44 protein-coding genes (1 of these 44 running past the window's edge) are annotated in these 57,671 nt (G+C 45.6%); 20 read left to right on the forward strand and 24 right to left on the reverse strand.

The features are described from left to right. The coding region (locus Q4Q46_RS06285; protein ID WP_311905531.1) for a P-loop NTPase fold protein at positions 1–2,241 on the forward strand (2,241 nt) is incomplete at its 5' end. A gap of 591 nt (positions 2,242–2,832) precedes the next feature. Here the strand turns inward: Q4Q46_RS06285 and Q4Q46_RS06290 are convergent. Further along, positions 2,833–3,228: a VOC family protein gene (locus Q4Q46_RS06290; protein ID WP_006085321.1), complete on the reverse strand. Its 396-nt coding sequence runs from the start codon at positions 3,226–3,228 to the stop codon at positions 2,833–2,835. A gap of 187 nt (positions 3,229–3,415) precedes the next feature. Between Q4Q46_RS06290 and Q4Q46_RS06295 the strand changes: the two genes are divergently transcribed. The 3 genes from Q4Q46_RS06295 to Q4Q46_RS06305 all read left to right on the forward strand — a co-directional run bounded on the left by Q4Q46_RS06295 (position 3,416) and on the right by Q4Q46_RS06305 (position 6,899). Then, positions 3,416–3,997 carry a DUF502 domain-containing protein gene (locus Q4Q46_RS06295; protein ID WP_226059804.1) on the forward strand — a complete coding sequence of 194 codons (582 nt, stop codon included), beginning with the start codon at positions 3,416–3,418 and terminating at the stop codon, positions 3,995–3,997. A 397-nt stretch (positions 3,998–4,394) separates the two neighbouring features. Continuing rightward, positions 4,395–6,371 (forward strand): BCCT family transporter, encoded by a 1,977-nt coding sequence (locus Q4Q46_RS06300; RefSeq protein WP_311905532.1) that lies wholly within the window; start codon positions 4,395–4,397, stop codon positions 6,369–6,371. 165 nt (positions 6,372–6,536) lie between these two features. Beyond that, positions 6,537–6,899: a YajD family HNH nuclease gene (locus Q4Q46_RS06305; protein ID WP_006081075.1), complete on the forward strand. Its 363-nt coding sequence runs from the start codon at positions 6,537–6,539 to the stop codon at positions 6,897–6,899. Positions 6,900–6,955: 56 nt separating this feature from the next. On the opposite strand, the gene Q4Q46_RS06310 is transcribed toward Q4Q46_RS06305, so the two are convergent. Beyond that, a complete protein-coding gene (locus Q4Q46_RS06310) occupies positions 6,956–7,189 on the reverse strand; it encodes a DUF1289 domain-containing protein (RefSeq protein WP_006085323.1) in 234 nt (77 codons plus the stop codon). A 164-nt stretch (positions 7,190–7,353) separates the two neighbouring features. Here Q4Q46_RS06310 and Q4Q46_RS06315 point away from each other — a divergent pair, with 164 nt between their 5' ends. From Q4Q46_RS06315 to Q4Q46_RS06340, 6 genes are all read left to right on the forward strand, one after another. Continuing rightward, positions 7,354–8,754, forward strand: a complete 1,401-nt coding sequence (locus Q4Q46_RS06315; RefSeq protein WP_311905533.1) for a methyltransferase — start codon at positions 7,354–7,356, stop codon at positions 8,752–8,754. Positions 8,755–9,007: 253 nt separating this feature from the next. Next, positions 9,008–10,057, forward strand: coding sequence for a 3-oxoacyl-ACP synthase III (locus Q4Q46_RS06320; protein WP_011846420.1), 1,050 nt, complete (start codon positions 9,008–9,010; stop codon positions 10,055–10,057). Positions 10,058–10,228: 171 nt separating this feature from the next. Then, positions 10,229–11,137: an alpha/beta fold hydrolase gene (locus Q4Q46_RS06325; RefSeq protein ID WP_259523666.1), complete on the forward strand. Its 909-nt coding sequence runs from the start codon at positions 10,229–10,231 to the stop codon at positions 11,135–11,137. After that, entirely contained in the window at positions 11,137–13,011 is a 1,875-nt protein-coding gene (oleC, locus tag Q4Q46_RS06330) for an olefin beta-lactone synthetase (RefSeq protein WP_311905534.1), read from the forward strand. Before Q4Q46_RS06325 ends, oleC begins: the two co-directional genes overlap by 1 nt. Positions 13,012–13,018: 7 nt before the next feature. Then, positions 13,019–14,164 carry a 2-alkyl-3-oxoalkanoate reductase gene (gene oleD, locus Q4Q46_RS06335; RefSeq protein ID WP_311905535.1) on the forward strand — a complete coding sequence of 382 codons (1,146 nt, stop codon included), beginning with the start codon at positions 13,019–13,021 and terminating at the stop codon, positions 14,162–14,164. Positions 14,165–14,269: 105 nt separating this feature from the next. Then, a complete protein-coding gene (locus Q4Q46_RS06340) occupies positions 14,270–14,509 on the forward strand; it encodes a DUF3624 domain-containing protein (protein ID WP_311905536.1) in 240 nt (79 codons plus the stop codon). Between the two features lie 42 nt (positions 14,510–14,551). Here the strand turns inward: Q4Q46_RS06340 and Q4Q46_RS06345 are convergent, their stop codons facing one another. Beyond that, positions 14,552–16,171 (reverse strand): peptide MFS transporter, encoded by a 1,620-nt coding sequence (locus Q4Q46_RS06345; RefSeq protein WP_311905537.1) that lies wholly within the window; start codon positions 16,169–16,171, stop codon positions 14,552–14,554. 685 nt (positions 16,172–16,856) lie between these two features. On the opposite strand from Q4Q46_RS06345, the gene Q4Q46_RS06350 reads away from it, so the two are divergent. From Q4Q46_RS06350 to Q4Q46_RS06385, 8 genes are all read left to right on the forward strand, one after another. Then, entirely contained in the window at positions 16,857–17,843 is a 987-nt protein-coding gene (locus Q4Q46_RS06350) for a TerC family protein (protein WP_311905538.1), read from the forward strand. 226 nt (positions 17,844–18,069) lie between these two features. Continuing rightward, positions 18,070–19,608, forward strand: a complete 1,539-nt coding sequence (locus tag Q4Q46_RS06355; protein WP_311905539.1) for a hypothetical protein — start codon at positions 18,070–18,072, stop codon at positions 19,606–19,608. Positions 19,609–19,861: 253 nt separating this feature from the next. Continuing rightward, positions 19,862–20,740, forward strand: a complete 879-nt coding sequence (locus Q4Q46_RS06360) for an ABC transporter ATP-binding protein (RefSeq protein ID WP_226059813.1) — start codon at positions 19,862–19,864, stop codon at positions 20,738–20,740. Between the two features lie 12 nt (positions 20,741–20,752). Then, positions 20,753–24,310, forward strand: a complete 3,558-nt coding sequence (locus Q4Q46_RS06365) for an ABC transporter permease/M1 family aminopeptidase (RefSeq protein WP_311905540.1) — start codon at positions 20,753–20,755, stop codon at positions 24,308–24,310. 172 nt (positions 24,311–24,482) lie between these two features. Continuing rightward, entirely contained in the window at positions 24,483–26,204 is a 1,722-nt protein-coding gene (locus Q4Q46_RS06370) for a phospho-sugar mutase (protein WP_311905541.1), read from the forward strand. Between the two features lie 169 nt (positions 26,205–26,373). After that, positions 26,374–26,757, forward strand: coding sequence for a VOC family protein (locus tag Q4Q46_RS06375; RefSeq protein WP_006081088.1), 384 nt, complete (start codon positions 26,374–26,376; stop codon positions 26,755–26,757). Positions 26,758–26,858: 101 nt separating this feature from the next. Beyond that, positions 26,859–27,308, forward strand: coding sequence for a GyrI-like domain-containing protein (locus Q4Q46_RS06380; protein ID WP_071939018.1), 450 nt, complete (start codon positions 26,859–26,861; stop codon positions 27,306–27,308). A 109-nt stretch (positions 27,309–27,417) separates the two neighbouring features. Continuing rightward, on the forward strand, positions 27,418–28,131 hold the full coding sequence (locus tag Q4Q46_RS06385; protein WP_311899971.1) for a helix-turn-helix transcriptional regulator: 714 nt from the start codon (positions 27,418–27,420) through the stop codon (positions 28,129–28,131). Between the two features lie 115 nt (positions 28,132–28,246). Here Q4Q46_RS06385 and Q4Q46_RS06390 read toward each other — a convergent pair whose 3' ends face one another. The 9 genes from Q4Q46_RS06390 to Q4Q46_RS06430 form a co-directional block, all read right to left on the reverse strand. After that, on the reverse strand, positions 28,247–29,539 hold the full coding sequence (locus Q4Q46_RS06390; protein ID WP_063883172.1) for an aerolysin family beta-barrel pore-forming toxin: 1,293 nt from the start codon (positions 29,537–29,539) through the stop codon (positions 28,247–28,249). A gap of 585 nt (positions 29,540–30,124) precedes the next feature. Beyond that, the gene (locus tag Q4Q46_RS06395; RefSeq protein WP_107402198.1) at positions 30,125–30,427 is read right to left on the reverse strand and encodes an AzlD domain-containing protein; all 303 of its coding nucleotides are present in this window, start codon (positions 30,425–30,427) and stop codon (positions 30,125–30,127) included. Then, positions 30,424–31,281, reverse strand: a complete 858-nt coding sequence (locus Q4Q46_RS06400; protein WP_071939017.1) for an AzlC family ABC transporter permease — start codon at positions 31,279–31,281, stop codon at positions 30,424–30,426. Before Q4Q46_RS06400 ends, Q4Q46_RS06395 begins: the two co-directional genes overlap by 4 nt. A 202-nt stretch (positions 31,282–31,483) precedes the next feature. Then, entirely contained in the window at positions 31,484–32,317 is an 834-nt protein-coding gene (locus Q4Q46_RS06405; RefSeq protein WP_311889160.1) for a helix-turn-helix transcriptional regulator, read from the reverse strand. A 187-nt stretch (positions 32,318–32,504) separates the two neighbouring features. Further along, entirely contained in the window at positions 32,505–33,161 is a 657-nt protein-coding gene (locus tag Q4Q46_RS06410) for a Vat family streptogramin A O-acetyltransferase (protein ID WP_311889158.1), read from the reverse strand. Positions 33,162–33,191: 30 nt separating this feature from the next. Beyond that, positions 33,192–33,707 (reverse strand): ClbS/DfsB family four-helix bundle protein, encoded by a 516-nt coding sequence (locus tag Q4Q46_RS06415; protein ID WP_311889157.1) that lies wholly within the window; start codon positions 33,705–33,707, stop codon positions 33,192–33,194. Between the two features lie 57 nt (positions 33,708–33,764). Next, entirely contained in the window at positions 33,765–34,082 is a 318-nt protein-coding gene (locus Q4Q46_RS06420; RefSeq protein ID WP_311905542.1) for a hypothetical protein, read from the reverse strand. A gap of 346 nt (positions 34,083–34,428) precedes the next feature. Then, positions 34,429–34,881 (reverse strand): hypothetical protein, encoded by a 453-nt coding sequence (locus tag Q4Q46_RS06425; protein WP_063883168.1) that lies wholly within the window; start codon positions 34,879–34,881, stop codon positions 34,429–34,431. 144 nt (positions 34,882–35,025) lie between these two features. Beyond that, positions 35,026–35,400, reverse strand: a complete 375-nt coding sequence (locus Q4Q46_RS06430) for a hypothetical protein (protein ID WP_063883167.1) — start codon at positions 35,398–35,400, stop codon at positions 35,026–35,028. A 932-nt stretch (positions 35,401–36,332) separates the two neighbouring features. Between Q4Q46_RS06430 and Q4Q46_RS06435 the strand changes: the two genes are divergently transcribed. Continuing rightward, the gene (locus Q4Q46_RS06435) at positions 36,333–38,717 is read left to right on the forward strand and encodes a hypothetical protein (RefSeq protein ID WP_311899961.1); all 2,385 of its coding nucleotides are present in this window, start codon (positions 36,333–36,335) and stop codon (positions 38,715–38,717) included. A 389-nt stretch (positions 38,718–39,106) separates the two neighbouring features. Here the strand turns inward: Q4Q46_RS06435 and panP are convergent, their stop codons facing one another. The 10 genes from panP to Q4Q46_RS06485 all read right to left on the reverse strand — a co-directional run bounded on the left by panP (position 39,107) and on the right by Q4Q46_RS06485 (position 53,316). Continuing rightward, entirely contained in the window at positions 39,107–40,756 is a 1,650-nt protein-coding gene (panP, locus tag Q4Q46_RS06440; protein ID WP_063883165.1) for a pyridoxal-dependent aspartate 1-decarboxylase PanP, read from the reverse strand. Positions 40,757–41,025: 269 nt separating this feature from the next. Continuing rightward, a complete protein-coding gene (locus Q4Q46_RS06445; protein ID WP_311905543.1) occupies positions 41,026–42,240 on the reverse strand; it encodes a glycerate kinase in 1,215 nt (404 codons plus the stop codon). Positions 42,241–42,324: 84 nt separating this feature from the next. Then, entirely contained in the window at positions 42,325–43,683 is a 1,359-nt protein-coding gene (locus tag Q4Q46_RS06450; RefSeq protein WP_311891552.1) for a GntP family permease, read from the reverse strand. A gap of 326 nt (positions 43,684–44,009) precedes the next feature. After that, the gene (locus tag Q4Q46_RS06455) at positions 44,010–45,017 is read right to left on the reverse strand and encodes a catalase family peroxidase (RefSeq protein WP_311891553.1); all 1,008 of its coding nucleotides are present in this window, start codon (positions 45,015–45,017) and stop codon (positions 44,010–44,012) included. Between the two features lie 209 nt (positions 45,018–45,226). Further along, on the reverse strand, positions 45,227–46,465 hold the full coding sequence (locus tag Q4Q46_RS06460; protein ID WP_311891554.1) for a sugar diacid recognition domain-containing protein: 1,239 nt from the start codon (positions 46,463–46,465) through the stop codon (positions 45,227–45,229). Between the two features lie 8 nt (positions 46,466–46,473). Then, positions 46,474–47,172, reverse strand: coding sequence for a uracil-DNA glycosylase family protein (locus Q4Q46_RS06465; protein WP_311891576.1), 699 nt, complete (start codon positions 47,170–47,172; stop codon positions 46,474–46,476). Between the two features lie 172 nt (positions 47,173–47,344). Next, positions 47,345–47,950 (reverse strand): hypothetical protein, encoded by a 606-nt coding sequence (locus tag Q4Q46_RS06470; RefSeq protein WP_259589336.1) that lies wholly within the window; start codon positions 47,948–47,950, stop codon positions 47,345–47,347. A gap of 228 nt (positions 47,951–48,178) precedes the next feature. After that, on the reverse strand, positions 48,179–50,266 hold the full coding sequence (locus Q4Q46_RS06475) for an MtrB/PioB family decaheme-associated outer membrane protein (RefSeq protein ID WP_311891555.1): 2,088 nt from the start codon (positions 50,264–50,266) through the stop codon (positions 48,179–48,181). Between the two features lie 12 nt (positions 50,267–50,278). After that, positions 50,279–51,286 carry a decaheme c-type cytochrome MtrA gene (gene mtrA, locus Q4Q46_RS06480; RefSeq protein ID WP_311891556.1) on the reverse strand — a complete coding sequence of 336 codons (1,008 nt, stop codon included), beginning with the start codon at positions 51,284–51,286 and terminating at the stop codon, positions 50,279–50,281. A 68-nt stretch (positions 51,287–51,354) separates the two neighbouring features. Continuing rightward, the gene (locus tag Q4Q46_RS06485; RefSeq protein ID WP_311905544.1) at positions 51,355–53,316 is read right to left on the reverse strand and encodes an OmcA/MtrC family decaheme c-type cytochrome; all 1,962 of its coding nucleotides are present in this window, start codon (positions 53,314–53,316) and stop codon (positions 51,355–51,357) included. A 138-nt stretch (positions 53,317–53,454) separates the two neighbouring features. Between Q4Q46_RS06485 and Q4Q46_RS06490 the strand changes: the two genes are divergently transcribed. Beyond that, positions 53,455–53,616 (forward strand): hypothetical protein, encoded by a 162-nt coding sequence (locus Q4Q46_RS06490; protein WP_006081109.1) that lies wholly within the window; start codon positions 53,455–53,457, stop codon positions 53,614–53,616. Positions 53,617–53,657: 41 nt separating this feature from the next. On the opposite strand, the gene Q4Q46_RS06495 is transcribed toward Q4Q46_RS06490, so the two are convergent. Then, entirely contained in the window at positions 53,658–55,850 is a 2,193-nt protein-coding gene (locus Q4Q46_RS06495) for an OmcA/MtrC family decaheme c-type cytochrome (RefSeq protein ID WP_311905545.1), read from the reverse strand. A gap of 248 nt (positions 55,851–56,098) precedes the next feature. Then, positions 56,099–57,671: the 3' portion of an OmcA/MtrC family decaheme c-type cytochrome gene (locus tag Q4Q46_RS06500; protein WP_311905546.1), read on the reverse strand. It continues 347 nt past the right edge of the window; only the last 1,573 of its 1,920 coding nucleotides appear in the window; its start codon lies beyond the right edge, outside the window; its stop codon occupies positions 56,099–56,101.

Below are 57,671 nucleotides of genomic sequence, written 5' to 3' on the forward strand. Positions count from 1 at the left end.
ACGACAATACAGAACCAAGTGTATGCCCCTGAATTTCAGCCTCTAGCATCACGATATTCTCGGATGTTAAAAGGTAAAGCAGGCTTCTCTTTTCTTGGTTTTAAACTCTCTTTAGAGCCTTCAAATGAAACCATTGATGAGATGCTTCATGATATTGATGAAGTATTGAAACGTGCTGGGCGACGTTTAGTCGTAGTGGTTGACGATCTCGATAGGCTAGAGCCCAAGCTTGTTAACAATGTATTATTTACTGTAAGGCGGACATATAACTTGTCACAAGCTTCTTATATTCTATGTTATGACTTGGAAAATTTGCTCTTAGGAAAAGAAGATGGAGAAAAAGCGCGAGAGTTTTTAGAAAAATTTGTCATGATTCAGTATAGTTTATTTATTGATAGGGCTAGTATAAAAAAGTATCTCCTTAACAATTGGATAAATGAACAAGTTACGCAACTTACAGCCTCATCAGAAAAAATACTACAACTATCTTCGGTTCTAACTACTTTAGTTGAAATGCTTGAAGGTGATAAAGCCGATGAATATATGCCTATTGTTGGCGACTTACGAAAAGTTAAACGATTTGTAAATACACTTTTGCTTTTACAGATAGAGACTATTGATTTAGATAAAACCGATTTTTGTCGTTTTTCACTGATTAATTTGCTCTTGTTGCATTTGCATTACCCAGGGGTTTTTAGGAGAATTTATTCAGAAGAAACGGATTTTCACACTGGTATTTTTAGTAAATTTAATAATTTATCTAGAACTGATAGTACAAAAGTCGAAAGTGGTGATCCATTTATTCAATATTTAGAAAAACAAGAAACAAGTGCTAAGTTCTTGCTTAATGAATTATTCGGAGAAGGTGAAAAGAGGGTTCATACAGAACTAAAACAGAGGAAAGCTAGTCTTTCTAATGTTGGAAGCGATAGAAATCTCGAAAAGTATCTAAAGTTAATAGTGAGGCTGGCTATACCCGAGCCTAGAGATACTTATATTTTATATTGGAGTGCAGTTGAACGTGTAAAAGTCAATAAAGATTCCCATGTTAGTGCTATAGAAAAAGAGTTAAAACGTGATGAGTTTAGTTTAAAGCTTGGTGAGCATGCTCATAATAAATTCTGGAGTATTCTTGTTAATCAATCCCATGGTTTTACAAATATTGTAGTGGATGACGCGATTAACACCTTGATTGAACTTTTACCTCAGTACTCTCTTGTGGCTATGGATGGCATGCATATCGGCCAACGTCCTAGTTCAATTTATTCATTGATTCGTCTTTTAGATATCGCGGGATGGGGAAGAACTAATGCTCAGAGACGATCAAGGGATAATGTTGCTGAAGTTGCTTATCGGATCTTCGGCCAAAATATGCATGAAGGAAAAGGAATTATTGCAAGATTAGTTTCGTATGAACGTGGAGCATTAGCTTGGGATGATCTGCTAACTTTTAGATTATCTTGTTCCGTTAAAAGAGGAAATCAATTACATAATATCAACTCTGCATTGATTTTATTTGAAGAAAGTGAGGCTAAGACTGATGGCTTAGTATCAGACCTTGAACGAAATGGAATGAGAAAGTTATCACAAGAAATAGCTTCGTTATTTAAGGCTAGGTATATAGATACAGAACGCAATTTCCTTTCTGAAATTGATGATACTCCTAATAAAAACTTCTTGGGCAAAGCTGAAGAATACTTAGCAGAGCGAGTGGAAGAAACTCCGAATCAACGAATTGATATTTTAGTAAATAAAATAGATACTGAGAGATCTAGCTTAAAAACTTTTGTTACTTATCAATTGTGCAATACAACGCCACCTGAAAATGAAGTTGGTTGCGGATTTTATGATGAGAGTGGTACAGAGGATCTGGGGGGGATATCTAGGATTATGAATGATTACTTTTTTAATATATGTTTCAACCCGAAGATTGATGAGAACAACATATTTCATTTTATCAATCACTGTTTAATGAATTTTACCCGTCAATACGGGAGAGATTATGAAGATAAATATCAGCCAACAAAAAATGGATTAGCGGCTGGCTTTGACATTTCTGCAATGAAGCAATATTGGAGTGAGCATGGAGACTTAATTAAAAGTAAAAGACTTGAGAACCAAGTTGCAAAGATTATTACTTCTAATTACATAGCGACATACAAAGAAGATCTACCAGCAGTTTTTAACGTGCTCGATGGAATGCTTCAGCCTGATATAGATTGTACTTATAATGCATTATAGTGAAGTGTTCATTGTTTTGATAAAAATTTAGTACTAGATATGGCTAAATCGAAGAGACAATAAATCCAAGTGTAGATGCCGCAGCGGACATTTATGACTAGCGATGGACTCTGATAAGTCGCTAGTTTTCTAGATACGATTAATTTCGCATTAGATTTCGTATGGAAAATTCAAATGAATGAAGCTTAAATGAGTTTTAACTCTAAATGATAAAGGGGCAAATGCTTTTTAGGGCAGACATAGGTATTGATAACTTACTTAAGATTGTCATTGCTGCACCAGTGACCTTCTAAAACAGGGATGTTTTAGTAGAGCCCTCAAGGATGAGTTTACGGCGGGTCACTGGGGAAGTAATGATAATTAACACTGCAAAACCCAGTCGTCTTGTTTTGATCACTCGCTTTTTAGTGGAGCCTATAGGGATACCTCTTATTAGCTCAAAGGATCATGAGTCAATCGGGAAACAATGACAATGAATGCCATATAACTGTCGAGATTCTTATCGCAAACAACAGTGAACCAGTATAACGTCAGCTGCAGTTCTGCTCGCCGCGTGCTAGCAGAACTGCTGCTGATATTGCCCCAATTCGTTTATCCCGTGCAGGCGGGCAAATATTCTGATAACTCAAGCAGGTTACAATCGGGGTCTCGGATATAGACAGAGTTTATCCGGCCTGTGGCGCCGGTTCGTAGCACTGGGCCTTCAATGATTTCAATCTGAAGAGCGTTTAAATGCGCGATCACTTCTTCTATGTTATGGCTGACTACAAAACACAGATCGGCACTGCCGGGCGTGGCTGCTGCGGCCTTAGGTTCAAATTCGGCGCCCGCTTGGTGCAAGTTAATCTTTTGATCGCCAAAACTTAACGCAATACGCTGATTGCCAAATACCACTTTCTTCATTCCGAGTACGGTTTGATAAAATTCGACACTGACGGCGATGTCTTTTACGGTTAAGACCAAATGATCTAAGCGGGTTACGCGCATTTTACTTTCCTTAGAATGGCTCAGAGTGGGCTCTGATTTTGAACGCTATCTCTACACTTGAGACGAATAAGAGTCAGATACCTTACATCATGTGCTGGTGCAAAAGTGACTCTGTGGTAGCATTTGTGGCGTTTTTTTGCGTAAATATTTTGTGCCTACTATATCCCTATGACCGAATGAGAGAGTGATGAAGAAAACCTTAGCCCGCGGCTTGATGAATCTATTACCTATGGCCTTGAGTTTGTGGCTGTTTTGGTCGTTGTTTGTATCGTTAGATGGTTTAGGAATTGTGATTTTAGAGTTGGTAGGGATTAACCAACACTTTGTCGGCGCCGGTTTTATACTGGTGGTGGCATTAGTTTTTGCGGTGGGCCTGTTGTTTTCAGTCAGCCCGATTGTGTGGCTTTATGGCTGGCTTGAGCGCCAGTTGATGCGTTTCCCATTGTTTAAATCGGTTTATGGCAGTATCCGTGATATTGCTTCTTTGATGAATCGTGATGGCAAGCCGACCAGCCAAAAGACAGTGTTAGTGAAGCAGGCGAATGGCAGTTTTGTGGTGGGATTTATCATGACAGATACGCCGCCGCAGCCTTTGTTAGATGCGTTGCCTGAGGGCGATTGGGTGCCTGTGTTGTTCCAATTGAGTTACCAAATGGCGGGCGTGACTAGCTTGATCAAACGGGACGATCTAATCATGGTCGACTGGTCGTTTGAAGAGGCGATGCGCTTTAATTTAACCGCTGGCATTTCGCAAACACCTACTAAGTAATCGGATGTTGGTTCAAGCGATTTAGCGTTTAAAATTAAATTTGATGATTTTTGTGGTATAATTTTTTGGCGACCAATATGGTCGCCATTTTTTGTGCTAAATATTCTAATTATAAATTTGTTTTATGCTAAAGGCATGCTTTGACTGCCTTAGTGGTGTTAACGCTATTTATCCATCAATCATCGGCTGTCAAAGTCGTGTGTTGTTAATCCCGTTTTTCAGATCCTGTCACGTTTAGCCATAGCGAGTCGTTGCATTGAGCTGTGGGATTGAGCCCATACTGGTCATAGATGAGCCCCGCAGCATTAAACATATTATGAGTATAAGTTTTGTTCTATCTCTCCGTTGGTGCGCTGAGATATTTGGAGAGTGAACCCGCTAGAAATAGGGAGAGTCAATGTCGATCAAGTCGAGTATTAATCCGCCGGTATTTTATTCGTCGGTCTTTTTCATCATCTTGATGGTGATGATTTGTGCAGTATGGCCCACAGAGGCTAACACCGTTTTTAGATCAATACAGTCATGGATAGAAGTGAAAGCCGGTTGGCTTTACATTCTGAGCGTGGCGTTTTTCCTGATTTTTATCATCTTTGTCATGGTCAGTCGCTTTGGTGATATCAAACTCGGGCCAGATCATTCTGTGCCGGATTACAGCTATAAAAGCTGGATTGCCATGTTGTTTTCGGCAGGTATGGGTATTGGCCTGATGTTTTTTGGGGTTGCCGAACCTGTAATGCACTATCTGGCGCCGCCAGATGCTACGCCTGAGAGTCTCGCCGCCGCTAAAGAGGCGATGAAGATTACTTTCTTCCATTGGGGACTGCATGCTTGGGCGATTTATGCCGTAGTGGCATTGAGTCTGGCCTACTTCTCCTATCGTCATAAGTTACCGCTACTGCCACGAAGTGCTCTTTATCCCTTAACTGGTGAACGCATTTATGGTCCTATTGGCCATATTGTCGATACCTTTGCCGTGCTCGGCACTATGTTTGGGGTGGCGACATCACTGGGTTTTGGGGTGTTGCAGGTTAACTCGGGTTTGAGTTATCTATTTGAAGGTTTACCTAATAACGCAGTAGTGCAAGTGTGCTTGATCATCGGCATTACCTTGCTCGCGACGCTGTCGGTGTTTTCTGGCCTCGACAAAGGCGTCAAACGCTTAAGCGAACTCAATCTTGGCCTCGCGATTATCTTATTGCTTATCGTCTTGATCTTGGGCCCTACAGTCATGCTGTTGCAGGCCTTTGTGCAAAACACCGGCAGTTACTTAAGTGATTTGGTTGGTAAAACCTTTAACTTGTACGCCTATCAACATAAGGAAGATTGGCTCGGCGGCTGGACCTTGCTCTATTGGGGCTGGTGGATTTCTTGGTCACCTTTTGTCGGTACCTTTATTGCGCGTGTGAGCCGCGGTCGTACCATCCGTGAGTTTTTGATTGGTGTGTTATTTGTGCCATCGGCGCTGACCTTCCTATGGATGACAGTGTTTGGTAACTCTGCGATTGATTCGATTATGAATCAAGGCGCAACCTACCTTGCCGAGGCGGTGAATACCGATGTGTCAGTGGCCTTGTTTGTGTTTTTCGAGCACATGCCGTTCCCGACCTTACTCTCAGGGATTGCGATTTGTTTAGTCGTGACCTTCTTTGTAACCTCGTCGGATTCGGGATCCTTAGTGATTGATAATCTGACCTCGGGCGGCGATAACAATGCGCCTGTATGGCAGAGGATCTTCTGGGCTCTATTGCAAGGGGTTGTGGCCTCGGTATTGTTGTTGGCTGGTGGTTTACAGGCGCTGCAAACGGCGGCTATCGCCAGTGCCATGCCGTTCCTCGTGGTGATGTTATTCATGTGTCTGGGATTATTTAAAGCCCTGAAGAATGACTGGCTTAAGATCAACAGTGTGCAGTTACACAATACCAGTGTGCAGTACGCCAAAACCAACATGAGCTGGGAAGAACGCATTGGCGTGCTCGTCTCGCATCCCACCCATGAAGAAGCGCAAGTGTTCTTGAACAATGTCGCGACACCCGCTTTATCTAAGGTGTGTCAACACTTTATGACCAAAGGTATAGTGGCGGATCTCGAATACTTAGATGGCCGCGTACGCTTGGTGATCAGCAATGAGGTGAACTTGCCCTTTGTTTACGGAGTACGCACCCGTTGTTTCGAAATCACTAACCCGATAGGGACTGAAATCGAGCAGGGCAATACCTTGTATTACCGCGCCGAAGTGTATTTAGAACAAGGTGGTCAGCATTACGATGTGATGGGGTATACCGAAGAGCAAATCCTCGCGGATGTGGTGACTCAGTATGAAAAATACTTACACTACTTGCATCTGTCGAATGCCGATCATGCCCACATAAGCTAAGTAACGTAAGCTAAGTTAGCTAAGCCAGTAACGTAAGTCGGTTTAGCCATTTACGTCTACAAATCGCGCACCATTAACCCGCAAAGTGCGGGAGATATTGCCCCAAGTGATAACTCGGATTATCCTTGGGGCAATTTTTTTAGGGTTTGTTTTAGGGATTACACTATGTCATCAGTGCCAGGCCAGAGTAAGTTAGATAAAGTATTAGCCGATGCGCGGGAGTACAAAGCTAAGCGTGAGGGCGGTTACCGTGAGCAGGCGTTAAAACTTTATCCTTGGGTATGTGGCCGTTGTACACGCGAGTTTACCCCGAAAAACTTAAGTGAACTGACAGTGCATCATCGCGATCATAACCACGATAACAACCCGTCAGACGGTTCAAACTGGGAGTTATTGTGCCTGTACTGCCACGATAACGAACATTCTCGTTTCGAAGAACTGATCCGCTATGGCAGCACCACTGAAACGAAACAAGCGGCGGCGACCTACAATCCCTTTGCCGACTTGAAATCAATGCTTAAAAAATAGTCTTGCAGTTTTTTAGTAGGATGATATTGCGGAGAAGGTGGCGTTAGCGGACGGGTTTAGTCCTTGTCGGTTAAACGCGCCTCGGCAGCTAACCATTTATCGCGGCTTAAAATATGCTGGTTTTCACTGCCTTCAAATAAGGCTTTGCGGGCGGGGAGTTGCTGACAAATGGCCGCCTGTTGCGCTTCGCTACTCGTGCGCCAACTGACGATTTCATCGATATGTCGAAAGCAGCCCATGCAGTAGTCTTCGTCATTTAAACCGCAGCGTGCGACGCAAGGTGAAAGCATAGGTGTCCTCTGGAGCCTTATGGTTAGTTAACCGAGTCTTCTCAGTTAACAATATGGTTGAGTGTTTAAAGGCCGTGATACTAACATTTTTTCGCATAAAGTCATCTTTAGGGCGCATTCCCTTGGCCTAAGGTTAGACATGTATTTTTTACACTGGGCATGACGTGAACCAAGATAATCTGCAGCAACAACTCACTTACTCACAGAAATTTAGCGAACTTAATCAGTTGCTTGAACAGAGTGCAGCCCTGTGGCAAGTGCGTGCATTTGAAGTGAACGCTTTACCTTGGGCACAGGATTTTCCGCAGTTGGCCGAAGCTGTGTGGGCGCTGGCTGACGATGAGCTGGATGGACTCGATGCCGAGCAATCTTTGCTGGTTAAAGCGTTGTCACCGGCATTAAGTCACGATCTTAGGACATTAGGCCAAGATTGGGACTTGTCATTGCTCACCGCATCCATTGCCGAACGTACGGTTTTTAACGATAAGACGGTTACTGATAAGGCTGGCGTGGCTGAACCGTCGCTTGCGGATAACACCGCAGCGCAGCAAGGTGGCTTGTCCTTTGACGATGAAGCGCATTTCAGTGCGCACATCAAAGGCCGTAAATGGCAGCAAATTACCGCCTTTGTGCAGCATTTACCCCAGCTTAATTTACCTGTGCTGGAATGGTGTGCGGGTAAAGGGCATTTGGGCCGCTTGATTGCTAAAGCCCGCGGCGCCGAAGTGGTGAGCTTAGAATGGCAAGCGCCATTATGTGAAGCAGGGCAGGCCTTTGCCGATAAGTGGCAGTTGTCACAAACCTTTATTTGCGCCGATGCCTTTGCTATTGGTGCAGAACATGCCGCGACAAACACATCCATAACCACATCCATTACTACAGTTGAAGCACCAGCTCAACACGCCGCAAAAGCCAATCCGTTAATCGCACGGCAGCAAGCGGTTGCATTGCATGCCTGCGGTGATTTGCATGTTCGGCTGTTAACGCTGGCGGCCGAGGCGGGCACGCAGGCGCTGGCGATTTCCCCCTGTTGTTATCATTTAATTCACGCGAGCCATTATCAGCCGTTATCCAATCTTGCTCAGCAGAGCAGCCTAAAACTCAGTCGCCATGATTTACAGTTACCGCTGCAGCAGAGCGTGATCGCCAATCCCAAACAACAGGCGCTGCGCCATCAAGAAATCGCGTGGCGCTTAGGCTTTGATGCACTGCAACGTCAATGTAGACAAATCGACGCATATTTACCTTTACCCTCGTTAAAACAGAGTCAGTTGAGCGGCAGTTTTACTGATTTTTGCCTGTGGGCGGCCGAGACTAAGGCCGTTAATTTAGCCAAAAACAAGGATTTTGAGGCTTGGCTTGAGATAGGGCGACAAAGACAACAATTAACTCGCCGCATCGATTTAGTGGCGCATTTGTTTCGCACTGTACTCGAGCAATGGTTAATCTTAGATCGCGCTTGTTTTTTGCAGGAACAAGGATATGGTGTTTGCGTGGGTGAATTTTGTGCAAACAGCGTCACACCAAGAAATTCGCTGATTTTAGCGCAAAAAATGTCAGTATAATTTTGAGTGTCTGAAAATATGCTGTACTGTGATGTTTTTTATGAAGTATTTCTATATTAGCGCATTTAAGTTTAGTGATAGTGAATTCAGGGCCGTCGTGTTTGGAACCTGCGCTGTGAGACAAGTCTTACACTGAAGATGGTTTTTTATTGAATCATCGGGCTTTTCTTGTTCAAATGTCGCATTAATGACGAATAACAACTGAAAGCTGACCTGTTGGTCAGTCATTCTAGTGAGCGAATAAAACAGTTTCATGAAATATTCCCGCGTATTTATTAATAGCCTGGCCTATGAACTGGCGCCTGTTGTGGTTTCCAGTAGTGAGCTAGAGTCTCGTCTTGCTCCTTTGTATCAAAAGTTCCGTATTCCAATGGGACAGCTTGCCGCATTGACTGGGATTACTGAACGCCGCTGGTGGCCAAAAGGACATCAATTGTCCGACGGTGCGATTAAAGCTGCCCGTAAAGCCATGGTTGAAACTGGGATTGATGTCGCCGATTTAGGTGCTGTTGTCTATACCGGCGTGTGCCGCGATCAACATGAACCCGCGACCGCGTGTCGTGTTGCTGCCGAATTGGGCGTGTCAAAAGACACCGCCATTTACGATATCAGCAACGCTTGTCTTGGGGTGTTATCGGGTATTTTAGATATCGCTAACCGTATTGAGTTGGGTCAAATCAAGGCGGGTATGGTGGTGTCCTGTGAATCGGCGCGGGATATTGTCGATGTCACTATCGATAACATGCTGGCCGATCCCACTATGCAGAATTTTGCCCAGTCGCTGGCGACCTTAACCGGTGGCTCTGGCGCAGTGGCAGTTATTCTTACCGACGGCAGTTTGCCGCTGACAAATGTGCGTCAGCATCAATTGCTGGGTGCATCGCACTTATCGGCGCCTGAGCACCACCAGTTGTGTCAATGGGGTCTGCAGGAAGTGGGGCACAATCTGTACCGCGAGTTTATGCGTACCGATGCGGTGACGCTTCTCAAAGAAGGCGTTGAGCTAGCTAAACACACTTGGGAGCATTTCCTTGAGCAGCGTAATTGGCTGGTTGAGCAAGTGGACAAAGTGATTTGCCATCAAGTGGGCGCCTCAAACCGTAAGCAAGTGCTTAGCGCGTTAAATATTCCCCCCGAGAAAGAATTTCCTACGTATCAGCTGCTGGGCAATATGGGCACAGTGTCGTTACCTGTGACCGCCGCCATGGCGCACGATCAAGGCTTTTTACAAGCGGGCGATCAAGTGAGCTTTTTAGGCATAGGCAGTGGATTGAATTGCATGATGTTAGGCATTAAGTGGTAGGGTGCAGTGCACCTTTTCACGCCTTTGCTTGATGGCTAGAATACATTCGAGTAAATGAAGTCAGTTCATGATTCAGTTGATAGCTCAGTCTGTCGTTCAGTCGATAAGCTAAGCCTGCTAAAAATAAACCATTATTCGCTCTCATAAATAGAACAAAAGATAGGAAGCGTCATGTTAGACACTCTGTTGCCTTTTAAACGTCATTTTCTTAGCCGTAATGGCAACAAGCTGCATTATATCAACGAGGGCCAAGGCGAACCTGTGGTGATGGTTCACGGTAATCCTAGCTGGTCGTTTTACTACCGCAATCTCGTGAGCGCCTTAAAAGATACGCATCAATGCATAGTGCCAGATCATATCGGCTGTGGTCTGTCGGATAAGCCCGACGATAGCGGCTATGACTATACCCTTAAGAACCGTATCGACGATCTCGAAGCCCTGCTCGATAGCCTGAATGTGAAAGAAAACATTACCTTAGTTGTACACGACTGGGGCGGCATGATAGGTATGGGTTATGCGGCGCGTTATCCTGAGCGTATCAAACGCCTAGTGATTTTGAACACGGGTGCTTTCCATCTGCCTGAGACTAAGCCGTTTCCTTGGCCGCTGTGGATCTGTCGTAATACCCTGCTAGGCACAGTGCTGGTGCGTGGTTTTAATGCCTTTTCGTCTATCGCCTCATATGTGGGCGTGAAGCGCCAGCCTATGTCCAAATACATTCGTGAGGCGTATGTCGCGCCGTTTAACTCTTGGGCCAATCGCATTTCGACGCTGCGTTTTGTGCAGGATATTCCGCTGCGTGAAGGCGATAGAAACTATCAGTTAGTCTCTGATATCGCTGCGAGTTTACCGCAGTTTGCCAAAGTGCCGACTTTGATTTGCTGGGGCCTGAAGGACTTTGTATTCGATAAGCATTTTTTAGCAAAATGGCGTCAGCATATGCCCCATGCGACCGTGCATGAGTTTGCCGATTGTGGTCACTACATTCTGGAAGATGCCAGCGATGAAGTGATTGCCTATATCAAAGGCTTTATGGCCGACGACCAAGCAGCTGCGCAGTCCGAACAGGCCGTAGGTTAATGTCGACCTTGCTTGAGACTGAAGTGACTCCTTTGTTGGCTGCTGTAGTGACGCCGTTGGAAAAGTCACTTTTAACGGGCACTTCTGCGTCAGTATTGACCAGTGACGCCAATATTTGTCGTCATCTCAAGCAAGCCGCCCATGCTATTCCCCATCATCTTGCGGTAGCAGTACAAAGCGCTCAGGGCGCTTCTGTGGCGAATTTGCGTTACAGCGAGTTGGACTTTCTCAATCTAGATAGACAAAGCGATGCGATAGCCTTTGCGCTAAACGCCCATGGTATTGAGCGCGGCATGAAAGCTGTGCTTATGGTCACGCCGAGTCTGGATTTTTTTGCACTTACTTTTGCGCTGTTTAAAGCGGGGGTTATTCCTATCTTAGTTGATCCCGGCATGGGGATTAACAATCTTAAGCAGTGTTTTGCCGAAGCCGCGCCCGATGCCTTTATCGGTATTCCTAAAGCCCATATCGCCAGACGGTTATTTGGTTGGGGTAAGGGCAGCATTAAGTCATTGCTCAATGTTGATGGCGGCAAAACAGGCTTAGCTGCACGATTAATGCGCATCGCTACTGGCGCCATCAGTTTATCGACTCTGCTGCAAAACAGCTCTTCACGAAACGCCTCGGCTCAACATACCCAAGCCCAACATGCTGAATACCCCATGGTGATGCTCAAATCTGATGAGATGGCGGCCATTTTATTCACCAGTGGCAGTACCGGCACGCCTAAGGGCGTAGTGTATAGCCATGGGATGTTTGAGGCGCAAATTCAAGCGTTAAAAAACGATTATGGCATTTGCCATGGAGAGCGCGATTTAGCGACGTTTCCGCTGTTTTCACTCTTTGGCCCCGCACTGGGTATGGCGTCGATCGTTCCAGAAATGGATGCCAGCAAACCCATCACCGCCAATCCCGAATTCCTGTTTGCCGCGATTGAGAAATATCAATGCAGCAACATCTTTGTTAATCCCGCCTTGCTGGAACGTTTAGGCCGCGCAGGTGAACAAAAACAGCATAAACTGCCCAGCGTGCAGCGGGTCATTTCTGCGGGTGCGCCAGCCACCATTGCTTCCATCGCCCGATTTAGCAAGATGCTGAGCCAAGGCGTGCCGATTTTAAATTCCTACGGTGCGACCGAATCTTTGCCGATCAGCATGATTGCTAGCGATGCGTTATTTGCCACCACAGATATCACAGATAACGGCGGCGGCATTTGTGTCGGCGGCGCTATCGATGGCGTGACGATTCGTATCATAGGCATCAGCGAAGCCGTTATCCAAGAGTGGGATGAGGCCTTAGTGCTGAATAACGGTGAAATCGGTGAAATCGTGGTGCAGGGGCCTATGGTGAGTCAGTCCTATTATCTAAACAATAGTCAGCACGATAGCCAAAACGATAGCCAAGGTAATAGCGCGACTGCGGCGGCCAAGATTTGGGACTTGGCAACCAATACCGTTAGACACCGCATGGGCGATTTGGGGTATCTTGATGATCAAGGTCTTCTGTGGATGTGCGGTCGCAAGGCCCACAGAGTCGATACCACCCGTAAAGGCCAGTTGGTAAAGCGTTATTATTCTATTCCCTGCGAGCGCATTTTTAATACCCATCCCAATGTGAAGCGCTCTGCCTTAGTTGGAGTGAAAGTGGCGAACGAGATAGAGCCTTTGATCTGTATCGAACTCGACCAATCATTGGTGTGTAATAAGAGCGAGCAGCTTTATCAAGATTTGATTACCATCGCTGAGCAATTTGCCCAGACGCAGGGCATAAGACGTTTTCTTATTCATCCTGATTTTCCTGTGGATGTGCGGCATAATGCCAAGATTTTTAGAGAAAAATTAGCCGTTTGGGCACAATTGCAAACGAAAGGTTGATACCTAAATGACGATAAACCCAATCAAGAGCACGACGCTTGCGCAATTTGATGCTGCTGAACAAACGGCACTCGCGCAGCTCGCCCTTAAAGTGCAACACGCCTTTGTCACGGGAGCGGGGGGATTTTTAGGTAAAGCGATTTGTTTGAGATTGTTAGCCGCGGGCATTAAGGTCACAGGTTTTGCCCGTGGGCACTATCCCGAACTTGAAGCGCTGGGCGTAGTCATGCTGCAAGGGGATTTAGTCAATAAAGACCAACTGCAACAGGCGATGCAAGGCTGCGATATCGTGTTCCATGTGGCGTCTAAAGCCGGCGTTTGGGGCGATAGAGACAGTTATTTTTGCCCAAATGTGAAGGGTGCTGCCAATGTGATTGCCGCTTGTAAGGCATTAAAAATAGATAAGTTAGTTTATACCAGTACCCCGAGTGTGACCTTTGCTGGGCAGGATGAATCAGGTATTGATGAGTCTACTCCCTATGCCACCAGATTCCTGAATCATTATGCCCACTCTAAAGCCATCGCTGAAAAGATGATGCTCGATGCCAATCAAGTGGGTGACATGCCACTTGAGAATCCTGATGTGACTCAATTATCTAGCCAAGTGACGACTCAAGCCACTGCACCCTATGCGTTAAAAACCGTCGCGCTCAGGCCGCATTTGATATGGGGTCCTGGCGACCCCCATCTCGTGCCTCGAGTTCTGGCGCGCGGCCGTTTAAATAAACTTAAACTGGTTGGCCGCGAAGATAAGCTAGTCGATACCATCTACATAGACAACGCTGCCTATGCCCATGTGCTGGCCGCGCTTGAACTTTGCCAAGCAAAGCCTAAGTGTCAAGGGAAAGCTTATTTTTTGAGTAACGATGAACCCATCACTATGGCCAAAATGCTCAATCTGATTTTGGCCTGCGATGCTTTGCCGCCAGTCACTAAGCGCGTGCCGCAATCTGTGGCCTATGTGGCGGGCACAGTGCTGGAAACTGTGTATTTTCTGCTAAAGAAGCAAGAAGAGCCCATGATGACGCGCTTCGTGGCAAGGCAGTTATCCTGCAGCCATTATTTTGATATTAGCGCCGCCAAGCGAGATTTAGGCTATCGCGCACTTGTCTCTATCACTGAAGGGATGGCAAGACTTAAAGCGTCACTCTAGTGTTATTAGTCATGAGTTTCTGAGTGTGCTTGAAATTCAATATGCCTGCTCTTATTTGCACTCTTATTGGTACTCTTATTGTGGGCATAGTTTAGCTGGGGACTTATGAGTTGCGGTGATTGTAAAACGGAGATTTTCAGACAAAAGATGGGTCGCTGTAAACGCTGTATGTGGCAGCTTACCGCTTTGTCGGCTATCGGTTGGCCGCTATGGTGGTGGCTTTATCGTGATGCGCCTAGGGATGTAAACTCGATTGCATTACTGTTTTTCTGCGCGGCTTTTACGGGGCTATTGGCTTTGCACCTCATCGTCTTGGCTTACCGTCGCCTTAGAGGGCGAAAGTAAGCCAAGTTTCCTTTCTTTTCTTTTCCTTTTAAATTCTTTGACTTAATTTGTTGCTGTGTTCTCGTGCATCATTTTTTTCATTAATGGCGCAAGGGCAAAGAAGACTAATGCCATTACCACACCAATTTGCGCCGAGAAGATAAACAGTTGCTCATATAGCGCCATCGCACTCGGTACGTCACTTATTACGCCACCTTGGGTATCAATCGCGGCGAGCTTGTTTAATTCGGCGGCTAAGATTTCAGAGTATGAAGTGCCGAGGAACCAAGCGCCCATCATCAGGCTGACCACGCGTTTTACCGACAGCTGAGTCACGGCAGATAAGCCTATGGGCGAAAGCAATAACTCGCCGATTTCTAATACAAAATAAGCCGCGACTAAGAACCAAATACTCACTAAGCCATTCGATAATGGCATCTGGATCCCGAGCACAAGCACCATAAAGGATAAACCAGCGAACAAAATGCCGAGTGCGGTTTTAACCGGTTTACTCGGATCGCAATTTTTACGGGCGAGGGCAGGCCAGAGCCAAGCGAAGATGGGCGATAAACTGATCACAAAGAAGGCGCCGAGGAAGGTTAACTGTCCCGCACTCCATTCGAGGCCGAGCATATTACGGTCCATCACTCGGTCCGAAAATGCCACCCATGAGCCATAGGTTTGTTCATATAAACCAAAAAAGATCAAACCCGCAACGATGAACAGCAGCAAAGCCGACATCTGTTGACGTTCAATCGGATTACAGTGTTTCACCATAAACCAGCCAATCCCGAGGGCGAGCACCAGAGATACTGAGTGCAAAAACCAGATCACTGGACTCACAGCGGGTAATAAACTGCTAATAGAAAGCACAAGGGAGTGGGTTTGAATCAACCCCCAGACTATGATTACGCTGCCAATTGCGCTTAAGTAAATCCATTGCTCTATGGTGATGCCGGCGGTTTTCTTTAAAATTCTTGCGGGATCTCTGGGTTCGGCGAAACCTTGTAGATGTTTCTTACCCCGAATAAACACCAACAATCCCGCTAACATTCCTAAACCTGCCAAACCAAAGCCGTACTTCCAGCCATAGGTTTCACCTAAATAAGCACAAATCAGTGGGGCCAAGGTGGCGCCTAAATTGATGCCAGCGTAGAAAATGGTAAAGCCTGAATCCCGCTTTGGAGATGACTCGGGATACAGCTGACCGACGATGGTTGAAATGTTAGGTTTTAAAAAGCCCACTCCGACAATAATTAAGGCGAGGGATAAATAGAACACCTGCAGTGCTTGCTCATCGCGCTGAACTTCACCGGCGACGATAACCGCTTGATGGCCTTCAAAGGCCATGCCTAAGTGGCCGAGGACCAACAAAATACCACCGAAGATCACCGCTTTACGCATGCCGATATAGCGGTCGGCCAATAAACCACCGACCACGGGCATGGCGTACACTAAGGCACCGTAAGCACCAATGACGTTATAGCCAAATTCGTCGGTAAACAGATGATATTTAATCAGATAAAGAAACAGTAACGCTTTCATGCCGTAGAAGGAAAAGCGTTCCCACATTTCGGTAAAAAAGCAGACAAACAAGCCTTTAGGATGCCCAAAGAGCATTTCTGGCGGGGGCGAACCCTGTGGGCCTTGCATAGCGTGTGGCGGATGTTGTTCTGTTGACACTTAAGACTCCCAATGCTGGCACTTTATGCGCCGAGCAGCTAATGATTCATTTTATCGTAATGAATTTTATTAATTATTTTTCATTATTTGTGATTATCGCGGCGCTTTTGATCGCTAAAAGACGGCGCTGTTGCAGCAGTTAATCACACTCGGATGATATGGAACAGCCAAGGGGGTTGAAACTGATGAATATTTTGCTTAGTTCACCATTTCGCCATTGTTTGAAACTGTGCTTAACCTGCTTTTGAGCCAGATTCTGTGGCTCAATTAATTCATTTCCAGTTAAGAAATGAGTGCTACATAGTGGCCAGAATTCAACTGTGGCAGTTTTAGGTTAGCGTCTTTAGCCTTGATTTCGCTGTTGTTCGTCCTTCTATAGACGGTGTGGCGATTTTGTACTATTTGAGAACATCTTCGTACTCGTTCGAGGCCGTCATCTAAATGAATCTGACGAATAGATGGGTTAGATGATTTGCTTAGGGAAGCGCTGTGATTGAGCTGTGACTTTATTCTAAGAATAAGTGTAAGTATGTAGTGAAATCATATTGATTATAAAAGAATTTTAATCTTGATGGTTGCGTTTTTATATATGGTTTCACAGTTTATATTTTTACAATGAGTTAATGTCTATCTGCTCAATTGTACTGATTTTACTCAACCGTTATGTTGGTTTTTAAGGAGACTTATGGAGTTTTTTACCACCCTATTTGTGGGTTACCCGCTTTGGGTTTGGTTGATGTTTTTCGGTTTTGTGCTGGCATTATTAGCCTTCGATCTTGGCGTATTACACAAAGAGCAGCATGAAATTACTGTGGCCGAAAGTTTAAAGCTTTCAGCCTTTTATATCTGTATGGGCTTACTGTTTGGGGCTTGGCTGTGGTGGTACAAGGGCTCAACGGCGGGTATGGAATATCTGACGGGTTATCTGATTGAAAAATCGCTGTCTATGGATAACGTCTTTGTTATCGCCTTAATCTTCAGTAGTTTAGGCATTCCGCGTTTATACCAACACAGAGTGCTCTTCTGGGGTATTTTGGGTGTAATAGTGCTACGCGCGATTATGATTGGCCTTGGCGCAGTGCTCGTTGCCCAGTATCAAGGCGTACTGGTGTTATTTGGACTCTTCTTGATTTTCACTGGTGTGAAAATGCTCTTCTCCAATGACGAGCACAGTGATATCCAAGATAATAAGTTTTACAAATGGTTACGCACTAAGATGCGCCTTACGCCGACACTGCATAAGGAGAAGTTCTGGGTACGGGGTGAAGATCATCAGTTATCAAAAGGATGGTGGGCGACGCCGTTATTTTTAGCGTTGATCTTAGTGGAAACCGCGGATTTAGTGTTTGCTGTCGACAGTATTCCAGCCATTTTTGCGATTACCCAAGATCCTTTCATCGTTTATACCTCGAATATCTTCGCGATTTTGGGGCTACGTGCCTTGTATTTTGCCTTGGCGGCCATGGTGCACCGCTTTGAATACCTTAAATACGCGTTGTCGGTGGTATTAGTATTTATCGGGGTGAAAGTGGGCTTAGTGTATTTCAATCACGAGGGAATAGTGGACTTTACTATTCCAACCGCACTGTCTCTTGGGGTGACGTTCGGCCTGTTAGTCGCAGGGGTCTTGTTCTCGTTGTGGAAAACGCGCGGCCAAGAAATCGATAAATAGGGAAATAGTTTGCGTGACTCGTGGCGAGTCCAATAACGAATCTCTTGGCCGTTTAGCCCATGCTAAACGGCCTTTTTTATATTCTTACTATCCGAATCGTTAAGCTTTATAGAGGATGTTAAAAAATGAGGATATTAAAAATTAGTCTATGCTTACTTTGAGTCGCCGCTTGTGCCGAGACTCACAAAGGGAGTTTTTAGGACTAATACTCTTCAAGGACGATATTATGAAACTTAACATTGCCGCCATACTCATGCTCTCAGTTTGTTCATTGACTACTGTCAGTGCAAAAGCTGCAGACAAACAAGCAACTGATACAGCATCTAATGTAACTTCCACTTGTACTGGAGCTTACCCAAGTTACTTCCAAGACCCCGCGTTCAATAAAACAGGTATGTGGGACAATCAAGTCATCATCAACCAAGCTTATTCGGGCTGGAAGGGACCTATTTTTAGCTTGAGCGACGCCTATTCGAGTGCGCAGCAAGATAATGCTGCACCTTGGCTTGAATTCAATCCCTTCGATAAAAGTCTGAGTGAGTCAGAGAAAAATACCCAAGCGTGGAAATACCTTTGGGCTGTGATGAAGTATATTCAAGAGGGGAACATCGACAAAGGCGATATCAGTAAGGACTGGGATTTGTGTAATAACAAGGTACGCTCTTGGTACCATATTCCCTATCAGACCTATGATCCTATGAGTGGGCGGGAATTTATCCACGGCTTGACCCGCGAAGCCCCCGTCACTATGGAGATAAAAGGCCAAGGCGATTTGAAAACCACTATGTGGGCGGTGGGGTTTTATAATCCTCAGGCGGCAAATAGCATTAGCAAGGTATGGACAGGAGCGCCGTCACCTGTAATGCCGCAGCAAAACTTTGTATTTAATGAAGGCAGTGTGATCGGCAAATTACTGTTCACCACAGCAACGCCCAATAATTATCCTTTCCTCGAAAACGTACCCGTTTGGCAAGCCAATATCAGTGCCAGTGATTTCTGCGAATGTAAAAATGCCGATGGCAGTGCTTGCAGTTTCCAACAGGAAACAGAGCAATGCCCGCGCTCTGTCGCCGATGTGTACTTATTACAGTTTGACATCGCAGTGCGTGACAGCCGCTCGCCCGTGGGCTGGGCCTATGGCACTTTTGTCGCCGATGGTCAGTTTAAAGCGAAAGAGAAAAATCCTTGGGATCGTATCTCCCCACTGGGGTTAATGTGGGGTAATGACACGCCGCCAGCCACAGTGGGAGCGGCAGCATTCCCTCAAAACCCAATCACAGGGCTTAAGGATAGCGCTGTATTTCAAGAGGTCGTTGGTCGCTTGAATGAGCACACCAATGCGGGACACTTAGGGTGTAACGGACGTTTAAATGGCCCTGCGGATAACGCATTAAGTAGCTGTTTATCTTGCCATCAAACCGCATCCGTTCCTGATAGCACTAATAATACTCCGGCAATCATGTACCAATTTGCCTCGTATCAAGAGCCGGGCAGTGGTCAATGCTTAACATCGCCCAGCGCCCTCGATTTATCGATTGACCAAGTGTATTTCAAAACCTTTATGTGCTCAGCATCCTTTGTTGGACCAAGCAACATAGTCCCCGTACCTAAATATGCCCAAGGGCAAAAAGAGTGGATTTCTACTGACTTTTCATTGCAGCTCAGCATCAGTCTCACCCAGTGGCAAGAATGGCAAGAAGACCAAGATAACCTGAAAAAGAACATCAAAGTGCGCGTATTCGAGGGCACTTTACCTTCTCGCTAATGTTGAAGTTTATGTAACTAATTGTATTTAGTACGCCATCTCAGATTTGACGGCATATTTCTACTTTTATATTGTATTTCAATAACAAGGGACTCAAATAGAGTCCCTTTTGCTATTTTAGTGATTCACAATATACAGTTTGTTTTTCTGGCTAGCATTCTGTAAGTGCATGAATATCTTGATAACTACTGTAAGGGTTAAGTTTATGTGATAGTTTGTCGGTATTTTGAACTCACAGAAGCAAGAGGGAAGCATGCTGACTATTTCTAATCTCACTAAAACCTATGATAACGGTGTTAAAGCACTCGATGGTGTTGATTTAACGATTTCCAAAGGGATGTTTGGTTTACTTGGACCCAATGGCGCGGGCAAGTCATCACTGATGCGTACCATTGCCGCCCTGCAAAGTGCAGATAGCGGTAGCATAGTATTTGACGGTATTGATGTATTAGCCGACCCTCAAGCGCTGCGTAAAACCTTAGGTTATTTACCCCAAGACTTTAATGTTTATCCGCGTATTAGCGCCTATGACCTGTTAGATCATTTAGCCATTCTTAAGGGGATTAATCAGAGCAAGCTGCGTAAAGAAGCGGTTGAAGGATTACTGGCTCACACCAATCTTTATCAGCATAAAAATAAAGCCGTGAGTGGTTTCTCTGGCGGTATGCGTCAGCGCTTTGGTATTGCTCAGGCCTTACTTGGTGATCCTAAGTTATTGATTGTTGATGAGCCTACCGCGGGTCTTGATCCTGAAGAACGTAACCGTTTCCATAACTTGCTGGTGAGTTTAGGCGAGGAAAAAGTGGTGATCCTCTCGACGCATATTGTTGAGGATGTGTCTGAACTCTGCGCCAATATGGCGGTATTAGCATCGGGTAAGATCTTGCTTCAAGGCAATCCCCACCAATTAGTGAGTGAGTTAACGGAAAAGATTTGGACTAAGACGGTGAGTCAAGCGCAGGCGCAGGAGCTCGAAGCGCAATTGCCTGTGATTTCTAAGCGTTTATTCGCGGGCCGCACAGTACTGAATGTGATGGCAGAGACCTGCCCCGAAGGATTTATCCCAGCGACAGCTGGGCTTGAAGATCTGTATTTTTCTACCTTACACAGTCATCGCCGTCAGGCTGCCTAAGGAGATATCAATATGTTGTTATCAATGCTTAGGTTTGAGTGGCGTTATTATTTACGTCAGCCATCCTTTTATGTTGTTTCTTTTCTATTGTTTTTAATGAGTTTTCTATCTGTCGCATCTAACAATATCCAAATTGGTAGTGGCGGCGAGGTGATGAAAAACAGCCCATTTGGTATTACCCAAACTATGTTGATCATGGGATTAATTTCCATGTTTGCCGTGGTGAATTTTGTGGGCAGCACGGCTATCCGCAATCATCAGCATTTGATGGAAGAGCTGATTTATAGCAAACCCCTATCGCCATTTGCATATCAATTTGGCCGCTTTTTAGGCAGCTTTGTTGTAGTGATGATGGTATTCGCGTTTATTCCCATAGGGTTAATGCTCGGTTCCTTTATGCCATGGGTCGATGCGAGCCGCTTTGGGCCATTTGTGTTATCGAATTATCTTGTGCCGTATTTTTTGCTCGCCATGCCGAGTTTGCTGCTGATCTCCACTCTGTTCTATGCGATGGCAAGTCGCTTTCGTTCTTTAATGGCGCTTTATCTGACTGCAGTAGCTATGTTGGTGCTCTATACCCTAACGGGTGAAATGGCGAGCCAGCCACAATATCGCACCATAGCAGCTTTACTTGATCCCTTTGCGCTGCGCACTTTTGCTGAAGTGACCCGTTATTGGACCATTAGCGAGAAGAATAACCAGTTAATTGAATTCTCGGGGCTAGTGCTGCAAAACCGCGCGTTATGGTTTGGGATTGCTTGCGTGTTACTGGCGGTTTCTGGGATTTTTCGTCAGCCGAGCTTGACTAAGAAGCGTGAGAAAAAATCAGACAAAGCGGGAGTCATCCCCAGCTTAGTGCCTTTGGCACAATTGGCTATGGCAACTGAACCTAATGGTCGTCAGCAATTTTGGACGCGCGTTAAATTTGAAGTACGCCAAGTGCTGTTTACCGCACCATTTGTGGTGTTAGGCGTGCTGACTATTTTCAACTTAGTCGGCCCCATGTTCGATGATTTTGGTTGGTATGGCACATCTAACTGGCCACTAACCCAAGATATGGTAGATAACATTGCCGGCGCGACGGGGTTATTGATGGTGATAGTGCTGATTTATTACAGCGCAGAAATCGTCTGGCGTGAACGCAGTTCAGGAATGGGGGATATCGTCGACAGCGTTCCCGTATCAAACTTAAGTTTTTGGGGCTCTAAGTTCGTGTCAGTGGTCATAGTGATGACCTTGCTGTACGTGCTCGCCATGTGTACCACCATCGCCTTCCAACTGATAAAAGGTCAAGCCAATCTTGAGATTGCTCAATACCTTATTCGATTGGGATTTTATTACCTCTTGCCGCTGTTGATGACTGCTGTGCTGGCGTTTTTCCTGCAAGTGCTTAGCCCAAATAAGTACGCTGGTATGGGGCTATTTGTTGCTTATTATCTAACGACGTTTGTCATGGCAAGCTGGGGATTTGGCCATAGCCTGTATAACTTTGGTCAATCGCCAACCTTAACTTACTCCGATATGAACGGCTACGGCTGGGGCTTATTAAGCCATGCACTCTATATGATTTACTGGGGGGCTTTTAGCCTTATCCTGTTTGTTTTAGGTTATGGTTTGTATCATCGCGGACCGAAGCAGAGTCTTAAAACGCGTCTGAGCTTACTGGGTTATCAGCTTGGTTATAGTGGTAAAGCCATTGTTAGTGTTGCCTTAGTGGTGTTTTTGGGTATGGGTAGTTATTTGTTCTACCAGACCAAAGTGGTGAATCAGTTCCTCACTCAAGATGAGACCACAGATCTGCAAGCCGATTATGAGAAGGCTTTTAAGCAATACCAAGACATGCCGATTTTAGTGACCACTAAGGTCAATGCGAATGTCGATATTTTCCCTGAAGATCGCAAAATTGTCGCTAAGGTGATGTTTGAATGGCAAAACAAGTCGGATAAACCGATCGAGAAGATGCTAGTGCAGTTGCCTGAACACACTCAGGCAGATACGGTAAAAATCAATATTCCTAATGCTAACTTAGGTGAGTTTGATAGCCGCTATCGTAATACTTGGCTGACCTTTTCGACGCCAGTGCAGCCTGGGCAAGTGGTGCAAGGGGATATCCAATTAGTACGCGAGTCGGTGGGTGTTGCTGAATCTGGCTTTGATATGTCAGTGGTTGAAAATGGCACTTTCATCAATAACTTCGAGCTATTGCCGCTCTTTGGTTATCAAGATGGCTATGAGCTGATGGATCGCCACGAGCGCCAAAAGCGCGATTTAGCAGAAAAAGCACGTGCGAACAAACTTGAAGACAGCCGCTATTACACGCAAAACTTCTTTGGCGTCGATGGCGATTTCATTCAATTTGAAGCCACTATTTCGACAAGTGCTGATCAAATTGCATTAGCACCAGGATATTTGCAAAAACAGTGGCAGCAGGATGGGCGTCAGTATTTCCATTATTCGATGGACAGCCCTATGGTGAACTTCTACGCCATTATTTCGGGCCGTTATCAGGTAGAGAAAACCGAGCATAATGGTGTCGCCGTTGAGGTCTATTACCACGCAGATCACCCTTGGAACGTTGCCCGCATGATAGAGTCAGTTAAAGATTCTATCGATTACTACACACAAGCATTTGGGCCTTATCAGCACAAACAAATGCGGATCATGGAGTTTCCGGGTTACCGTAGTTTTGCACAAAGTTTCGCTAATACAGTGCCTTACTCTGAACGTATTGGTTTTATCACTGATTTACGCAACGAGGATAATATCGATCCTGTGTATTACGTCACCGCCCATGAAGTGGCGCATCAATGGTGGGGACATCAAGTGGGTGCTGCTGACGTACAGGGTAGCGCTGTGATATCCGAAAGCTTGTCACAGTATTCGGCGCTTATGGTGTTGGAGAAAAAGTACGGCGATAAAATGATCCGTAAATTCTTGAAATATGAATTAGATAGATATTTACGTGGCCGTTCATCCGAGTCCATAAAAGAGATGCCTTTGCTGCGCAGTGAAAATCAGCAGTACATTCATTATCAGAAAGGCTCAGTGGTGATGATGGCGATTAAAGATGTGTTAGGTGAAGCGAAACTCAACGCTAATCTCAAGGCATTTTTAGCGCGTTATCAGTATCGTAACGATCCTTTCCCAACCACATTGGATTTGGTGAGTTACCTTGAGCAAGGGGCAGATGAAGCGCAGGCTCGCTTTATCGATGAGTCTTTTAATGAGATTACGCTCTACGATCTCAGGTTAACCAATGCGGTAATGACGACTCTGGCTGATGGCAAGACGCAAGTTGAGCTGACCGTCTATGCCAGCCGCAAGGTGGCCAGTGGTAAAGGTGAAGAAACCGAACAACCTTTAGATGCCATGATTGATATCGGTGCCTTTAGTGCCGATCCCGATAAGCTGAAGGACGATAAACAGGTGTTATTAATTGAGAAGCACAGACTGGTCAGTGGTGAAAACAAGCTGACGATCACTTTGGCTCAGAAGCCCAGTTATGTGGGAGTCGATCCCTTTGTGAAACTCATCGACAGAGATGCGAAGGACAATATTTTTAAACTGTAAATCAGCTATCAAACAAGCTCGTTAACACCAACGCACTATCTGGCATGACCTGTTAGATAGTGCGTTTTTTATGGCTATACCCTTGGCTCATTTTGAAATTAATGCAAATTAGCTTGTTCTTCTACGTGCTTTTTCCTAATGTGATTGCAAATGATTTTCAATGAGGCGTGATATGAATACCCATCTGCAGTTACAGGTAAACCATTGGCTTGAAAATGATCCTGACCCTCGCACTCAAGCCCAGTTACAAACCCTAATTGATAGCGGCAATGAAGCTGAACTCGCAGCGCGCTTTGCGGGTCGCTTGGAATTTGGTACCGCAGGATTACGCGGTGTTGTCGGCGCTGGGCCTATGGGGATGAACCGTCTAGTGATCCGTCAAACCTCGGCTGGCCTTGGTGCTTATCTACTTGATCAGATTAAAGATGCCGCCGAGCGTGGTGTGGTGATTGGTTACGATGGTCGCCACGACTCATTCAATTTTGCCCATGATGCGGCGAGCGTACTGACCGCTATGGGCATTAAGGTGCGCTTAACGTCTAAAGTGGCGCCGACACCGCTGGTGGCCTTTGGGGTGAAACATTTTAATGCGGCAGCAGGCATTGTGGTGACCGCGAGTCATAACCCGCCGCAATACAATGGCTATAAAGTGTATTGGGAGAATGGCGCGCAGATTATTCCGCCCCACGATTCTGGCATTGCCGCGCAAATTGAGCGCGCCGCGAATCAAGCTATTCCGTTTTTAGAACATGATGAGGCGGTAAAACAAGGTAAGTTAATTATTCTGCAGGACTATTTTTACCAAAGCTATCGCCATGGCGTGCAGCAAGCTGAGGTGCTGCAAAACCATACGGCTCCAGAAAAGGTCAGTTTAGCCTATACCGCCATGCACGGTGTGGGCGCAGATATGGCTGAAACCGTATTGAAAGATGCAGGCTTCACCCAAGTGTATTCGGTTGCCTCCCAGCGCGAACCCGATGGTGATTTCCCGACGGTGAACTTCCCCAATCCGGAAGAAAAGGGCGCGATGGATTTAGTGATCGCCGAGGCGAAAAAACACGGCGCTATGCTCGCCTGTGCTAACGATCCCGATGCCGACCGTTTTGCGGTTGCAGTGCGTCGTGATGATGGCGAGTACCAGATGCTAACGGGCGATCAAGTCGGTGTGCTCTTTGGGCATTACTTGTTATCTCACGCTAAAGATAATCAGCGACTTACGGGCACTACGATAGTGTCATCGAGTCTGTTATCTAAAATTGCTCAAGGGTTTGGCACGCAAAGCTTTACCACGCTCACCGGCTTTAAGTGGCTGATGAATGTGGGTATCGCGAAAACGTCCCCTGAGGATCAATTCCTGTTTGCCTATGAAGAAGCCCTTGGTTACACAGTTGGCAGCATGGTGTGGGATAAAGATGGCTTGTCGGCGCTGGTGGCATTTGCCCAATTAACTGCCGAGCTGGTGGCGAAGGGGCAAACGATTTGGGACAGACTCGAGCAAATTTACCGTGAGCATGGCTTCCATCTCAATGCACAGGTGAGTATTGCACTAAAACCTGACACGCCTAATATTGGCGCCTATTTACGCGAACATCCCCCCGTGAAGATTGGTGAGCATGACGTGCTCTCAACCGATGATTTAAAAGCCCTTGAGCGTCGTTTTGCCGATGGTAGCGTTGAGAAAATCGACTTGCCACCGAGTGATGTATTGACCTATTGCTTAGCGGGTGGCGCTCGGGTGATCGTTAGGCCATCTGGTACTGAACCTAAAATTAAGTGCTACTACGAAGTGGTCGAAACTATGGTCGATACGGATACCTTAGCCAGTACCCAAGCGAGGGCGAGCAAAGCCATGGAAGATTTTATTCAGGCGCACCAAGCCAGTTTGCCAAAGTAACGTTTTAACTAGGCCAAAACCCTCAACATTCACTTTTATTAAAAGGCTACTGACATCATGCTGTCAGTAGCCTTGTTTTATTCTTGTTGTCGCCCGTTAATGATTCAGTCCTGAATTTTATAAATAAGGTTTTGAATCATTGATATTTTTCAACAAGGAGAAAGTGAAAATGTTATCTATTGCACCGTTAGTTTGGGGTGAAATTCCTGTCAGTGACATGAACCGTGCCGTTGCTTTTTATCAGCAGCATTTTGGGGTTGAGTTTAAACGTGACGATATGGAAGACATGGAATATGCGACGATAGTCACCGAAGATGCGAGCGCGGCGAGCATAGGGTTAGTCAAATGCAGCATGAGTCAGCCATCGATGCAAGGCAGCACTGTGTATCTGCATTTCAGCGCACAATTGCAACCTTTAGTGGATAAACTTATCGCAGCAGAGGTGACGATTATCCTGCCAGTCACACCGATAAAAGACGGTGAGTGTGGTTATATCGCGTTATTTGCCGATAGCGAAGGTAACAAAGTGGGTCTGTGGTCTAAGGATAAGTAGTCTCGAGTGATTAATGTATTAGCGTCGTGGCCTTAAGGCACGACGCTAAAATCACGCAATTAACTAAAGTATGGGTTTAGATTTTTATGGAAGAAACAAAGATGGACGTGGTTTATATTGATGCTCGACCGCTACTTGGGCTGAGCACCCGCACGAACAATCGGGCCGAAATGTCCGCCGATGGCGCTAAAATTGGCGGTTTATGGCAAGCCTTTTTTGAATCATCACAACTCACCGCTATGCTCAATTCGCCCATGTATGGCGTGTATTACGACTATGAGTCAGACATGAATGGCGAGTTTGCTGTGCTGGTGGGCAAGGCAATTGATGCCCCTGTTGAGGCAAACCACTTCACGTCGCTTGAGCTTGAAGCCGGTAAATACCTTAAATTCACCGGTCAAGGTGACATGCCCCAGTGTGTTATCGATCTTTGGGGACAAGTGTGGGGCTATTTTAGTGCTAACGATTGTCCGCATCAGCGACGTTATCAAACTGATTTTGAAGTCTATCTCAGCGCCACTGAGGTTGAGATTTATATTGGGATTTTATGATTTAAATCGTAAAATATCACTCAAGTGAGTATCAGGATATGTCAGTGATTTATGTAAACTCACAATGCTTAATCAACTGATAGGCAACTAAAGGATTGAATCAGAGTCAATGCGCCGCGCCGACCGCCTATTTCAAATAGTGCAAATTCTTAAACATAAACGCCTGACCACAGCCCAAGAGTTGGCTGAACGGTTAGAGGTGTCCACGCGCACGATTTACCGTGACGTGCAGGATTTGTGTCTAAGTGGCATTCCCATTGAAGGGGAGGCGGGTGTCGGCTATTTGTTGCGCCACGAGGTCAATGTTCCGCCCTTGATGTTTAACGAAGCCGAACTCGAAGCGATTCAAGTTGGCATGCGTATGGTGCAAACTTGGGGTGGCAAGGAGCTTGGTAGCGCCGCGAGGCAGGCGATGATTAAAGTCGAAGCCGTACTACCAAAACGACTACAAGCCTATCAATCCTTGATGTTTTCACCGGATTTTTACCTCGACTCCAATGAGTTCCAATTCCTCGATCCGCTGCGTAATTCAGCTCAGCGCCGCGAATACGTCAAACTCTTCTATCAAGACGTCAAACTCGATGTCACCGAGCGTGAAGTGCGCCCGCTCGCCATCTATTTTTGGCGTGGTACTTGGACCTTACTGACATGGTGTGAGCTACGTTCGGCTTTTCGTAATTTCAGGGTTGATCGCATCACAGGCCTTGTGCGGCTGAACCGTCATTTTGAACAAGCACCAGGGCAAGAGCTGGAAGATTATATTTGCCTGATGGATGAACATGCGAAGGCGCGAGCCGAAGCAAAAGATAAGCCACTCGAATGAGTGGCTTATCTTACATTTCTAATTTTCTAGTAACATTCTAGTATTTTGCTAGTTGTATCGAGATCTCTCTGAAAATCGTATCATAGCTATTATTGAGAGCCTAAACTCACCGTTTTTAATTGTTTAACATGACTTCGCTTGATTGCGAAATATTCAGTTTTTTGATTAAACCATCTTCATCATTATTTTGGATTTCGCCGACGGCAACTTGAATATTACGACTCAGTCCTAATTTTTGAGCGCTTTTAGGACGATTAGCAATGTCTTCATCCGTTAGCGGATAGGATTCACTGGCATCGATATTAAATTGACTCGAATCGATTGCGGTAAATTTACCGCTGATTGGTGCGCCATGTTGTCTAACTATATTCGCCAATTGCCACTCAAAGCCACTTTTTGACTGTGCCGAATTAATCGCTGCAGGCCAATCCCAAACACCATAACCGTTTATATCTTGATGAAGATATTGATCGACTAAGGCTTCTGGCCCATTAAGATTATTCGCATTCGCTCCGCCAAAAGTGTAAGGGAAGTTAGGTCTGTTTGTCGGGTGATTAATATGTGCATTACCTCCCCATTTTAAGAAGTTCTCATATTTTATATCGTACATCATATATAAACTTGAGGTGTATGGGACATCCGCCTTTTGTTTAAACAGAGTGATTGAGATATAACGTTTGCTGCGAGGCGGCATAATTGCTCGGTACTGCGCCTGACTAGAAATCGTTGTACTTTTGCCGTCGGTTTCACTCCAACCTTGGCTGGCGGAAAATTCGGCACTGATTTCAGAACTCGCTCCACCTATTCCTGGAATACCCACTTCATATTTATTGGTTACGCCAATTTTCTCGGAGAAAGAGAAATTATCGGTTTTGGCCCAGCTAGTGGTGTAATCATAGTTTAGGGTGGCTACACCGGTATCTTCGGTATCTCCCCAGTTGTAAATCACTACGGGAGCTGTATAAATAGCTTCACGATCATAAACTTGAGGTGAACCTAACTGAAGGTTTTGAGGATTAGTTACAAAATGGATATTTTGTAAATTCACCTTCAAACGCTCATTCGCTCTGTAGCCGCTTGCATAAGGATCATTTCCGTTATAGCGGGCTTTAAGACTGTATTCGTTGCTCGATTCTCTTCTGACTTCGATATCTTCACCAACATACTGGGATGCCGTACCGCCAGCCCATGCATATCCAAGATGGTGTCCCAAGGAGAATAACGAGCTGATAAACGAGGGGTCGTTAATCACATCATTTTTAAGCGAATCAAGATCAGGGGCAGCGTGTTCTACCATTGACAGTTTTGGAATAGTATTAGGAATAGCTGCTTCGGCCAACAAAGAAACAGTTCCAAGTGCGGTTAAACAGGATAAAGTTAATATACTCAGGCTAGATTTTGTTCTCATGATTGTTCCTTTATTTTAATAAAATACGTCCTTTCATTGAGAGCGCCGATGGCAATTATATGTAGTCCTAAATCATATAAATAATCATTACTGCTAGGCACATCTAAAAACTAGCACTTTTATTTTTATTAAACAAAGTAAAAATAGATTAATTTAAATAGTGTTTATTTTAGGTTAAAAGTGTTAATTGCTTTATTTTTAAACGGTATTTTGAACTTTATAATGTAGTGTATTTACTTTAATTTTTAATGAGTTTAATTTTGTGCGTGAATTAATATTAATAGCATGGCGTATTTAATATTTAAACTGACTTTTATATAAAAAACTTTTAAATGGATAATTTATGCAAAGAGTTATATCGAGTGCGATATCGAAAGTTAAACCGAGATCAATACCCTAATAGATACAGTCATAAGGGTATAGGACATGAAGACAGTGGAAGATAATGTGAAAGTGATTTTCTGATACACGAGTATCTGAGGGGATGAGGTTGGGTAAAAGTGTGGTAGAGGCTGTATAAGTGCTTGATGCAAGAGCCAGTGCCGCTGTTTGGCACTGGCTCTTTGTTTTCTTAATGTTGTTTACTTAATGGATCAAGAAAAACAGTCCCATACTCAACACTGTGGTCAGCAAGGTGTTACGGGTGACGAGCGCGAGTATCGTCGCGACCACGGCGCAGATGAGATAGCTGTTGTCTAAGCTCAGATCGAGCTGGCCTTCTTGCACAAACACTATGGGCGCGAAGATAGCGGTCAGTACTGCAGGGGCTGAGTAACTTAAAAAAGTTTGGGTGCCCTTACTTAATCGCAGCGGTAATTTAGGTTCGAGCAGTAAATGACGACTAATAAACACAACCGCTGCCATTGAGAAAATCATTAACCAAATCATGCTTTTTCTCCTGATGCAGATTTTGTTTCAATCTCAGTTTCGGTCTGACTTTCAGTCCCAGTGCCTATGTCAGCCTCTGTCTGGGCCTGTGTGTTTGCAAGCTCAGTTGCGGATTGTTCTGCGCGTTCCGCTTCCTTGGTCACTTTGGCGTAAAGTACGCCAGTTGTCATTCCGGCTATGGCTGCGATCAGTAATCCCGCTTGAATTTCAAACAAGGCGCATACCACAGCGAGAGTGAGCGAGACTAATACACAGACGAGAATCGACGGCTTTTTTACCGTGGGCACGACCAGTGCGATAAAGGTGGCGGCGATGGCGAAATCGAGCCCAAGTTCGCCTAAATTCTCGATAGCATTGCCCGCCACTATGCCAAGCAAGGTCGCTATGTTCCAGCCGATATAAAAACTCAAGCCGCCGCCAAGGGCGTACCAGCGATCGAACTTATGCAACTTGCCTTGATTGGCGATGGCAAACAGTTCATCTGTGAGCAAAAAGCCCAATGTCAGGCGCCACTTTAATGGCAAGGGACTGATTTGACTACGCATCGCCATCGCATATAACAGATGGCGCGAGGTGATGAGTAGCGTCGTAATTAAGATACTCCACAGACCAATACCGGCTTTGACCATGCCGAGCGCCACTAACTGAGCCGCGCCCGCGAAGATAATGGCTGACATGGCTTGGCTTTCAATGGGCGTGAGCCCAACCTCAATGGCGAAGGAGCCCGCTAAAATTCCCCAAGGAACCACTGCTATTGTCAGCGGCATCATGGCCAAGGTGCCTTTTAAAAAAGCCTTGGCTTTTGTGGGATGCGCGGGAGAAACATCAGATTCTATAAGCTTGTCGGTTGTCACTTTGGCTCCTAAAAATAGCGGCGACGCGAGGATCGCTGTTAAACAATGAATGCTTGGATAAGGTCTGCTTGCTCTGTTATTACCGCTCAGTTACGACTATTTCTTAGAGACTAGTGTTTAGTTATGGCAGACCTGTTATTAGCGGCCTGTTATTAGGGATAGTAAGCAAGCTGAGCATGGCAGATTAACCTAAAGTGGTTGTTTAGGCTTGGATAATATTGCGGCCTATTTCTTTGGCAAATTGTCCTGGGGTTACGCCGACGGTCTTTTTAAAATGCCGATTCAAATGGCTTTGATCGTGAAAACCACAATCGAGGGCGACATCGAGCAGCCGTGTGCCTTGCTTGATTTTGCCCTTGGCCAGTCTGACTCTGGCCTGAATTTGGTAAGCGTGGGGCGGTAAGCCGTAATAGCGCTGAAATTGCTTGAGTAAATAATAGGGGCTTAATCCCGCAAGCGTTGCCAGCTCTTCAAGGGAAATATCGGCCGCAGGATGATCGTCGATAAAGGATTTCACCAGCGCTAATGCAGGCTTAGCGACTGCCGCGAGATTGTCGCTTGGGCGATGTTTGCCATGGCGTGCCATTAACTGCATTAGGCTTGAATAGACTAAGCTTTCACGCAGTAAGCGATTATCCGATGTATCTAAGGTATTAAAGGTGAGGCGCAGCAGTTCGGCTAATTCAGGATCGTACACTACGGGATCTGGGAAATAGGGCGCTCCGCTGTTTGCTAGCTCACTGTTTATATTGGCAAACTGCGCGGGTACTGGATACATGGCACGATAGGACCAACCGCCCTCGGTGGCGCTACAGCCATTATGCACTTCATCGGCGTTGATGAGAATGATGCTGTGCTTTGGCGCCACATGGTTGCCACCGGTGCGATAAAAACGCTGCGCACCCGCTTCAATCACGCCTACTGTGTAACCTTCGTGGGTATGCCTACTAAAATTTTGTTTATGGTATTGGGCATTGAGTAACTCGAGGCCACCTAATTCATCGGCAATCTGGTAGGCCGCATGTTCTGTGTTCATCAAGCCTCCTTTCTTGAATGGATGAATGGGCGGGTTGTACCTGATAGTAACCCAGAAATCCTCAGCGCTTTTGTACAAAATTGCGCATATTGGATTTTGTTCTGCGCTTAATGGTGGTTTCTTAATGTTTGTTGCTTATTGCTGTCGCTTGAGATTTTTCATCAAGCTTGCTCGCGACCCGCTTGTCTTAGGTCGCTTGCTTTAATTGACTCAGATCAGCGCCCGCGATGGCGTGTAGGTGCTGAGTGATTTTTTCTATCGGCCAATCCCACCAAGCGATGGTAACGAGCTCATCTATCACATCTTGCTCGAATCTCAGCTTGATGACAGTGGCAGGATTACCGCCAACAACAGCGTAGGGCGGTACATCTTTTGTTACCACGGATTGACTGGCAACAATGGCGCCGTGGCCAATTTTTACCCCAGGCATGATAGTGGCGTTATAACCAATCCACACATCGTTACCGATACAGGTGTCGCCTTTATGGGGTAAATCGGTGGGATCTGGCATTACCTTTTCCCAGCCATTGCCAAAGATATAAAAGGGATAAGTCGAGAAGCCTGACACTTGATGATTGGCGCCATTCATAATGAATTTCACGTCTTTCGCAATAGCGCAGAATTTACCGATAATCAGTTTATCGCCAATAAAGTCAAAGTGATAAAGCACATTCGACTCGAACCTTTCAGGCCCCGCAGGATCGTCATAGTAGGTATAATCGCCGACAATAATGTTCTCGCGAGTAATAAAGTTTTTAAGAAAGCCAACCTGAGGGAAGCCTTTCATTGGTTCTCTATCGATAGGGTTTGGGCCTAATTGCGGGTGAGTGTGGGTACTTGGCATGAATACCTCCGTGCTTAAAAGAGTTGTTTACTAGGGTAATGCATTGTCTTTTTTGAATCGTCGTACTTTGGTACGTATATTCTTCATCGGGGAGTAAGTGTTGAACTGGATCATACGGCCCAGAGTCCATTTATCGTACCAAGTTATGCCGTACAGTTGCTGATCACTGAGACTCGCAATCAGCGTTGACAATTTTTCCATTGTCATTTCATATTCATCAAGTAAATCAGTATATTGCCATTGGCTATATTCATGATGAAATCGCTCTGCTAATAATCCCAGTTGATTCCATTTATAACCCGTATCGGGAAAATCAACGGGGAGTGCTTGCGATGTTAACTCGTACCATTTGAGCACTAATTTACCCCAGCCAATAAGGTAAGCGACTGTATCACTTACACTAATTTGTGTACCTTTGATGTTTCCTTCTATGCTGCACACACGGGACATTTGGGCTGGGATTGAGCGATAGTCTGCCATCAATTTTTGGAAAACTGACTGAATAGCCAATTCAAGTTCTTGTTTTGATTGGGGTATAGATGACATCACTACCTCGTTTACATTAGATGCTTAGGCTGAGTTTAACATCATCTATTGGGCAGTTTAGTATTCACCTGTCACAATAAGCTCTTGTTCAATAGATTCAACCACTAAGGCAAGCGTAGTTTTGTCTCGCTTAAAGCCGACAGAGCAAATTGCCATCGCGCCGCTACCACAGGTTATTTCAGGGTAAGCTTCTGTCATTGGCGTTTCATCTTCCACTACGGGCGTTAACACCCAGCCTGCAGCCAATAAACTCGATTTCACCTCAGCGTATTTTTTGCCCCATAACGCGCTGGTGTCCTGTGCTTGAGCAAATAGAGGTAATGCGCCAAGGCTTAACATGATCAGTGGGAGAATTATCTTTCGCATGGAAAACATCTTAGTTCCTATATAGTTCCAGTTGATCGCTTAGCGCTTGTGAGCGTGTTAACAGAAAATATTATTCATAGTCCCTATGCGCATTATCCCTATGTGCATTAGTTGGGGAAATCATGGCTGTTCTTGTTTATTCGTTTTATCAAATATTTTTTCATACAGTATCTGTGTCGATATAAAAATAATAACGAACACACCCGTATCAATAATAAATTTCAATGGATCCAAAGGGTCGCTAAAAATTTCGTAGTGAAAATCGAAGTATTTGAATAATAATTTGGAGCCAATAAAAGCAAAGATAAAAGAGGTAAAGAACTTCAATTGTTTTCCCTTAAAATATGTTGATAAATTAACCATTCTTTTTGGCGCGTTTGTACTCTTGTTGGGATTGATAAATTCCCAGAATGATCAGGCCAAATACGAAATAGAACATTTTTTGCGCTGAAAACTCGATTGTCAGCGTAGGATGTTCTAGGTGGCGGTATAGAATACTGTGAGAAATTACCTCTGTTATCGTCAGAATAAATGGATAGCTAATTAATGCGATAGACGATATTTTTGCGAATTTGTACGTTTGAGGTTGTTTAATGAATTTTGCAATAAATAGTAACCCAAATGATAGCGTCAGATTGCTTATCCATAAAATAGCCGCCGTAATTCGTACTTGAGTATGACTGGCTTGTTCCGCATCGGGATAAACCTCTAATATCTCCTGCAAGTAGCTTGCTGGGCTCACTAATCCCCAAACAGGGTAAAGGCATAGCAGCACGGCAGTGAGCATTAAAATATATCTGATAAACATCCTTTTTCTCCGACAGATTCTGCTTAGAAAGCTATATTTGTTATACGAATTATTACCTTAGCATTGTTTTTTACAAGTGGCGATGCTTTAGCTAAAACTAAATTATTGTGACAAAATCCTTGTTGTTGGATTGCATACTATTTTTTAGGCGCCAACAGCAGAATAGATAAGTAGCAAAGATAGCGGGATCGAAAATAGACCAATTAAACGGAATTTATTGTTGAAGTATTGAGCAGACCATAGCGCAAACTTTCTATGTAACCTTGGATGTGTTAATGCCAAGCCCATTCCGACACAGAACAACACAATACCTATCGCAAAAATGGTCTGTGGAAACTGAGTATCGGTTGAGTAATGGGTAAAAATGAGACCCGCAATAATTCGGCTGGTCACCTCAGCAATATGGAAGTAGGGCTGCTCGCTAAATGAAATAATCCCCTTAGAGAAAGACTCAGGCTTTACAGCCATCACTAGACTTAATAACAACATCAGTAAACCAAAAGCTGCAATAAAGTACATAGTCGTTCCTTGATATAGTGATGTTTTGATGTTTTGATGTTGAAACTATAAATCCAGCGACACAATTAAGCACTCTCATTCCAGTGACACGCTCTGCTTAAATAATAAAAGTCATCCCAGAGGGTCGACGGCGGCATCTACTGCATATGGATGCGCGAATGCCACGGTCACATGGTCAATTATGTTCCCGACATAATAGTGATCTTCCCCATATCCCTATGGGTCAGATATGAATGAGCGGCCATGCCGCCAACGGCCACTTCCATAAGAGTGCTTAATTTCGTTAATTCCTGCGTACCTTTTTAGCCAGTTCCCACACTATCAGTTTCCCTTTTCAAGTCGGTACATCAGGGCATATATTCACTTTTAACCTTAAAAATATGTAGGTGTCCTTACTCTTTTTATTTTTTTGAGGCTATAAGTCCGTCTTTACAATTAAGCACTTTCATTCCAGTGACACGCCATTAACTCATCCCTGAGGGCTCGACGACGGCATCCATGCCGTCAACGGTCACTTCCATGAGAGTGCTTAATTTCGTTAACCTTGGTGTACCTTTTAGCAAGTTTTTACACAATTAACATTCAATTTAAAATAGGTCTTTAGATGGGGCTTTGCATTTTTGAAGCTTAGAAATATGTCCTCACTATTACTTAATGGTTACTTTTCTAGATACAGGTTTGGATAAATGTATATACGCGTTTTTTCCTTATGGTGAATTTAATAGAAAACTGATAAGTTCTAGTAATACAGTTAGTTATGAAATGCACTATTTAAAGGTTTGCCCACTAATGACAATCAATATAGTAAAACCTTTTGAATCTTGGAACTGTGACGTTGTCATGAAGACAACTCCTTACAGGGGTAAGTGTAACCCGTTCAGGGAAGCCGTTCTTAATCCACCATTGAGAACACAATATTGGAACGAAATCACATGAGTGAGCAATCTTTTACGTCCAAACTACGGGCTATTTTTGAAGAGCGTCGCGGTACACACGTATCAAGCTATGATCCAACTGAACTCGCAGCTATTTTGACCGAGCGACAGCTTTTCCCGCAACTAAATGAGATTCCAGAACTCACTAATTTACTTGCGATGTATTCTGGGTTTCATACTAGCCTGATGCCCATTCCGCATGTGCTACCGGCGGTCATATCAAAGATTCTCTCCACGCAGTCAGCAAACACGATATTGGATCCTTGCGCAGGCGTAGGTTCTCTTTTAGCCATTGCGCGACAGGCAACTTCAGCAAAGCGGTGCATCGGTTACAACTCAAGTAGGTCGGAGGGGGAGCTGGGAAAGACGCTATTTCCCGAGGCTGAATGGTTTATTGGCCAAGCTTTGGAATTACTGCCTCATCACGAAAACAATTTAGATGTAGTTATCAGCTTGCTACCTTTTAGTGTACCAACCAATGAATCAATTCAATTGCTGGACACAGCAGGAAACCAGATAGAGTTAAAGGGCGACCTTGGGAATTTAATTCTTGCTGCGGCGATGGCTCGGCTTTCCGAGAACGGTGTGGGGCTTTTCGTTGTTCCTCCTTCGTTCTTTCATTCCACTCGCTCAATTATTAAGCACATCCCATACTTGGGATTTAGTTTAGATGCTGCACTTTTTCTTCCTCCTGGATCCTTTTCGCCATACACATCTATTGGGTCTTACCTTTTAGTTGTGAAAAAAGGATTAAAAAAAAGGATGTTTGTTGGTGAGTTAACTAACGACCATCATACTAATTTGCAAATTCTGGAGAACTTCAGCAAAGGTGAACAAGGGGACTCTGTGGACCTTGGTTGCTACGTTGATGCACTTGAGTTTCGAGGCGTCGATTTACTTCGTGCAAAAGATTATTTTGAATCTGCAAGTAAGCATTTCGGTTTCCCTACGTTTGTTCTCGAGGATTTAGCAACGGAAATTAATCTTGGAAGGCTTGCTGATGGGGTCTGTTTTCCCCTCGCTTCGAATGCCATATTTATTCCCATGATAGGGAGAAGTGAAGTAGTCGATTCTATCGAAGAGTTTACTTTGAAAGCGCAAAACTACGCCCAAGTCATAATCGATCCTTCTAAATCCTACGCCAAGTTTGTTATGCAGTTCTTGAACAGCGAACTTGGAATGAAAATTCGAGAATGGGCACCATCAGGGATCATTCCAAGACTGAATAAAGGGAGCCTTAAAAAGCTTCAAGTCTTAATGCCTGACTTGGAGACGCAACAAAAGATGCTGGAAATTGATACGCGTTTTTCTGCAGAAGAGAATATCTTGCTTGGTCTTCAAAATGATTTGACGAAACTGAGACGTGACCTCTGGAAGAGCCCACAAGCGGCAAATATGGTGAGTAATAGCTTAGAAGTGTTTTCAGAAAGAATAGCGGGAGTGTTAAAGGGGCAAGTTAGCATTGGCCTTGATCAATGGATTGAAACCATTCCGTTCCCCATAGCGTCTGTTCTTCGCGCTTGGCAGTCCACGGCGAGTGATGATTTCAAGGCCAAATATGAGCATCTTCTGCATTTCTTCGAAGCTACCGCTGAGTTTCTCGGAGTTATTCTACTAAGTGCTTTTTATGGAAACGAGGGACTGTATGATTTGCACAAAGTGAAGCTCAAAGAGTCAATGGCTAAGCAGAATCTTAGTTTCCAGCGTGCAACATTTGGTACTTGGAAGTTAGTTGTGGAATATCTTGGAAAACAGACTCGATCACTTCTGCAAGAGAACGGAAAGAAGTTTGACGATGCAAAGAACGACAGATCAATCTGTGAAACGATATTCGCTGACCAAACGCTAAAGCTTCCGCGCCTCCTATGTAGTAAAGAAATCATTGACGTCCTCCAAAAAACTAACAGTATGCGTAACAATTGGACGGGACATGGGGGTATTGTTGGACAAGAAGAAGCGCAGCACCGTAATGAGCAACTTTTCGGACAGGTGGAAAAACTGAGGCAAGCGATGTCGGATGTGTGGGATACTTCAGTGGTCGTGAATGCACTTAATTGTAAGCCTCGCAAAGGTGTTTTTGAGAATGAGATCGCTATGCTAAAGGGTAGCAATAGCGAGTTTCTAAAGGAATCACGGACAATGTCTACTTGGCTAGATATAGATAGTCTCTACATAATCAACGGGAAACAGGAACGTGCTCTTAAGTTGCTGCCGCTTATTTCTATGAAGTCATCACACGGAACAGCGAAAGATGCATGTTATTTCTTTAATAAAATAGAAAAAGATAAAGTGCGATTTGTTTCATATCACTTCAGCAATCGACCAGAGCTCGTTGGACCAAACGACGAGGTGTTTGACACAATCAAACAACTTTCTGAATAAGAACGTTTTGAAAAGAGCTGGTGCACCTACCCCCTTGGTTTTTTTCAAGCTAGTTTTCACACTTAGTGTGGAGCAAGACTGCCTATGTGATAGTGGTATGTATTTTTCCATATGCAGTAGATCACGCAGAAATTAGCTAAGGCGAATTCAGATGCTGACGTGACCTTCGATGACATGGATGTCATCGTAGAGCCGCCATGGATGGCTTCACGGCGTGTCACGGAAGCAGTTGAATTCGGCGAACGAGTGATGGATAAGCGCTTTGTCTTGTCTCTTTAATGTTCAGCTTATTTCGTGTCGCGTAGCAAACAGCCGCAAATAATTTGCGGCTGTTTGCTATTAACACACTGTATTTGAACTGGGATTTAAAGCTTTCGCTAAACAACTCGCTATTGGGCAACCATCGCCATGAGTGCGGGTAAAAACTCGTTATCTAGTGCAGCGATTTCACTTTGCTCGACCAGCACTTGATTGAGGATGTCATGGCTGGTGAGGGGGTTGGCGAGTACTACGCGAAACACCACGGTCGCTTGTCTAAAATAGCGGGCTGGCTGAATGCGGGTGCGGGAGACGAAGGATTTACCCTGTTCGCGTTGGTGCTTTTGAATAAACTGGGTGAGGCCATCAAGCAGCTCGTTAAAGCGGGCGAGTCTTAAGGTGTCTGCTTGCTCACAGGCAAGCTGCATGGCGGCTTGGACGCAGGCGGGCACATAACGGTAAGTCAGCAGACACAGTTCTGGTTCAGTAACCAGCTCAAAATCCTCATGGGCTTTGATTTGCTCCGCAAAATAGCGCGCTTTCTCAAGGCTGTTGTTGATTAAGATTTCATACCCATCGCGGCCGATGATCTGCAAGCAAGCGTGCACTAACATCGCCATGCCAGGGCGTGAACCTTCCAGCGTTTGGCTGCCTAAGTCCTTTGAACCACGGCGCAGGATATATTCGGCGTGATGGGCGATGGCGTGGGCGAACTCTGGGTCTTTAAATAACACCATGCCCGCGCCCATGGGCACGTACATTTGTTTGTGGGCATCGATGGTGACTGAATCGGCAAGTTCGATACCTGCGAGTAAGTGGCGGTATTTATTGGATAATAAACTTGCTCCGCCCCACGCTGCATCCACATGGAAATGGCAGTTTAACTCTTTTGCCAGCGCCGCTAACTCTGCCAGTGGGTCAACATTACCGGTTTCTGTGGTGCCTGCCACGCCAACAATCGCCAACACTTTGATGTTTTTACGGGCAAGTTCAAGGGCGGCTTGGCGCATTTTCGCGACATCGACCTTGTTATCGCTGCCCGTGGAAATGCTGATGATATTGTCGCGGCCGATACCAAGCAGATCGACGGCTTTGCCCAGCGAATAGTGACCGCGCTCCGAGACCAAAATCGCTAAATCGTCATAGCCATAGTGGCGCAGTGCCTTGAGTAAGCCTTCGCGGCTGACGCCTTTAAACTCGCCATCGGCTTTCAATAATTGGTTACGGGCGATCCACAGGGCGGTGATGTTGGCCACTGTGCCGCCGGAGCAAAATGCGCCGAGGGAATGATTGGCGCTGTGCATCCAGCTTTGATAAAAATCCGTATCTTGGTCATAAATCAAATGGTGCATCATGCCGAGCACTTGGCGCTCAAGTGGCGTAAATGCCTTTGAGGTTTCGATTTTGACCAGATTTTGATTGAGTCCCACCATCATTTTCGACAGTGGCAACACAAAGTAGGGCAGTGCCGACGTCATGTGGCCGATAAAACTTGGTGCCGCTGTGTGTACCGAATGCGCCACCAGATTTTGCATAATTTCGTCGGTGTAATCGGAGACAAAACGCGGCTGAGTTGGGATCTCAAAGGCTTGAAAATCGGTTTCAATTTCCGACAAGGGTTTTTCGAGCGCGGCGATACTATCACCCAAAAAGCCTGCTAAGTCCTCGGAGAGCTTCTGCTCGATAATACTCAGCGTTGATCCTGCATCTTCCGGTGCAGTAAAAATGCGGAGCAGACTTTCTTCGGATGCTGTGGCTTGGCGAGGGAGTTTCTGGGTCATGGGGCTTGCCGTCTATTAATTTTTATAGTGAAACCGCAAATTTGCTCGAAGAGTATAACCAAATCAGTGACTCTCAAAATGTTCAATCAGCGGAATACCAAAAAGGGAGCTCACTTTACTGCAAGGCCTTTTAGGCATCAAGCACTAAAATTTTGTGTTGCCAAAGCGTTGCGGCCTAAATAAGCAAAGGCGCCGTTATGGCGCCTTTATGTTTAACTCGACGAGCAGCTCATCAAGCTTGAGCATTAGCCCTAAAATTCATGTTAGCCCTAAAATTTGCGTTGGCCCAACATGAGTACCGCGCCGATATTTCGGGCGGTATTGCAAAGGTTTAGCTTGGCATTGGCCAGTACATCATCGAGCGGACTTAAGTGCGGAATGATAGGGAAGATAGCCGCCATACCGTGATCCAATATGGCATTGGCGTTGTCACCCAGGCAGCCCGCGATACCGATAGTAGGAATGCCCTGCAGTTGGGCTTGCTTTAACACACCCATCGGGGTTTTTCCAAACACGGTTTGCCCGTCGATGCGGCCTTCACCTGTGATCACTAAATCAGCGCCACGGATTTTGTCAGCAAGGCCAACGGTTTTCATTACAATTTCAACACCGGGTTTAAGTTCGGCATTTAAAAAAGCCATCACGCCAAGACCCATACCGCCCGCAGCACCTGCACCCGCATGTTCACGGTGATCTGTCATGCCACTTTGGGCAATCACATCGGCATAATGGGATAGCGCTAAATCGAGCCGCTTAACCATCGCAGGCGTTGCGCCTTTTTGCGGGCCAAAAATCGCCGATGCACCACGCTCACCGCACAGCGGATTATCAACATCGCAGGCGACTTCGAAGCTGCACTCACGTAACAGCGGATGAGCGTTTGAGACATCGATTTGGGCAAGGTTCGCCAGTGCCGCGCCGCCAGAAGGCAAGGTTTTACCTTGGCTATCGAGCAATAAAATGTCCAGCGCTTGGGCCATGCCCGCGCCGCCATCGTTGGTGGCACTGCCGCCTAGACCTAAAATGATGTGCTTTATCCCCCGATTAAGCGCATCACAAATCAGCTCGCCCGTCCCATAACTGGTGGTGATCAGCGGATTACGTTGCTCCCTTGGCACATGGTGCAGACCAGAGGCCGAGGCCATTTCAATCACGGCAATCGCGCCAGTATTTGGAACCGTTGCAGAGCCATGATTAGAGCGACTATCCAAGTCATTATTCGAGTCACTATTTGATAAATTACCAAGAATGCCATAGTGCGCTTGCACCCTATGCCCCAGTGGGCCCATGACCTCTAAGCTGACAATACTGCCGCCCGTGGCATCGACCATAGATTGCACTGTGCCTTCGCCGCCATCGGCAACGGGAATTTTGACTATGTCGCAGTCGGGTATCACTTGTCTTAAGCCTTGCTCGATGGCGTTGGCCACTTCGAGTGCGCTTAAGCTTTCTTTAAATGAGTCGGGGGCGATAACTATTTTCATTAAAAATCCTACAACTAAATGGGCGCGGTTTGCGCCCAAGGGACAAGCTTGAATCAAGGTTAACTCACTAATTACTAATCACTATCAGAGCAAGACTAAGCTGAGCACATACACAGTCAACATAGCGGTGACACCTTGAATAAGGGTTGCCATGGTTTGTGCTTTGTAAGCTTGTTTCACACTCATGCGGCTAAATTGGGTGACGACCCAGAAGAAGCTGTCATTGGCGTGGGAAACCGTCATCGCACCGGCACCAATTGCCATTACCGTTAATACGCGGCCCATATCGCTGCCAAGGCCGATATCACCGAGCATAGGCGCAACCAGTGCCGAGGTTGCGACTAATGCCACAGTCGATGAACCCTGCGCCGATTTAAGCGCCGCGGCGACGATAAAGGGCATAAAGATACCGATACCGAGTGCCGACAGTGATGTGCCTAAAAAGTCACCGATAGGCGTAGCTTTCAAGACAGCACCAAAGGCACCGCCTGCACCTGTGATTAAAATAATCGGCGCGGCTGTGACTAACCCTTGGCTGATACGCTCGCTAAATTCGCTGATCTTATTCTCACCTTTTAATAACGACAGGGATAAGAATAGACCAATCATCAGAGCGTTAACCGGTTGACCGAGGAACACTAGCGCGTCAAATAATCCTGCTTTACCTAAAGGCGCTGAAGGGAAGTTAGCGATAGAACCTAAACAAATTAATACGATAGGCACAAAAATCGGTGCGAAGGCTTTTAATGGGCTAGGTAGGGTGCCATAGCTTTTTTTCAGAGTTTCATAGTCGCTAATCTCCGCTTTAAGCTCCTCTGCACCTTCACCATCGGGCTCAACATCGGCAAATCGGTTCGCCCATAACATGCCCGCTAATGCGGCAACGGCGGCCACAAACAGACCCACGCCGATCACTAAGCCTAAGTTGGACTCTAAGCCTAAGTTGCCTGCGGCGGCGATAGGGCCAGGCGTTGGCGGTACAAAGGTGTGAGTAGCATACAGACCTGTAGCTAAGGCAACGCTCATGGAGACACTAGAGACCTTCATGCGGTTCGCCATCGATTGTTTTAGCGAGTTTAAGATCACAAAGCCCGAGTCACAAAAGACTGGAATAGACACGAGATAACCGATAATCGACATGGTTAATGTCGGGAAGCGTTTACCTAATACCTTGATGACCACATCAGCCATAGTAATGGCGGCGCCGCTTTTTTCTAGAATGATACCTATGATAGTCCCTAAGACGATCACAAGGCCGATATAACCTAAGATGCCGCCAAAACCTGTGGTGATGGTTTTAGCGATTTCTCCGCTCGGTAAGCCATACGCGAACGCTGCGATAAAGGCGGCCAGAATTAAGGTTAAAAAGGGGTGGAGTTTAAATTTTGAGGTCGCGATAACAATAAATGCAATCACGCCGATGAGAATAAGCACTAAGTTCATATTATGTCCCGTTCAGTTCTTGGCTGAAGTTTTTGAGTAAGTTTTTTGATTAATATTGTAGGGCGCAGTGCTTATTTGGGCCTGAGTCCAAATGAGGGCTGCTTTAAGGTCATCCTATTATTGTGCAGGTATGTTTGAATAGCTTTGGCTAAATCCACGGAATTACCGCGTTATATTTCGCCATTTTTGTGCTCATGCACAAAAATGCTTAGGTGAATTCGAATGCAGGAGGAGGTGTTTTGTCGGTAAGGGAGGCGCTTGTCGATAAGGATTGGCAAATAGGGCTATTTGCCAATCCTAAACAGGAGGGACTTAACTCGACATCTTTATTGACGACGAATAAAGGATTCGACATAGGCGGCGGTGCGGGCATTGAGTATCGGATCGGCAGATGCAGTAATGCCCTTAGGCAATAACAGTGGGTTAAATATGCCTTTATCACACTGCTGTACTTGGGGATCGCTATCTCGCTCGCCGTTAATCATCACTTGGCCTACCAGTAAACGCTGGCGAGTTTCAGGCCAGATCACGGTTGGGTCATTAATCTCATCACCCATTTCGGCGAGTTGAATATAGAGGTTCCATTGTGCTGGCTGGGTTTTAATGCGCTCGAGTAATTCTGCCTTTAAAAAATCATCACTGAGACTGGCAAGTTCACTGGCTGACAGCGCGGCAGTACCTGCGACAGGTTCAAAAATCCATTTACCCGCGACCGTTTCACCTTGTTGAACACTGTTTTTTTGCGTGCTGAACAGGAAACTATTTACACCGAAGTAGCGGCTGTTGGCAAAACTTGGGCTGGGAGGCAACTGTCTAACATGGTCGAAAAAAGCTTTGGCGCTGGGTTGATTATCAATAAGCCACTGTTTACCTTCAGGGCCTTGTTTCACTTTGGTCTGAAAGTTAAAAAATTCTTCGAGATTTTTGGCAAAGAAAACGGGAACGTTAGTGGTGACAAAGTTAAGGTTTTCTTTATCGCCGTCAATTTTGAGTGACATAAAGCGCCCAGCGGTTTTATCGGAGATCTGCGGATTTGTACCGCCGAGGGAAAAGCGGGCTGTGACCTTGATACTATCTTGATTAAAAAATGGAATTGCCAACGTTTGTTGTAATTGTGGATTCGGTTTAAAACTGCCCGAGGTACAAAATCCCTTAGTGTGATTACGCAGTTTGACATTTTTACCCGCCTCGCGACTTGCCGCATCGGGTGTGCCGTTGACGGCATCGACCAGTTCGGGAATGGTTTTCTCGGCCGCGATTAACGAAGGTGAAGTCAGCGCAATGCCGCTAATGAGACAAGCTTTGGCGAGTAAAGTCAGTTTGATTGAGGTCATTATCATTCCTTTCAATGGACTAAGTAGAGAGCGCTAGCATATCGACGCGATACTATATGAAAGGATAGGAAAGGGGATACGGTATAAATCTTTCAATTAATTTTTTAGTACAGCCCAAGTTTTACTCAATTGATCTGGCCATCAGGTCTGCGCCGTCATCTGCGGGCTTTTTTCTAGCTAATCTGTTGAGTTGCTAAGTCATTTGAGCGTTAAGTTAAGCGAGTCGAAGTATCAATTAATTGCCCAAGATACAGGCTCAATAATCCATGCAGGGATTGAATGTCGGCTTGGGTGATTTGCTGAATTTTATCAAGGCGATATCTCAGTGTATTGCGATGAATAAACAGGGCATTAGCGCATTGCTGTGCATCGCCAAAGTGGGTGATGTAAGCCGCTAAGGTTTTTCGTAATTGGCCGTTTTTATCCGCCTTGGCGAGTTGCTGATAGGGCGTTGCGAGTGCCTGACCGCGCCAGTCATGTTTTAGCCCTGCAAGTAACACTTGTAGGGAATAATCTTCAAATAGGTATTTATTCCCTTCTGCATTGAGCTGCTTACCGAGTGCTAAAGTTTCTTGAGCTGTGTGATAGGAGCGCGCTATCCCACCTTTTTCGGGGAAGAAATGGCCGAGGGCAATCTTAAAGTTTAAATCCATCTGGGCGGGTAAGCGCTGCAACAGCTTATCAATGCGCTGATTTTCAAGCTCAGGATCCCATTGTTTTCCATCTAAAAAAGCAGGCTTTAGGATCACCAACTGCGACATTGAGGTCATGGCAATCAAGTTACCACGGTCAGGATATTGCAATAGATGCAGCACTTGCTTGAGGGTTTCACTGACTCTGGGGCTGCGTTCATCGGCGGGCTGAGTGGATGCCTCAGCTAAGAACAAGGCCGCTGGGGTTGTGTCGGTTTTTAAATGGTGTTTCTGAATGTTTTTCTCGCTGATCTCAATAATGGCCGCGACTCTTGGCAGGCTGATATCAATGTCGAGCTGTTTTGCCCAGCGGTGCAACTGTGCATCATCGGTTTCAGCTTTGATCAGTTGCAGAATAAACTCTTCACGCTGGCGATTCTCCCATTGCAATTTATCCTGCAGGTTGGCTTGTTCAACAATCATTTCGGCGGTCATTTTGAGTAACTCACCATAATGGGTGAGCTCACGTGGATCACCGGTAATGCCGACAACGCCGATAATTTGTCCTTGATAATGTAAGGGTAAATTGATGCCTGGCTTAACGCCATGCAGCCCTGAGGCGACTTCTTGACTGATCTCAACATTGCGATTTTGGGCAATCGCCAGCAGCGCGCCTTCGTGGGTTGACCCTATACGCTTAGGGTCGCCTGAGCCTAAAATCACCCCTTGGCCGTTCATCACATTGATATTGTGGCCAATGATTTTCATTGTGCGACTCACAATTTGCTTAGCAATGGCAGAATCAAGCAGATACATACAGGCGCCTAGTAGTGTTGAAGGTTTAATAGGGATGCAATACGCATTCTTAATCTGGGTAGCATATCGCGTTCAAACTCAGGATGCTGCTTAAGCCAAAGATTATTACGCGGGCTTGGGTGCGGCAAGACAAGATACTTAGGCCAATATTGCTGCCATTGCGCGCATGCTTGGGTCACTGTTATTGGTTTCAGTTTGGGGATGGCTTTTACTTTAGCGTTGGTCGAAATTTTACTGCTGGTTGTTTGAGGCTTAGTGATCGGCGAAGTGGGGTTTACGGTCTCGGACGATTCGCGCGGTAGATGATAGTCGATGGCATATTGGCCGAGGATCACAATTAGCTCTATTTGCGGCATTAGGGCGAGCAAGGCCTGATGCCAAGTGGCAGCACATTCGGGGCGCGGTGGTTTATCACCCTGCTTTTTACCGTTTTTTTCGATACTGCCCGGAAAACAAAATCCCATAGGGATAATGGCAAAAAGATTGGGGTCGTAGAATTGCTCCCGCGTGACATTCAACCAAGTGCGCAGCCGTTCACCGCTGGCATCGTCAAAAGGTATGCCTTTATGGTGGGTTTTCACGCCCGGAGCTTGGCCGGCAATCAAAATCCGCGCTTGGCTACTGGCCTGCAATATCGGTTTGGGCGCTAAGGGCAAATCAGCCTGACATAAAGTACAGGCGTTAATTTTTGTCAGCAGCGCTGTCATTGATGCAGAACTGGGCGGCGATACCGTTTCGCTTAGCGGTGATGACGCCGGCGCGTTAGTGCAATGTGTTTTAGTCAAAATTTGTCTTAGTCAGTGGTCAGTGCCCGTGGTTAATTGTAAATGTCATCGCTCATTCATCGTTGCTTATTCATGGTCGCTCATTCATTTTCAATCAGGATTGGAACATCATCGCCGTTTGATATAGCCAGTAGCCAAAAAGACCGTAGCCAAACAGCAAGCTTATATAACTTAATAGTTTAGGCACTCGACTTGGGCTTGAAGCCAAACAGATATGGGCCAGCACAAGGGTAAAGAAGGCTAATGGGGCAATCACATAGCTCAAGGCGAGGATGAATAATGCCCCTAGGCTGATGATCCAATCGGCATTGCGATTGCTGGGCTTATCGATTTGACACAATTGTAGCGGCAATAATATCAGTCCAATCGCCACACAAATAATGCCTAAGTTCAGGGCGAAATCACTCCAACCTCTGTGATCATATATGGCTAACGCGACGGCAATCAGCGGTACGATTAATGCGCTTAATACATGGCGTTTGGCAAAGGCGGCGCTGCGATACTGACCCGCAAAAAAGAACAAACCCTGTAAAAATAAATTGATCAAGGTAAAGCCGCCGAGGCCGAGAATGATAAACAGGCTGGCGGTGCCGCCCGAGGGGTCGAACGCCAAGGCGGGTAAGGGCAATAGACTCAGTCCCAGTAGGGCGGGAAGCGATGACAACCACTTAGATTGGCAGAGGGGAGAATAAATACGCATGTGCTCAGAGGATTAACCAAAAGATTGAATTAAGATCCGCTAAAGTGAGCTAAAACTCAAGGAATAAGGTTTTTATGGGCGGACTTTTGCGCCAGAGTCTGATCTTATTCAAGATTTTTACTTTTATCTGTGCCGATGTAATGATTTTGCATGTGACTTTGGATGTGACTGCTGCGGTTAAACAAAAGCCCGCAAGATGCGGGCTTTTGGATTGTCTATCGTTGAGGATTAGATCTTGTAGCTCATGCTTAACATGATCATCTGCGCTGTGTAGTCATGGCTATTATCACCAAAACCTACGACGTTCCAGATCCCATTGACGGCGATATCATTGGCAGCGTCATTGTCCTTATAGTTCTCAATTTTATAATCGAAGCGCAGCGCCATTTTCTCGGTGGCTTGATATTGAGCGTATAAGTTAATGTTGTGTACTTTGGCAAAATAATCGCCGTAGTCGCCTGTGATACCTTGTCTAACTTGGGTGTTACTGTTGGAGTCTGAATAGGTGTAATCCAGTCCCATGCGTAACTTGTTCTCAAGTAAGTTGTTGTAGCTAATGCCAGCGCCGACAACATCGACTTTATCTTCGATGAAACCTGTCCAGGTTGGGGTGCTGTAGTTGCTGCTTCCCGCTTGTTCAGATTCAATGATTTGATAGTTGTAGAAGGCGTTCGCCAGTAAATCATCGGTGATCATGTAGCTGATGTTGGCATCATAACTGGTGTCTTTTGACTCAGTTAAACCGATGACAGTATCTGTGTAGTCATCTAATGCGTAACGGGCACCGAAATCTATGGTCAGGCTTTCGATAGGCGAATGAGTGACTCGCGCTTCCACTTGGGTTCTGTCACGGTTCGCCAGATTGTACTTACGCAACAGGCTGTTGGTTTCAGACGATGTCCATTCAGAGGCTTGATATTCAGAGCCGTCACGTTGACCGTAACTGCCCTTAACCCACATATCCCAAGTTTCGAAGCTGTTGACTCTGAAACGCGCCCAAACCGTGTTCTCATCCGTAGTTTCACGGTCTTGATAATTACGTTCGTCACGTCTGAAGTCATAGCCGCCATCGAGTTTCATGCCGCGGGTAAAACGATAATCCGCCGCCACTTTGAAGCGTTGGCTAGTGTTATCGTAAGGGGTGTTATAGGCCACCTTACCGTTGACATTGTTGATGCTGACTTGGGTCCACTCTTCAATCTGCGTATTGTTATCGCGGTCGTTGTAGTCGTAGCTACCACTTAAGCGCAGTGAATTGGTGACTTTGCTGACCACTTTTAAGTTCAAACCGATAAGGTCGACCTTGGCATCAAGGGCTTCAGTTGGCACTTGATAACCATAACCTGAAGTCACTAACGCTTGGTCTTGACTCATTTGTCCGGTAAGCAAGCGAGCCGATAGCACATTGGTACTGTCGTTGTATTGGCCCATTAACGATACTGTGTGTGACTGATTGTCTGGGTCTAGGGCGATAGAGCCAGAGGTTTGCGCGCCAAAGGTTGGATTAAACGCACTGTCAAAATTTAACTGGTTGTACTCGTTCTTAAAAATCGAGCCATTGTAGTTAAGTGCGGTGAACCAGTTGTCGCCTTTAAGCTTGATACCCGCTTCAATGGAGTCAGTGGTGTAATCGACAGGCTCGGCTAACATCATAGATTGATTAAAGAATCCACCTGAAGCTTTTTTCAAGCCGGTTTTTTCTTCACGCATGTAGCTCACATGTGTGCTCCACAGCGATTCACCTTGATAATCAAAACCTAGCCCAGTGCGCTCACGTTTGAGCGACAGTTCTAAGGAGTTCAGGCTGTCCATCAGTAATGGCATTTGGCTGCTTGAACCCGCCGTCACCCAGTTGTCTGGCAGCGTTAAATTATCGCTGCCCACACCCGAGTAGGGCGTTAAGGCACTGTTGCTGTTGTAAGTGGCAATCTGGCGATAGTTCACATTGACATTGTACTGGCCTTGCTTGCCGGCATTCACCTCTAAGCGGCCGCCATCCATGCCCAGTTGATAGGCTTCAACGCTGGCACGATAGCCTTTTTCACCGCGAAAGGTGACATCAGCATCCAATTTCCCTGCGACTTCGTTTGAAGTCCCAAAGGCATTCGCCGAGCGAATGTCCTCTTCACTGTTATAACCTACGCCGACACCCACAGTACCCGATGTGCCCGTTTCAACGACGCAGCCTTTACAGCTCCATGCGGACATTTTGACTTTTTCTGTATTGGCATTGGCCAAGCCATACCCATCGGCCGCTATCGCAAAACCTGTGTTTGCCAGTAACGCAAGAGTGATCAAATTGAGTTTAAATTTCATTTTCTCGTCTCCTTAGCGCTGTAATAGCTTGCCAGATGGATGGTTTGAACCATGAACCTGACTGTGGCAATTTAAACAGCTTCTTCCACCCGTGAAGGCATTGTCACCGACGTTTGAACCTAAACCAGTGTTACCTAAATAAGCATTGCTGGCATGGCCATCGCTGGCGTGACATTGCTGACACAGCTGCGGTGCGCGGGTTTTCAACATGGCATCATTCACGCTGCCGTGAGGATTGTGGCAAGTGACACAGTTCTCAGTGACGGGTGCATGTTCCCACAGTTTGGGGCCGCGTTTTTCGGCGTGGCAGGAGTAACAGGTTTCGTTAATGCTCGGCTTGTTCAGATCGGAATCTGTCATGCTCCCATGGGGATTATGACAATCGCTACAGGTCATTTGAGCCCATTTTAATGGGTGACTTGAGCGTTTGTTCATGTCTGCTTTTTGCTTAGTGTGGCAGCTAGTACAGACTTCCATTTCGGTGTTTTTTGATAACACAGGATCTTTTGCCACATGCACTTGGTGGCAAGAGGCACAAGCGACATCGGCATTGTCATGGTGACTGCCGTTCCAAGACACACGTTTATCATCTTGGTGACAACTCATACAGACGCTGTTTTGTTTTTCAGCACTTAAGGTCGATTGCTTACCGAAAGTGATCATCGGCTCGTTGCCGCCTTTATTGTGTTGACCTAAAGGACCATGACAGGCTTCACATTGCAGGCCAGCCATTGGGCTTTTTGATGAATCAATGGCGCCGTGGACACCTTTGAAAAGGTCCATCACTTTTTCAGATTTTTTATGGCACATCAAACAAGAATCGGCGCCTTTAGGGGAGTAGTTGCCTTCGGCAAACTTCTTATCTAAGGTGGCTTCGACTTGCTCTGGCGTCATTTTCGCATCCCACTTCGACGCATAAGCGTTTGGTGCAATGCATAAAGACATGACTGCTGACATTGCCATGGTGATGGTGATGACAAGTGCCGGCAGTAGGTTTTTCATTTTTAGGCTGTTCTTCATAATAGGCTTCCCAATTTGTCCCAACAAAATTCAAGAAAGGGGGAGCGAGCTCCCCCTGCTTGGGCAAATTACATTTTCACCTGAGTGTGATCTGTTGGTGTGGGTTTGTGACAGTAGAAACAGGTTTCTGACTGCGCCGCTTGGTTAGCTTGAACATAATCACCGTTCACAATCGCGCCCATGTTTTCTAAGCCGTGGCCAATGGATTCTGGCGCGTGGCATGAAGTACAAGTGGCTGTGATTGGCGTGGTGTATTTACCTGCTGATGTTGCCAGCGCGCCTTTCACTTTGAATGCATCTAGGTTGAAATCGTTGTGACATTGGGTACATTCTTTGATGACACCTTGCTCGCCGTGGATCACGTGCAGTTTCATCTCGAATGCGCCTTTGTTAGCACCAGAGGCATAAGTACCATCAGGTGTATGACACGCGACACAAGCATCAACACCGACGATCGCTTTACCGTTCGCATCTTTTGCGTGTGATACTTGCTCTGTCATCACAAAACCTGAATGGTGGCCTTTGTGGATTTCAAAGGTATCGCTGTGACAGCCTTGACAGGTGTTGAAGTTAACTGAGTTAACATGGCGCATGCTTGGGGCGTTGCCTGATTTAGTACCAAAGGCGAGCTCTGCTTTCATACTGGTGGTTGCGCTATCAACGGTACATGCCGTTAAGCTAGTACCTGTGCTACACATTTCCAGACCGATAAAGGTAAAGGCCGTATCTGTATCGCCAGCACCGAAAGGCAGGGCAGGTGTCGTGAAAACCAGTTTGCCGTCAACTAAGGTCACACCAGCTTGTAGTGCGCCATCTTTGACTAAGTCTTTAGCAATTTTCGCAGCACCACTACCAGGGCTCTTGTTGTAACCCATAATAGGGAAGTTAGGGCCAACGTTAGTGACAGTTTCTAAACGTTTAATCTTGTCTTGAACCGTTGCCGCATCAATCGCGTTACCGTCTTTGTCAAAGACAGACACAGTTAATACCGCAGTATTGTCTTCTTGACCCGCAAGCGTTGCAGACATACCTAACTGAGCCATAACAGCTTTCTTCTCAGCGGTTTTGCCTGTGTGTAGCTCGGCAGTCCAGTCGCTGTTATGACAAGCGATACAGTTAGAGTTATCTAACTGCTGAGAGTGGCCTTTGCCTGCGGCAAAATCGATGTCTACGTGACAGCTAGAGCAAACTTCCATTGTTGGAATACGTGACCAGTTTTTTGCCTCGGTGAGCATGTCAGATTCAACGTGACAGACTTGGCAATTATCTTGGACTATATGTTGTGCAACTTCTGGAACTTTATTATTTTTGCCCCACGCTTTGTTGGCGTTGTGCACATTATGAATTAAGTGACTAAAGGTGACATGGGGTTTACCGCGACCATCCGCAAATTCTTGCGTATGGCAAGAAATACACGTTTCGACTTCAGTCGCTTGGTGATAAATCTTTTCGCCTTCCACGTGGCAAGTTGTACAGACTTCATGGCTGACAATATTTTTAGTGTATAGAGGAGCATTACCTTGGCCGTCGAAATCTTCGACCATTTCGGCAACGGGGACCGAAGTTCCGTCTGGTAATTTTCCTGCTGCAGACACGACGTTAAAACGTTGCGTTAATTGCGTATTAAAGACCTTATTGCTATCGAATGTGTCGAATTTAAAGGTATAACTACCGTTTTTATTATCAACATAGTTTTTCGATGAGCCTAGCCCTTGCCAGTTAGCACTATTACCAGGGCCAGTCGCCCCTTGAGGTATTAATTGCAGTGCTTTTTTGATTTCTAAATTAGCAAGACCAACAATTGGAAGGTCGTCTTCGTTTGTGGCGAAAACAGTGACCACAGGTGAATCATTTTCATAGTTTACTTTAGTAATATCAAGGTTTAACTTGTGGATGGAACCAGCGGGTTCTCCACCAGGTTCACCGGGATTACCATCATTACCATCGCTGCCACCACAGCCAGTTAAGGCCATAGTGACTGCACTTGCTGCTAACAGCAGTGCAATTTTAGTTGTTTGTGCGTTCATCATTTTTTTCCCTGCATAGGTTTGGCATTGCTTAAACGCTGTGTTCTAGAGCCAACAGATTCTATGTCTGTGTTTTTGGTCACTAGAAGCGACTTAAGTGGATGCTGGAAATAGAATTCCCCAAGGAAAGGCTAACCTAACATGACCTTAAAATCTCCAAGGCCTTTGCTAATGTGTGACTTGGATCTTTCTATTTCTAAAGAGGTATTTAAAGCAAGAGGTAAAAACGATTTCAGATCAAAAAAACAGCGGATTTTTAAATGGCAAGAATATAAAGAGAGAGGTAAAAACCTCTCTCTTTAGTAACGATAAAACATTGCTCTGAATGAGAGCGTTATATCTGCTTAATTACCGTGAACTTTACTTAATTGAGCTGGGGTATGACAAGTTGCACAGCTTTCTGATGCACGAGTTTGCACATCGGCTGCACTACTGCCATTTAAAATACCACCGTTAGTCTCAATGTGAGATTTTGTCGCATCAGTCAGATATTTTTGGTGACAGCTTAAACACGCACCCGCATCTGAAGATACCCAAATATCGGCACCGTTATTATTGATATCACCGTAGCGCCATGTGCGATTAGGCTGACGTCCTAAGGTAATACCTGTAATGACGTTTGCTTTATCAACTGTATGGCATGTCGCACAATCGGTTTTTAGCACAGTGCCTGATTGTACACCCGCATATTTCAGGTAATGGCCTTCACGTTCGTGAGCTTTCCACGCAAAGCTAGTTGGGATCTTACCGCCAGGATAGTTGGCATCATTTTTCAAGGTTTTATCCGAAGTATGACAAGTTTGGCAATTTACACCGTTGTCATAGTGGTGGATTTCTTGATTGTGACAACCTTGACACTTAGTTGCATCAATAATGTCGCGACGTGTCGCTGCCTTGGCAGTGCTGTCCACTCCTGTATCTTTCCAAACGAAATGATATGGTGCTTGTTTAACCGCGACTTTACTTACACTGTCAGTAGAGCAATCTGTCATAGCTACGTCAGCAACGCCATAACCGCCATTGTTGAAGCACACTTCTAATGTTGACCACAGCTCGAATGTTTTACCATTTGCATCAGCGGGTAAACTGAACTTAGTGCCTGTTAATGAGTAGGTTTTATTCGCTTCATTATAGGTACCTTCACTTAAAGCGATACGACGATTGCTATAAGAGGCATCAGCATAGCTTGGGTAATCTTTATCAGAATCCCATGCTACGACAACGCGTGAGCTTTGATTTACGAAGGCTTTATCAATGGCATTGCCATCTTTGTCAACAACTTGGACATCAAAAGTGATTTTGCCCGTGTCATTCACGCCGACATTAGTGAACTTAATGCCCATGGCTTTAGTTTCTGTGTAAGCTTTCAGCACATCACCATGACGTTTAGCTGCACTACCTGTGCCATTGTATGGTTCAGTTGCATTATGACAAGCGACACAATCACTGCTGCTGTGGTGAGCAGACGGTTTTTCTGTGTGGCAACCAATACAGGCTTGATTGCTTAAGTCGGCTTTAAATAAATCGGCATTAGCTGGTGCACCCGCTCCTTCAACGTGACAGGCTGCGCAATCCGCTGCAGGTTTTAATGGGAAACCAACCTTGCCGTAGTCAATTACTTTGCCACCATAACCGACAATCTTGTAAGGGGCTGGTACTTCAGCGCCTGTCTCATCAAAGGTATGACGTTCGCCACCTTTGTGGATAGCATGGATCATGTATGTAAATTCAATGCTATTACCTGACTCAGGATCGCCAGAGGTTGCCGTATGACAAGATGCACAGTTCTCAATATCAACTCTACGGCCACCGTGTAACTCTAAACTTTCTGGTTGGTGACAGGTATAACAGGCTGTTATTGAAACAACGTTGCGTGTTTGAATACCTTCAGTTTTGCCTGTAGAAGGCTGCCAATCAAAATGGGCGTTGGCAGCAAGCTGTGGTAATTCAAGTTCTAATGTTGCCCGTTGAGTCGCTTCAGCACTGTAGGTAATCGCTAAGGGTTCAGTGACATTGGCGATATTTGCTTGATAGGTATAGCTGTAGTTACCATCACCATGATCCACTAAACAGGTATCACACTTGGCAGCGGCTTCAACGTTGGCTTGATATTGAGCTGATGGATTGAGGTTATCCACGCCAGAAGGCACTGTGCCAGGCTCTTTTTTGGCATTGATATAAGCTTGCCATTGGTAACCGCGGTCAGCGGGTTTGGCTGGATCCTCAGTTGCTACTGTAACGTGGCTAAGCTGTGCAATACCAAAACGTATGTCGTGATCTTTATTTAAGCCTAGTACTGCTACGCCATTCGCATTTTCTAATGTGAAATCGACTGTAACCTTACCTGCATCGATAGTGGCATTAGTGAAACTTGCTTTCAGTGTAGGAGTTGTATCGATATTGACACCAACAACACCCGGTTTACCGTCTTCACCATCTTTACCGTCACTACCACCGCAACCGGCGAGTAGTAGAGAGAGTAAACCGGCACCCAACATCGCTTTTGTTGCGGCATTGAAATTGAACCGTTTCATCATGATATTTCCCTGCAATAGTTGTAATCATCATCAAACGCTTGGTAGATAAGAATAAATCTCATTACCCGCATAAGATGTGTGGAATTAGTTTTCCATCTGTAAGGCTAACTAAGTCACTGGTATTAATCAGTCACTTTAGGTGGGTAATGTGACTGAGATCTGACTATTTCTTTAGGAGTAGATGACTGCATAGTATGAGTTCCTTTTATATCTGCAGTTACTGGCCTTTTTAGGCCAGCATCATAGGCTTAGTTTATGGGATGCACTTTTAACACGTCCGCGACTCCGCCTTGTCCATGACAGAAAGCACAGGTTTCAGTTCCTGCGGTTGCATCAGCTTTTGTGCCAGCAAAAACAGCACCTTGCTGAGCCATGTGGTTATGAGTGCTGGTATCTGAATGGCAGTTGCTACACACAGCGGCAATCGGGCTGGTAAAAGTGCCGTTATCGAGGGCAAGGGGTTGTACTGCTGAATTTAAAGGAAGGGCGACGGTAGATATCCCCGCAGAATCGTTAACATGGCATTGGGCACAGTTACCGATTTTTCCTGGGTAGTTTAGGTTTTCAAAACCTGCGAATTGGCTGGTGTGAATACCGTGGATCAGCTGCTTAAAGTCAAATGACGTGGTGGAAGGATTTGCCGCCGTCGCATCGGCCAGCATATTGGCGTTATGACATAGTTGACATTGACCACCGAGATCGTTACGTGAGCCATGGATATTAAGCTTTTGATCGCCATGGCAATTACCGCAGCTTGCATTACTGACAACAGTGCGGCGACCCGTACTGCTTAATGCTGCCATATCAAAATAACTGTGGCTGGCTTTAATCACTAACACTTCCGCCAGTTCAGTGGTGCAATCAACGAGTACTTTGTCTTTGGCGCAGACTCGGCCTTGAATCGCGAGTCCGCCGTGATCCGCTTCAGTGCCCGCAGGCACAGTAAGACCCGAAATCGTATAGGTATAAATGCCATTTAAGCCTGACACTGGGGTGGATTCCGGCAGCTTAATCGAGCGGGCAGAGCGAGTGGCATAATCAAAACTGGTTCCCCAGTTGGCATATACCCTTAAATCATTGATGAATTTTAGCTTATCGGCACTGTCGCTGTAGACGCTGCCAGTAGCTGGGTTCATCAATTTAACCGCGACTGTGACTGTACCATTGGCATCCATACTGGCGCTGGTGATGCTTGGGCTAAATTGCATCAGTGCCGCAGTTTTGTCTTCATCACTGTGAACGCTTACGGTCCAGTCTGCATTATGGCACGCCACGCAGTTACTGTTATCGGCCTGCGCTGGGTGTCCTTCGCCTGCGGGAAAATTGATTTGTGTATGGCAGGCGCCGCAGGCTTGCATGGTTGGGACTCTGTGCCAGTTTTGCTGCTCAGCTAACTCTGCCTTATCGACATGACAGGTTTGGCAGTCACTGATGGGTTGCGGGAAACCGGTTAAATGTTTGCTGTGGATCATTTGCGGGAAAATATCCGCAGGATTACTGACTTTTTTGCTGTTATGACAGGTGACGCAGGTTTCGATTTGATTATATTTACTGCCATGGAAAGCAAGATTGCTGTGGCAACTATTACAAGTTTCTATTGTGACTAAGTTGCGGGTGTAAGCGACATTATCCCCAGATGATTGCCAGTCATAATGTTGATTGGTAATAGGCAAGGGCGTGTTATCGGCAAGTTTATCGCCGCCGATTTTGACCACCATTCTTTGGGTCGCTTCTGGCATAAACGTCACCCCATTCATGCCATTAAACGGTGCGCTGAAGGTGTAGCTGTAGTGACCGTTTTTATGATCTGTGAGACTGCCT

It is taken from the genome of Shewanella vaxholmensis, from assembly GCF_031932135.1.
Lineage (GTDB): Bacteria > Pseudomonadota > Gammaproteobacteria > Enterobacterales > Shewanellaceae > Shewanella > Shewanella hafniensis.

Coding starts and splice junctions, on each gene's coding strand:
- Q4Q46_RS06410 (WP_311889158.1), bottom strand. CDS start 33,161: ATGCCAAGTACCCACACTCACCCGCAATTAGGCCCAAACCCTATCGAT.
- Q4Q46_RS06425 (WP_063883168.1), bottom strand. CDS start 34,881: ATGTTTATCAGATATATTTTAATGCTCACTGCCGTGCTGCTATGCCTT.
- Q4Q46_RS06375 (WP_006081088.1), top strand. CDS start 26,374: ATGTTATCTATTGCACCGTTAGTTTGGGGTGAAATTCCTGTCAGTGAC.
- Q4Q46_RS06395 (WP_107402198.1), bottom strand. CDS start 30,427: ATGATTTGGTTAATGATTTTCTCAATGGCAGCGGTTGTGTTTATTAGT.
- Q4Q46_RS06455 (WP_311891553.1), bottom strand. CDS start 45,017: ATGACCTCAATCAAACTGACTTTACTCGCCAAAGCTTGTCTCATTAGC.
- Q4Q46_RS06305 (WP_006081075.1), top strand. CDS start 6,537: ATGTCATCAGTGCCAGGCCAGAGTAAGTTAGATAAAGTATTAGCCGAT.
- Q4Q46_RS06355 (WP_311905539.1), top strand. CDS start 18,070: ATGAAACTTAACATTGCCGCCATACTCATGCTCTCAGTTTGTTCATTG.
- Q4Q46_RS06300 (WP_311905532.1), top strand. CDS start 4,395: ATGTCGATCAAGTCGAGTATTAATCCGCCGGTATTTTATTCGTCGGTC.
- Q4Q46_RS06390 (WP_063883172.1), bottom strand. CDS start 29,539: ATGAGAACAAAATCTAGCCTGAGTATATTAACTTTATCCTGTTTAACC.
- mtrA (WP_311891556.1), bottom strand. CDS start 51,286: ATGAAGAACAGCCTAAAAATGAAAAACCTACTGCCGGCACTTGTCATC.
- Q4Q46_RS06465 (WP_311891576.1), bottom strand. CDS start 47,172: ATGACAGCGCTGCTGACAAAAATTAACGCCTGTACTTTATGTCAGGCT.
- Q4Q46_RS06290 (WP_006085321.1), bottom strand. CDS start 3,228: ATGCGCGTAACCCGCTTAGATCATTTGGTCTTAACCGTAAAAGACATC.
- Q4Q46_RS06445 (WP_311905543.1), bottom strand. CDS start 42,240: ATGAAAATAGTTATCGCCCCCGACTCATTTAAAGAAAGCTTAAGCGCA.
- Q4Q46_RS06360 (WP_226059813.1), top strand. CDS start 19,862: ATGCTGACTATTTCTAATCTCACTAAAACCTATGATAACGGTGTTAAA.
- Q4Q46_RS06340 (WP_311905536.1), top strand. CDS start 14,270: ATGAGTTGCGGTGATTGTAAAACGGAGATTTTCAGACAAAAGATGGGT.
- Q4Q46_RS06430 (WP_063883167.1), bottom strand. CDS start 35,400: ATGTACTTTATTGCAGCTTTTGGTTTACTGATGTTGTTATTAAGTCTA.
- Q4Q46_RS06325 (WP_259523666.1), top strand. CDS start 10,229: ATGTTAGACACTCTGTTGCCTTTTAAACGTCATTTTCTTAGCCGTAAT.
- Q4Q46_RS06490 (WP_006081109.1), top strand. CDS start 53,455: ATGACCTTAAAATCTCCAAGGCCTTTGCTAATGTGTGACTTGGATCTT.
- oleD (WP_311905535.1), top strand. CDS start 13,019: ATGACGATAAACCCAATCAAGAGCACGACGCTTGCGCAATTTGATGCT.
- panP (WP_063883165.1), bottom strand. CDS start 40,756: ATGACCCAGAAACTCCCTCGCCAAGCCACAGCATCCGAAGAAAGTCTG.
- Q4Q46_RS06370 (WP_311905541.1), top strand. CDS start 24,483: ATGAATACCCATCTGCAGTTACAGGTAAACCATTGGCTTGAAAATGAT.
- Q4Q46_RS06420 (WP_311905542.1), bottom strand. CDS start 34,082: ATGTTTTCCATGCGAAAGATAATTCTCCCACTGATCATGTTAAGCCTT.
- Q4Q46_RS06405 (WP_311889160.1), bottom strand. CDS start 32,317: ATGAACACAGAACATGCGGCCTACCAGATTGCCGATGAATTAGGTGGC.
- Q4Q46_RS06415 (WP_311889157.1), bottom strand. CDS start 33,707: ATGTCATCTATACCCCAATCAAAACAAGAACTTGAATTGGCTATTCAG.
- Q4Q46_RS06485 (WP_311905544.1), bottom strand. CDS start 53,316: ATGATGAACGCACAAACAACTAAAATTGCACTGCTGTTAGCAGCAAGT.
- Q4Q46_RS06350 (WP_311905538.1), top strand. CDS start 16,857: ATGGAGTTTTTTACCACCCTATTTGTGGGTTACCCGCTTTGGGTTTGG.
- oleC (WP_311905534.1), top strand. CDS start 11,137: ATGTCGACCTTGCTTGAGACTGAAGTGACTCCTTTGTTGGCTGCTGTA.
- Q4Q46_RS06310 (WP_006085323.1), bottom strand. CDS start 7,189: ATGCTTTCACCTTGCGTCGCACGCTGCGGTTTAAATGACGAAGACTAC.
- Q4Q46_RS06495 (WP_311905545.1), bottom strand. CDS start 55,850: ATGATGAAACGGTTCAATTTCAATGCCGCAACAAAAGCGATGTTGGGT.
- Q4Q46_RS06295 (WP_226059804.1), top strand. CDS start 3,416: ATGAAGAAAACCTTAGCCCGCGGCTTGATGAATCTATTACCTATGGCC.
- Q4Q46_RS06320 (WP_011846420.1), top strand. CDS start 9,008: ATGAAATATTCCCGCGTATTTATTAATAGCCTGGCCTATGAACTGGCG.
- Q4Q46_RS06380 (WP_071939018.1), top strand. CDS start 26,859: ATGGACGTGGTTTATATTGATGCTCGACCGCTACTTGGGCTGAGCACC.
- Q4Q46_RS06435 (WP_311899961.1), top strand. CDS start 36,333: ATGAGTGAGCAATCTTTTACGTCCAAACTACGGGCTATTTTTGAAGAG.
- Q4Q46_RS06460 (WP_311891554.1), bottom strand. CDS start 46,465: ATGTATCTGCTTGATTCTGCCATTGCTAAGCAAATTGTGAGTCGCACA.
- Q4Q46_RS06475 (WP_311891555.1), bottom strand. CDS start 50,266: ATGAAATTTAAACTCAATTTGATCACTCTTGCGTTACTGGCAAACACA.
- Q4Q46_RS06365 (WP_311905540.1), top strand. CDS start 20,753: ATGTTGTTATCAATGCTTAGGTTTGAGTGGCGTTATTATTTACGTCAG.
- Q4Q46_RS06470 (WP_259589336.1), bottom strand. CDS start 47,950: ATGCGTATTTATTCTCCCCTCTGCCAATCTAAGTGGTTGTCATCGCTT.
- Q4Q46_RS06450 (WP_311891552.1), bottom strand. CDS start 43,683: ATGAACTTAGTGCTTATTCTCATCGGCGTGATTGCATTTATTGTTATC.
- Q4Q46_RS06385 (WP_311899971.1), top strand. CDS start 27,418: ATGCGCCGCGCCGACCGCCTATTTCAAATAGTGCAAATTCTTAAACAT.